At 46.9% G+C, this 57,671-nt stretch carries 54 protein-coding genes and 1 riboswitch (2 of these 55 running past the window's edge); of the genes, 29 read left to right on the top strand and 25 right to left on the bottom strand.

The window, feature by feature from the left end; all coding sequences use genetic code 11:
- The 5 genes from corA to C943_RS01995 form a co-directional block, all read left to right on the top strand.
- On the top strand, positions 1-36 hold the end of the coding sequence (corA, locus tag C943_RS02015) for a magnesium/cobalt transporter CorA (RefSeq protein ID WP_008623709.1). It extends 969 nt beyond the left edge of the window; 36 of the gene's 1,005 nt are visible here — the last part of the coding sequence; its start codon lies off the left edge, out of view; the stop codon is at positions 34-36.
- Positions 37-325: 289 nt separating this feature from the next.
- Positions 326-3,949: a T9SS type A sorting domain-containing protein gene (locus C943_RS02010; RefSeq protein WP_008623708.1), complete on the top strand. Its 3,624-nt coding sequence runs from the start codon at positions 326-328 to the stop codon at positions 3,947-3,949.
- A 154-nt stretch (positions 3,950-4,103) separates the two neighbouring features.
- Entirely contained in the window at positions 4,104-5,189 is a 1,086-nt protein-coding gene (gene proB, locus C943_RS02005) for a glutamate 5-kinase (protein ID WP_040478746.1), read from the top strand.
- Entirely contained in the window at positions 5,182-6,423 is a 1,242-nt protein-coding gene (locus tag C943_RS02000; protein WP_040478672.1) for a glutamate-5-semialdehyde dehydrogenase, read from the top strand. The genes proB and C943_RS02000 overlap by 8 nt, the downstream gene beginning before the upstream one ends.
- Positions 6,424-6,527: 104 nt before the next feature.
- Positions 6,528-7,100 carry a hypothetical protein gene (locus C943_RS01995; protein ID WP_008623705.1) on the top strand — a complete coding sequence of 191 codons (573 nt, stop codon included), beginning with the start codon at positions 6,528-6,530 and terminating at the stop codon, positions 7,098-7,100.
- On the opposite strand, the gene C943_RS01990 is transcribed toward C943_RS01995, so the two are convergent.
- Both C943_RS01990 and C943_RS01985 read right to left on the bottom strand, forming a co-directional pair.
- Entirely contained in the window at positions 7,093-7,479 is a 387-nt protein-coding gene (locus C943_RS01990) for a DUF2237 family protein (RefSeq protein WP_008623704.1), read from the bottom strand. The two genes, C943_RS01995 and C943_RS01990, sit on opposite strands and share 8 nt — an antisense overlap.
- A gap of 9 nt (positions 7,480-7,488) precedes the next feature.
- On the bottom strand, positions 7,489-7,854 hold the full coding sequence (locus C943_RS01985; protein WP_008623703.1) for a DoxX family protein: 366 nt from the start codon (positions 7,852-7,854) through the stop codon (positions 7,489-7,491).
- A gap of 133 nt (positions 7,855-7,987) precedes the next feature.
- Between C943_RS01985 and C943_RS01980 the strand changes: the two genes are divergently transcribed.
- Positions 7,988-9,394 carry an alkaline phosphatase gene (locus C943_RS01980; protein ID WP_040478745.1) on the top strand — a complete coding sequence of 469 codons (1,407 nt, stop codon included), beginning with the start codon at positions 7,988-7,990 and terminating at the stop codon, positions 9,392-9,394.
- Positions 9,395-9,427: 33 nt separating this feature from the next.
- Here C943_RS01980 and C943_RS01975 read toward each other — a convergent pair whose 3' ends face one another.
- On the bottom strand, positions 9,428-9,817 hold the full coding sequence (locus C943_RS01975; RefSeq protein WP_008623701.1) for a DUF983 domain-containing protein: 390 nt from the start codon (positions 9,815-9,817) through the stop codon (positions 9,428-9,430).
- A gap of 130 nt (positions 9,818-9,947) precedes the next feature.
- On the opposite strand from C943_RS01975, the gene C943_RS21235 reads away from it, so the two are divergent.
- Positions 9,948-10,334: a hypothetical protein gene (locus tag C943_RS21235; protein WP_157198394.1), complete on the top strand. Its 387-nt coding sequence runs from the start codon at positions 9,948-9,950 to the stop codon at positions 10,332-10,334.
- A 69-nt stretch (positions 10,335-10,403) separates the two neighbouring features.
- Entirely contained in the window at positions 10,404-11,306 is a 903-nt protein-coding gene (locus C943_RS01965; protein WP_040478670.1) for an HAEPLYID family protein, read from the top strand.
- An 82-nt stretch (positions 11,307-11,388) separates the two neighbouring features.
- On the opposite strand, the gene C943_RS01960 is transcribed toward C943_RS01965, so the two are convergent.
- The 6 genes from C943_RS01960 to C943_RS01935 form a co-directional block, all read right to left on the bottom strand.
- Positions 11,389-11,598 (bottom strand): hypothetical protein, encoded by a 210-nt coding sequence (locus C943_RS01960; protein ID WP_008623698.1) that lies wholly within the window; start codon positions 11,596-11,598, stop codon positions 11,389-11,391.
- Position 11,599: 1 nt separating this feature from the next.
- Positions 11,600-11,944 carry a hypothetical protein gene (locus C943_RS01955; protein WP_157198393.1) on the bottom strand — a complete coding sequence of 115 codons (345 nt, stop codon included), beginning with the start codon at positions 11,942-11,944 and terminating at the stop codon, positions 11,600-11,602.
- A gap of 133 nt (positions 11,945-12,077) precedes the next feature.
- Complete coding sequence (locus tag C943_RS01950; RefSeq protein WP_008623694.1) at positions 12,078-12,587, bottom strand: DUF4920 domain-containing protein; 510 nt, start codon at positions 12,585-12,587, stop codon at positions 12,078-12,080.
- 48 nt (positions 12,588-12,635) lie between these two features.
- Complete coding sequence (gene msrA / locus C943_RS01945) at positions 12,636-13,283, bottom strand: peptide-methionine (S)-S-oxide reductase MsrA (protein WP_040478739.1); 648 nt, start codon at positions 13,281-13,283, stop codon at positions 12,636-12,638.
- 39 nt (positions 13,284-13,322) lie between these two features.
- Positions 13,323-13,574, bottom strand: coding sequence for a DUF3253 domain-containing protein (locus C943_RS01940; RefSeq protein WP_008623692.1), 252 nt, complete (start codon positions 13,572-13,574; stop codon positions 13,323-13,325).
- A 163-nt stretch (positions 13,575-13,737) separates the two neighbouring features.
- Positions 13,738-14,283, bottom strand: a complete 546-nt coding sequence (locus tag C943_RS01935; RefSeq protein WP_008623690.1) for a class I SAM-dependent methyltransferase — start codon at positions 14,281-14,283, stop codon at positions 13,738-13,740.
- A gap of 90 nt (positions 14,284-14,373) precedes the next feature.
- Here C943_RS01935 and C943_RS01930 point away from each other — a divergent pair, with 90 nt between their 5' ends.
- Positions 14,374-16,401, top strand: a complete 2,028-nt coding sequence (locus C943_RS01930; protein WP_008623689.1) for an LTA synthase family protein — start codon at positions 14,374-14,376, stop codon at positions 16,399-16,401.
- 139 nt (positions 16,402-16,540) lie between these two features.
- On the opposite strand, the gene C943_RS01925 is transcribed toward C943_RS01930, so the two are convergent.
- The 5 genes from C943_RS01925 to C943_RS01905 are packed head-to-tail and all read right to left on the bottom strand — an operon-like array spanning position 16,541 to position 22,400.
- Entirely contained in the window at positions 16,541-17,737 is a 1,197-nt protein-coding gene (locus C943_RS01925) for a hypothetical protein (protein ID WP_008623686.1), read from the bottom strand.
- On the bottom strand, positions 17,737-19,002 hold the full coding sequence (locus C943_RS01920) for a YaiO family outer membrane beta-barrel protein (protein WP_008623685.1): 1,266 nt from the start codon (positions 19,000-19,002) through the stop codon (positions 17,737-17,739). Before C943_RS01920 ends, C943_RS01925 begins: the two co-directional genes overlap by 1 nt.
- Positions 18,995-20,476: a glycosyltransferase family 2 protein gene (locus C943_RS01915; RefSeq protein WP_245545495.1), complete on the bottom strand. Its 1,482-nt coding sequence runs from the start codon at positions 20,474-20,476 to the stop codon at positions 18,995-18,997. The genes C943_RS01920 and C943_RS01915 overlap by 8 nt, the downstream gene beginning before the upstream one ends.
- Entirely contained in the window at positions 20,439-22,034 is a 1,596-nt protein-coding gene (locus C943_RS01910; protein WP_008623683.1) for a hypothetical protein, read from the bottom strand. The genes C943_RS01915 and C943_RS01910 overlap by 38 nt, the downstream gene beginning before the upstream one ends.
- Positions 22,035-22,037: 3 nt before the next feature.
- On the bottom strand, positions 22,038-22,400 hold the full coding sequence (locus tag C943_RS01905) for a response regulator transcription factor (protein WP_008623682.1): 363 nt from the start codon (positions 22,398-22,400) through the stop codon (positions 22,038-22,040).
- A 247-nt stretch (positions 22,401-22,647) separates the two neighbouring features.
- Between C943_RS01905 and C943_RS01900 the strand changes: the two genes are divergently transcribed.
- From C943_RS01900 to C943_RS01885, 4 genes are all read left to right on the top strand, one after another.
- On the top strand, positions 22,648-24,369 hold the full coding sequence (locus C943_RS01900; RefSeq protein ID WP_008623681.1) for an amidohydrolase family protein: 1,722 nt from the start codon (positions 22,648-22,650) through the stop codon (positions 24,367-24,369).
- A gap of 12 nt (positions 24,370-24,381) precedes the next feature.
- A complete protein-coding gene (locus C943_RS01895) occupies positions 24,382-25,758 on the top strand; it encodes an amidohydrolase family protein (protein ID WP_040478666.1) in 1,377 nt (458 codons plus the stop codon).
- 30 nt (positions 25,759-25,788) lie between these two features.
- Positions 25,789-27,090 (top strand): amidohydrolase family protein, encoded by a 1,302-nt coding sequence (locus C943_RS01890; protein ID WP_008623679.1) that lies wholly within the window; start codon positions 25,789-25,791, stop codon positions 27,088-27,090.
- Between the two features lie 122 nt (positions 27,091-27,212).
- Positions 27,213-27,536: a YbjQ family protein gene (locus C943_RS01885; RefSeq protein ID WP_008623678.1), complete on the top strand. Its 324-nt coding sequence runs from the start codon at positions 27,213-27,215 to the stop codon at positions 27,534-27,536.
- On the opposite strand, the gene C943_RS01880 is transcribed toward C943_RS01885, so the two are convergent.
- On the bottom strand, positions 27,533-28,486 hold the full coding sequence (locus C943_RS01880) for a DUF4097 family beta strand repeat-containing protein (protein ID WP_081610434.1): 954 nt from the start codon (positions 28,484-28,486) through the stop codon (positions 27,533-27,535). The genes C943_RS01885 and C943_RS01880 overlap by 4 nt on opposite strands.
- Positions 28,487-28,903: 417 nt before the next feature.
- Positions 28,904-29,003, top strand: a riboswitch (SAM riboswitch).
- A gap of 173 nt (positions 29,004-29,176) precedes the next feature.
- Between C943_RS01880 and C943_RS01875 the strand changes: the two genes are divergently transcribed.
- From C943_RS01875 to C943_RS01865, 3 genes are read left to right on the top strand one after another with little or no spacing between them, the layout of a single operon-like run.
- A complete protein-coding gene (locus tag C943_RS01875) occupies positions 29,177-30,481 on the top strand; it encodes an O-acetylhomoserine aminocarboxypropyltransferase/cysteine synthase family protein (protein ID WP_040478660.1) in 1,305 nt (434 codons plus the stop codon).
- A 51-nt stretch (positions 30,482-30,532) separates the two neighbouring features.
- Entirely contained in the window at positions 30,533-31,591 is a 1,059-nt protein-coding gene (locus C943_RS01870; protein WP_008623674.1) for a homoserine O-acetyltransferase family protein, read from the top strand.
- Positions 31,592-31,641: 50 nt separating this feature from the next.
- Complete coding sequence (locus tag C943_RS01865) at positions 31,642-32,028, top strand: VOC family protein (RefSeq protein ID WP_008623673.1); 387 nt, start codon at positions 31,642-31,644, stop codon at positions 32,026-32,028.
- Position 32,029: 1 nt separating this feature from the next.
- On the opposite strand, the gene C943_RS01860 is transcribed toward C943_RS01865, so the two are convergent.
- Together C943_RS01860 and C943_RS01855 are read right to left on the bottom strand one after the other, a co-directional pair.
- Positions 32,030-32,776 (bottom strand): hypothetical protein, encoded by a 747-nt coding sequence (locus C943_RS01860; RefSeq protein ID WP_008623672.1) that lies wholly within the window; start codon positions 32,774-32,776, stop codon positions 32,030-32,032.
- A 251-nt stretch (positions 32,777-33,027) separates the two neighbouring features.
- On the bottom strand, positions 33,028-33,471 hold the full coding sequence (locus tag C943_RS01855; RefSeq protein WP_040478656.1) for a DUF2147 domain-containing protein: 444 nt from the start codon (positions 33,469-33,471) through the stop codon (positions 33,028-33,030).
- Positions 33,472-33,536: 65 nt separating this feature from the next.
- Between C943_RS01855 and pdeM the strand changes: the two genes are divergently transcribed.
- The 8 genes from pdeM to C943_RS01815 all read left to right on the top strand — a co-directional run bounded on the left by pdeM (position 33,537) and on the right by C943_RS01815 (position 39,235).
- Positions 33,537-34,247 carry a ligase-associated DNA damage response endonuclease PdeM gene (gene pdeM, locus C943_RS01850; protein WP_245545494.1) on the top strand — a complete coding sequence of 237 codons (711 nt, stop codon included), beginning with the start codon at positions 33,537-33,539 and terminating at the stop codon, positions 34,245-34,247.
- A 52-nt stretch (positions 34,248-34,299) separates the two neighbouring features.
- Positions 34,300-35,190 (top strand): cell division protein FtsX, encoded by an 891-nt coding sequence (locus C943_RS01845; protein WP_008623669.1) that lies wholly within the window; start codon positions 34,300-34,302, stop codon positions 35,188-35,190.
- Position 35,191: 1 nt separating this feature from the next.
- On the top strand, positions 35,192-35,398 hold the full coding sequence (locus tag C943_RS01840) for a DUF3098 domain-containing protein (RefSeq protein WP_040478653.1): 207 nt from the start codon (positions 35,192-35,194) through the stop codon (positions 35,396-35,398).
- Positions 35,399-35,404: 6 nt separating this feature from the next.
- Complete coding sequence (locus C943_RS01835) at positions 35,405-36,199, top strand: undecaprenyl-diphosphate phosphatase (protein ID WP_008623665.1); 795 nt, start codon at positions 35,405-35,407, stop codon at positions 36,197-36,199.
- A gap of 1 nt (position 36,200) precedes the next feature.
- Positions 36,201-36,884, top strand: a complete 684-nt coding sequence (gene truB / locus C943_RS01830; RefSeq protein WP_008623664.1) for a tRNA pseudouridine(55) synthase TruB — start codon at positions 36,201-36,203, stop codon at positions 36,882-36,884.
- On the top strand, positions 36,871-37,800 hold the full coding sequence (locus C943_RS01825) for a bifunctional riboflavin kinase/FAD synthetase (protein WP_008623663.1): 930 nt from the start codon (positions 36,871-36,873) through the stop codon (positions 37,798-37,800). The genes truB and C943_RS01825 overlap by 14 nt, the downstream gene beginning before the upstream one ends.
- A 17-nt stretch (positions 37,801-37,817) precedes the next feature.
- Complete coding sequence (locus tag C943_RS01820; RefSeq protein WP_040478650.1) at positions 37,818-38,516, top strand: CoA transferase subunit A; 699 nt, start codon at positions 37,818-37,820, stop codon at positions 38,514-38,516.
- A 62-nt stretch (positions 38,517-38,578) separates the two neighbouring features.
- Positions 38,579-39,235 carry a CoA transferase subunit B gene (locus C943_RS01815; RefSeq protein WP_040478646.1) on the top strand — a complete coding sequence of 219 codons (657 nt, stop codon included), beginning with the start codon at positions 38,579-38,581 and terminating at the stop codon, positions 39,233-39,235.
- A gap of 43 nt (positions 39,236-39,278) precedes the next feature.
- Here C943_RS01815 and porU2 read toward each other — a convergent pair whose 3' ends face one another.
- Positions 39,279-44,321: a putative type IX secretion system sortase PorU2 gene (gene porU2 / locus C943_RS01810; protein WP_008623662.1), complete on the bottom strand. Its 5,043-nt coding sequence runs from the start codon at positions 44,319-44,321 to the stop codon at positions 39,279-39,281.
- Positions 44,309-45,406, bottom strand: coding sequence for a putative type IX sorting system protein PorV2 (locus C943_RS01805; RefSeq protein WP_085988926.1), 1,098 nt, complete (start codon positions 45,404-45,406; stop codon positions 44,309-44,311). Before C943_RS01805 ends, porU2 begins: the two co-directional genes overlap by 13 nt.
- Positions 45,407-45,813: 407 nt before the next feature.
- Here C943_RS01805 and C943_RS01800 point away from each other — a divergent pair, with 407 nt between their 5' ends.
- The 3 genes from C943_RS01800 to C943_RS01790 all read left to right on the top strand — a co-directional run bounded on the left by C943_RS01800 (position 45,814) and on the right by C943_RS01790 (position 49,671).
- Positions 45,814-46,143 (top strand): PadR family transcriptional regulator, encoded by a 330-nt coding sequence (locus tag C943_RS01800; protein WP_040478640.1) that lies wholly within the window; start codon positions 45,814-45,816, stop codon positions 46,141-46,143.
- A 3-nt stretch (positions 46,144-46,146) separates the two neighbouring features.
- Complete coding sequence (locus C943_RS01795; RefSeq protein ID WP_008623658.1) at positions 46,147-48,060, top strand: PspC domain-containing protein; 1,914 nt, start codon at positions 46,147-46,149, stop codon at positions 48,058-48,060.
- Between the two features lie 207 nt (positions 48,061-48,267).
- On the top strand, positions 48,268-49,671 hold the full coding sequence (locus C943_RS01790) for an MBL fold metallo-hydrolase RNA specificity domain-containing protein (protein WP_008623657.1): 1,404 nt from the start codon (positions 48,268-48,270) through the stop codon (positions 49,669-49,671).
- A 9-nt stretch (positions 49,672-49,680) separates the two neighbouring features.
- On the opposite strand, the gene C943_RS01785 is transcribed toward C943_RS01790, so the two are convergent.
- The 6 genes from C943_RS01785 to C943_RS01760 form a co-directional block, all read right to left on the bottom strand.
- Positions 49,681-50,226, bottom strand: coding sequence for an outer membrane beta-barrel protein (locus C943_RS01785; RefSeq protein WP_008623649.1), 546 nt, complete (start codon positions 50,224-50,226; stop codon positions 49,681-49,683).
- A gap of 108 nt (positions 50,227-50,334) precedes the next feature.
- On the bottom strand, positions 50,335-50,787 hold the full coding sequence (locus tag C943_RS01780; RefSeq protein ID WP_008623648.1) for a GNAT family N-acetyltransferase: 453 nt from the start codon (positions 50,785-50,787) through the stop codon (positions 50,335-50,337).
- Positions 50,788-50,797: 10 nt separating this feature from the next.
- Entirely contained in the window at positions 50,798-51,967 is a 1,170-nt protein-coding gene (locus tag C943_RS01775; protein WP_008623647.1) for a YgeY family selenium metabolism-linked hydrolase, read from the bottom strand.
- 206 nt (positions 51,968-52,173) lie between these two features.
- A complete protein-coding gene (locus C943_RS01770; protein ID WP_008623646.1) occupies positions 52,174-53,298 on the bottom strand; it encodes a fatty acid desaturase family protein in 1,125 nt (374 codons plus the stop codon).
- 238 nt (positions 53,299-53,536) lie between these two features.
- Entirely contained in the window at positions 53,537-55,258 is a 1,722-nt protein-coding gene (locus tag C943_RS01765) for a mechanosensitive ion channel family protein (protein ID WP_008623644.1), read from the bottom strand.
- 134 nt (positions 55,259-55,392) lie between these two features.
- The gene (locus C943_RS01760; protein WP_008623643.1) at positions 55,393-56,064 is read right to left on the bottom strand and encodes a DUF2490 domain-containing protein; all 672 of its coding nucleotides are present in this window, start codon (positions 56,062-56,064) and stop codon (positions 55,393-55,395) included.
- A gap of 331 nt (positions 56,065-56,395) precedes the next feature.
- Between C943_RS01760 and C943_RS01755 the strand changes: the two genes are divergently transcribed.
- A complete protein-coding gene (locus C943_RS01755) occupies positions 56,396-56,965 on the top strand; it encodes an RNA polymerase sigma factor (protein ID WP_040478636.1) in 570 nt (189 codons plus the stop codon).
- Between the two features lie 13 nt (positions 56,966-56,978).
- Positions 56,979-57,671 carry the 5' portion of a hypothetical protein gene (locus C943_RS01750; protein WP_169334596.1) on the top strand. It continues 24 nt past the right edge of the window, so 693 of the gene's 717 nt are visible here — the first part of the coding sequence; it begins with the start codon at positions 56,979-56,981; the stop codon falls past the right edge of the window.

Raw genomic sequence — 57,671 nt, 5'->3', positions numbered from 1 at the left:
ATGATGTTTTATTTCAAAAGAAAGGAATGGTTTTGATTGGCGCTTTCCCATCCATTTAACCTTTCCAAACAAACCCCATTTCCATCTCAACCACCGATTGATTAATGAAAATCAACAATTTGACATTTGTCAAATTTTATACTATTTCAATAATATATTACCTTTTTTAAATGAATTATTACTATTTTTCAATGTAATCACCCAAAAAAATACAAAATACATTAAATTCTTTTCGAGTAAACATTTTTTGTGTGTGAAATCCACCCACCCGGATACACCGCAAAATCACCCAATTGATTAATCATCCCATTGAATGGTTAAACCTATGCGCTCTTCACTCTTCATTGCAATTTTATTTTTCTTTTTTGGGATTTCAGCCTACTCCCAAACCTGGAACGGCAGTGTCAGTTCTGCTTGGAACACAGCTGCCAACTGGACCCCTGCGACAGTCCCAGGTGTCGGAAACGACGTCATCATCAACAACGCAGCGGCACCCAATCAGCCAATATTACCCTCCAATCTCACGATCAGGGATCTAACTATGAGTGACGGTGCCCTGGACCTTGGGACCTTTACACTGACCGTAACCAGAAATGCCAATATTACCGGAGGCACTATCTCAGAGGGTACCTTGTCGATCAATGACATTAACAACATCGAGAATACCGTTTTCAACGGCAACATGACCATTACGAAGACAGGTGGTAACTCGGATGACCTTCAGGGTGGAAATACATTCAACGGCCCAACAATCATCAACAACAATGACAATGACCGCCTTCGGTTAGCAAACACAAACGGGGATACGTTCAATTCCACGGTGACATTCAACAAGAATTCCTCCGGCCAATTTCAGATCGCATTCAATGGGTCAAACACTTTTAGCGCGACAGTCACGGTCAACAATACAAATGCATCCAGTAACCTGAGTTTCGGAGCGGGAGTTGGCACTTCGTTGCTGACCTCGGGCGGCTTGACTACCACAAACTTTAATGTTGGAACACTGATCATCAACAACTTTTCCCAAGTCACCGCATCCGCAAACGGCATCTTCAATCCCGCCACATTCACGGTCTCGAATGTCGTATTCTTGGGGAACTTCCAAGTTACGACCACGGGCGCCATTACCTTCAACAACACCAATTTCTTTAACGGTACCAATGTCTTCACCGCAGCAGGTCAAATTGCCATGCCTAATGGCAACAACCGGTTCAGTGCAGTAAGTGGGAGTACTACTATGACAAGAAACGGAGGTGGCGGTGTAACCTGGGGTGCAGGAAACAGATTTGGGAACCTGACCCTGACTGACAACTCAACAGGGCAGTTGACAATGAACGGCGGCAATATTTTTAACGGAACGACGGTGATCATCAATGAGTCAAACAACAACATCAGGTTGGGAGAACTTGTGGGCGACACCTTTAATGGACCAGTGATATTCCAAAACAACGGGACAGCCTATTTGGACATCGCACGTCGTGGCACCAACATTTTCGAAAACCAGATTACCATCAACAACACAGACGCAACCGGCGAAATCCGGATCGGAGAACTCGGTGGTACAGTAGAACTGCGCAATGGAGGATTGGTGACGACGGATTTTGCTGCCTGCAATATCTTTGAGGTCAACAATTTCACCCAACTCACCAATGCGGCCAATGGCAGCTTCAACGCCAATACGATCACCTTCAACAACGTCTACTTCAGAGGGGATTTTCAAGCGACGACTACCGGGACTGGCACCATGACATTCCAAAATGCGAACGGTTTTGAGGGAAACAACACATTCACCGCCGCTGGCCAACTTTCCATGACCGCGGGCGGAAATACCTTCAGCGCTCCCGGAAACACTACAACCATCAACAAGAATGGCGGAGGAGGCGTAACCTGGGGAGCAGGAAATAGCTTTGGAACGCTGATTTTGAACCACAATACGAACAATACGCTCACACTCCAAGGCGGCAATACGTTCCACGGTCCTGCGGCGATCTATAATAATGGCAATGGACTTCTTCGGCTGGGCAATACCTCAGGTGATACCTTCCTAAGCACCAGCCTTTTCGTAAACAACGGCACCAACACCTTCGACATCGGGTATAATGGTACAAATACCTTTGAGGATGAAATCACCGTCAATAATCTAAATGGTGCTGGAACAGTCAGATTTGGACAAAATGGAGGCACCAATGTCCTGAATAACGGCGGACTAACCACTACTGATTTCAATGCGGGAGCGGCCCTGAACATATCCAATTTCACCCAGGGAACCAATGACGCAAACGGATCCTTTACCGTCAATACCTTTACAGCAAGCAACAGCTCGTTCCTCGGAGATTTCGAGGTGACTACTGTTTCTGCCGGAATAACCTTCACCAGCAGTACATTCAATGGCAACAATGTTTTCGATGCGGCTTCGGGTATTCAATTAACCGCTGGCAATAACTTCAGCACAACCCCGGGCAACACGACCACGATGATCAAACGAGGGACGACCAGCAATGATTGGCAAGGCGGAAATGTATTTGGAAACCTAATCCTGGAGAACAATGGAACAGGCAGAATCAGGATGGCAAACTCTACGGGAGGCGATCTGATCGCAGGAAATGCGCTTTTCAGAAGGACAAACACCGGGGAACTGGGTTTGGCAAGGTCAAACATCTCAGACTATAGGGGAAATATCACCCTGGAGGGTGGACCTACCATCGGCGCCAGCGGTGGAACCATGAGAATCTCCGGAGGTTCAAATCGTTCATTGGACTCAGATATTGGCATCACGATTCCGAGGTTGGAAATGGGCACCACCGGAGCCGCCATCCTGACTGTCAATATCCCCGTGACCATTGCCAATTCACTTGCGCTAACCAGTGGTATCATTTTCAATGACGAGTACCTGTTTACAATTAACAACACCGCCACTGTCTCAGGCGGGTCCAATGCCAGTCACGTGGATGGCCGTCTGAGAAAAATCGGCAATTTAGAATTTACCTACCCATTCGGAAATGGGGGTTATTATGCGCCGCTCACCGCTTCTGCGTTAGGCGGAGCAAATACCCAGCATTTCACAGGTAGGTATTTCCACACCAATCCTGAGTTGGCTGGTTACTCCCGCGCCAGCAAAGAGGCGACGCTCGGCGAGATCAACGAGTGCGAGTATTGGGAATTTGACAGGACCAACAGTGCCGTCACACCGACCATTACACTTTCATGGTCCTCTGACAGAACCTGCCCGATTGTTGATTTCAACGAGTTCATCGTGACCAAATGGAATGGCACCCAGTGGATAGACCTCGAGGCAGCCGGCCTGACCGGGGACGACAATTCCGGTAGCGTAAGAAACAACCTTCCTATCCCAGGATTTTCGCCTCCAATTTTTACGCTCGCCCAATCCTTTAGGATCCTACCTGTGGAATTGCTATCCTTCGGCGCGGTCGCGCTTGAAAACCAACGGGTACGTGTAACTTGGTCGACTGCGTCTGAGGAAAACAATGCCTATTTCACCGTAGAAAGGTCCTTGGATGGGAAAACATGGTCAGCCATCGGTATCGTGCCGGGCGTTGGAAACTCCAACCAAATCGAATCCTATGAATTCATTGACGAGAAACCAATCTTTGGCCGTCAGTTTTACAGAATCACCCAGACCGATCTTGACGGAAAATGCCAGACATTCCGCGTCGTGGGCGTGACGTTGACGGCGGCGGCCTTGGAAATGAATTCCTACAAGGTCTATCCAAACCCATCTTCCGGACAGGTCAAAGTATTCTCCGAAAATGCAAACCTCGAACAAGCTGAAATCACCATCATCAATCAGCAGGGGCAGGAAATGATGTCCTTCGAAGATGTAAACGGCCGATTGTTTGAAGTGGACCTTAGCCATTTGCCAAAAGGCCTTTATCTCATCCGCATCAAAAACAACCACCAATTGGTAAGCAAAAAGTTGGTGTTACAATAAAGTCAACCAACACCGATATATTAAAAGAATGCAGCCGGCCTGCATTCTTTTTTTGTTTATCCAATTTTGGAGTCAGCAATAATATTTGTCATTTTTTAAAATCAAAGTGCCTTTTGGGCTAATATTGTGGGGAATATTCAACAATCATTGCAAAATGCCTCATTTTCCAAAATTATTGGTGGTCAAAATCGGATCCAATGTCCTGACCAATCCTGAGGGGAAACCCGACCTTGCCAGGATGGAGTCGATAGCCAGACAGGTTGCGGAACTGAAGGCTAAGGGCATCAAGATTGTGTTGGTATCGTCAGGCGCGGTGGCTTTCGGTAGAAAGGAAATCCAACTCCATGAAAAAACCGAAGCGGTGCTCAAGAAGCAAATATGGGCATCGGTTGGTCAAGTCGAACTGATCCATACATACAAGACGCTCTTTGCGCAGCACCATTTGGCGGTAAGCCAGATTTTGGTCACAAAGGAAGACTTCAGGGACCGACGGCATTACCTCAACATGCGAAACTGTATCCTTGGCCTTTTGCAGCAGGGAATTATTCCCATTGTCAATGAAAACGATACGGTAGCAATCACGGAGTTGATGTTTACGGATAACGATGAATTGGCTTCCCTCACATCCTCCATGATCAATGCGGACAGTTTGGTGATTCTGAGCAACGTCGACGGCATTTACGAAGGTCCTCCCAGCGAACCCAATTCGAAGTTGATACCGATTATTGGATCCAGGCTGGAAGATATCGGTCAGTTTATCAGCCCAGTGAAGTCCTCATTTGGCCGTGGCGGCATGCTGACCAAATCATCCATGGCGAGAAAAGCCGCAGACTTGGGGATCAGAGTCTGGATTGCCAACGGCAAGCGGGACAATATTCTCCTGGATATTTGGGAGGAAAAGGCACCCTCAACCTTCTTTGAACCGAAATCCTCCAAACACAGTCCAAAAAAATGGTTGGCACACGGAGACCAATACTTCAAAGGTGAAGTGACCGTAAACGATGGTGCAAGGCTTGCTCTTTTCTCCGAAAAAATAAGCAGTCTTTTACCTGTTGGAATTATTCAGGTGAAAGGGGAGTTTTCCAAAGGCGATATCATCTTGATCCTTGATGAAAAAGGCAAAAAACTCGGTTTGGGAAAGGCAGAATATGCGTCCTCCCTCATACAAGAACGCATCGGCCTCAAAAACCAAAAGCCATTTATCCACTACGATTACCTTTACCTGATCCAAAATGCATGACTTGACCTACAGATTTGCCGAAGTCCGAAAGGCCAGCAGGCAACTTTTGGCTATCAGTGAGCCTCAGATTCAGGCCACGCTCTCGGATTTGGTAGAGCTCACAATGGCACATAGTGCAGAAATCCTCGCCGCCAACCAACAGGATTTGACGGCGATGGACCCTGCAGATCCCAAGTATGACCGGCTCTTGCTTTCCACAGAACGATTGGCAGCTATTTGCCAAGAAATCAAACAAGTCAGCTCTTTGCCTTCCCCCTTGCACCGGATTTTGGAAGAAAAGCATTTGGAAAATGGATTGCATCTTCAGAAGATAGCTGTTCCCTTGGGTGTGGTCGGCATTATTTACGAAGCCCGGCCAAATGTGACTTTTGACGTTTTCTCCCTCGCATTGAAATCCGGCAATGGTTTGGTACTCAAAGGCGGTACGGACGCCCAACATTCGAATGCAGCGATCATGGGCGTGATTCACAAGGCCTTGGCAAAAAACAAGCTTCCTGTCAAAGCCTTCCAGCTTTTGCCTGCGGGACGTGAAGCAGCACAGGCGTTGATGGAAGCTGTCGGGCTGGTGGATGTGATTATACCGAGAGGAAGCCAAGGATTGATAGATTTTGTACGGGCTCATTCCAAAGTCCCCGTCATCGAAACAGGCGCTGGAATCGTACATACTTATTTTGATGAAAGCGGGGATCTGGAAAAAGCGAAAGCGATCGTATTCAACGCCAAAACCCGCCGTCCCAGTGTCTGCAACAGTTTGGATTGCTTGATTGTACACCAAAGTCGTCTGGCCGATCTCAATGAGATGGTAGAGCCATTGCTTAGCGCTGGAGTGGAAATCTTTGCCGATGGGGAGTCATTTGCCCATTTGCCAAAAAACCCATTGATCCAGGCAGCAACACCGGACCATTTCGGAACGGAGTTTCTTTCCCTGAAAATGTCCATCAAAACCGTAGCCAATCTGCAGGAAGCCTTGGACCATATTTCCCAATACAGCTCCCAGCACAGCGAGGCGATTATTTCCGAAAATCAAGAACATATAGATACTTTTCTCCAGCAAGTCGATGCTGCTGCGGTTTACGCAAACGCTTCCACCGGATTCACGGACGGCAACCAATTTGGACTGGGGGCGGAGATCGGCATAAGTACCCAAAAACTGCACGCGAGGGGCCCAATGGCCCTGAATGAACTCACGAGTTACAAGTGGGTGATCAGGGGAAACGGACAGGTCAGAAAATAAGCCGGAGAGAAGCACAAGTTCATGCGCTAAAAATTCCATTTTTCAGATATTCTGCTAACTTTCGGTAGGCTTTCGGACACGTTCACCTGCCCAAGCTACCGAGTATGGTAAAAAAGTATCACAATTCAGGATGGATTTTTGTACTGGCGTTGCTCGTTCTGCAGATCAGCAACATGAGTTGTGTTTCCGATCCCGAGGATGGCTTGGGCTGCCCCTACCCTGCCCTAGCTGAGCTTGACAGCATCCATCAGGTATTTTATAGCCCTTATATCAACCAACGCTACTCCAGGCAAACGGACACAGTCAGTTATGCCGATTTTTTGTTGACGGCAGAGTTTGGATTCACCAATCTCAACGCCAATTCAAATGCCTATGAGCGGACTTATCCCGGCGCATGCCCCATGCTTTACCACGTTCAGAATGTTTCAAATATCGAGCTTTACCTGATTTCACCATTCAATGGACTCAGCACAGGAACAGAAGTTTCTTATCTTTTTGAGCTACAAGACGGAACGACCTTAAACAGGTTCAGGGATTTCAAGCGGATGAACCAATACCTCAGCCTCAAACTGCGGGAACGACCCAAACAAAAAAGCCAAATCAATACCCGCTTGGTAGTTTACTTCAGGGATGGGAGTTCAAAAAGTCTCGAATCACATTCTCCATTCATCAAGTAGCGGAATCCGATTTTTCTTCTGCACGCCAGGCAAATTTTACGAGTTCCCCGAGCGGTATCCATTCCAATGTTTTTTCATGGGTAGCTTCCAAAACAATAAATGGAGCAACACCAGCTTGATAGGCTTCGATCCATCGTGAGGCACAAAGACACCACCTATCACCCGGATTTAATCCCGGAAATGCCCACTCCGGCCTTGGCGTGATCAAGTCATTGCCACGGGACCTGCTGAATAATAGGAATTCCTCGGTCATGACCGCGCAGACCGTATGGGTACCCAAATCCTCTGGGCCTGTTTCGCAGCATCCATTCCTGTAATATCCCGTCAGGGGTGCCTCACTGCAGGTGACCAAGTCCTCTCCGAATACATTTTTCGCCATTATCTTCAATTATTTGGTGCAAAAATACGCCCAAGCAAGCAAAATCGGATGGATAATCACCAACCGAACCCAGCCCACCCAAGCCGGTACGCAAAGTCCATCAGGCACACAAGATCCAATTTGGATAAAATACACATGTGAGGGGATGAACGCGACCAACAAAATGACGACTCCCCAAGCGGCAGCTTTTCTTGTTTTATCCAACAACAATCCGAAACCCAACACTATTTCGACAATCCCCGATACCAAATTGATGATTTCCGGAAAAGGAAAATAGGGTGGAATCAGCGGGAGATATAACTGTGGATTTATGAAATGATTGACTCCCGCGATAATAAAAAACAGGGTCAACAGATATCTAAGTAGCTTTTTCATGCCATTGAAACCGCAAAGAGCTGATTTGGTTTATTTTTCCAATGATAACAAAAAGCTAATCCATACTTTGATGTTTCAATCGAGGGAAAAGGTATTTTTCCGTCAAATCATAGAAAGCAAATTTCCAATGGATATGAAAAGAAGAGAATTTTTCAGAAATGGTTTTTTGACCACCCTTGGGCTGGGAGCGCTTGGTTCCGCCTCAGCCTGGGGGAAAGAATTTTCCACCAACGCGGCCCAAGCCAAAAACATCATCTTTTTGGTCAGTGACGGGATGAGTTCGGGCACGCTCAATATGGCCGACATCCTGTTGCGCCACAAAGAAGGAAAACCCAGTCAATGGATCGATCTGTATGAAAAGAACCTGGTAAAAAGAGCCCTGATGGACACGGCATCTGCAAGTTCCTTTGTAACAGATTCGGCTGCGGCGGGCTCAGCGTGGGGCGGTGGTATGCGGGTCAAAAACGGTTCGCTTAATGTCGGCCCAAATGGTGAAAAACCCGTCCCGATCCTTCAAAAGTTCAAAACCATGGGAAAATCCGTTGGCTGTGTGACTTCCGTACAGATTACCCATGCGACGCCGGCCTCCTTTTGCGTCAACAACAACAGCCGAAATTCCATGGCTGACATCGCGGTCGACTATCTGAAGTTGCGGTTTGACGTGATGATGGGAGGCGGGCTAAATTTCTTTGATCCAAAAGAGAGGGAAGACCAAAGAGATCTGATACAAGCATATCAACAGACTGGATTCGACTTGGTGAGGACAAAGTCTGAAATGATGAAGACAAAAGGTGACAAACCGATCATGGGTCTCTTTGCAGGCGATGGTCTCCCCTATGCCATCGATCGGGTCAACAATCCCGAATTGCGCGAAAAAGTCCCCAGTTTGGCCGAAATGACACAAAAAGCCATTGAAGTCCTTAGCAAAAACCAAAAGGGATTTGTGATGCAAGTCGAAGGCGGTAAGGTGGATTGGGCGGCACATGGCAACGATGCCCCCGCCTTATTGTATGACCAAATCGACTTTGACATGGCGGTGGGTGTCGCGATGGATTTTGCCCAAAAGGACAAAAACACGCTTGTCATCATCACGACAGACCATGGCAACAGCAATCCGGGTCTCTTTTACAGTGGCCAGGCCAACAGGAATTTCGAAAAAATGTACGCCGTGAAGGCTTCCAATGAATGGATTTTGAACCAGATCAAACCGGGTTTCAGCAATTCCCAAGTGATCGAGCTCTTGGAGAGCCACCAAAATATCGTTCTGAAAGAGGAAGATGCCGCCGCAATCTTGGCGAGCTACAAAGTAGGTTCGGATGGCATGTATAATCCGCAAAACCTGCCTTTCATGCCTCTTGCTGCCATGCAATCCAAACAGACTGGAATTTATTGGGCAGGTTCCAACCATACCGCCGACTATGTCGAGCTCGCAATGTTTGGCCCCGGCTCCGAAAACCTGAAAGGATTTATGAAAAACTTTGAGCTACACAATTTCATGCTCCAAACCTGTGGCGCGGATGCTTCGCTACTGATGGCCTAAATCACACAATACAAAATCCGGGGAAACCCGGATTTATTTTTTGGATGTAGTCTTGGGACTGTATTTCAATTTGCCCACGCCGTACAGGTACAAAATCTTCGAATACCGCAGCAACAGGGGCAGCAGGAGCACATTGGTGCCGACAATAACGGCTACATACATCCAAAACGGTGGCCTCTCCATTAGGACGTTGAGCGCAACCAGGACCGTGACGACTAGGGCGACAGAAAAAGCATAGCTTACAAACATTGCCCCCATGTAAAAATCAGGCTCAGGGTTGAAATTTGCACCGCATTTGTCACAATGATGGTTTACAACCGTCAATTTTTGATAACTGTACAATGAGGTCGGGAATATATTCCCCTCCCTGCATTGTGGGCATTTCCCTTGAGCAATTGCGGCGCCTAGACTCCTGGTTTTCATTAAGCTGTTTTTTTTCTTGCCTGCGAAGATAGCCAAAATGCATCAAGGGACTGTAACCTTTATCACGGCCCTAGCGTGGTTTATCTCTGGAAAATCAACTTTGAAAAATCAATTATTTATAATTTTGGGCATGCGCTTTGGAAAAAATAAGGATAGGTGGATTCAGGTAGTCAGTTGGGTGATGCTACTCAATTTCATCAACCTATCTGCCAACTTTTACCAAACCTCGGCATCGAACTCGATTTATGAAATCCATTCGGACCCGATAGACTCCGTTTCCGAACTGCTCTTCGAGTATGTGATGGACATGGCTGAGGATACGATCCCGGATACCGAGGTTCCTGAGCAAAAGCGAAAGATCAAAGATTTGAAGGTATTTTATCAAATTGTCAAGACTCAGGGACCCACTTGGACGATTCAAACAGGTGAAGCAACAGTCCCTGTATCGCCAAATGACCTCGATCCTATTGATTTGGCAAGGATATCGCCTCCACCCAAAAACAATTTTTTTGTTTGACATGCAGACAGGAAGTTCCTTCCAATTTGCTTTACACCTAATCCATTTTCTTCTTATTAAGTAATCAACATGACTAGACTATACTTGTGGGCAATTTTGTTATTGTCCGCACCCCTCATTTCCGTTGCGCAAGAGGTCGAGCTGGATAGCGCCAAGCAGGAAAGAATTGTTTCGGACAGCCTGTTTATCCAGGAATTTGAAAATCCGAAAAGTGCAGAGAAGCCAAAGGTGCTTCATGCAGAACCACTGTACATCGACCTGATTCGCGACTTGGGCGCGAGAAAAGGCGAAAAAGAATGGAACGTAGGCGTCGGAATGTCCGACAAGCGAAGTTTTGATGAATACGAAGCCTTAATTGAATACGAGTGGGCGGTGATCGACAGATTGGGGTTGGAAGTGGAAATTCCCGTGACGATTTACTCACGGCAAAACGGTGCCGCACGCGACATCACCAAGCCCTCCAACCGTATCGAATCCCTAAAACTCGCAGCCCAGTGGTCTTTTCTGGTTTCGGAAAAAGCCAAATCCACCCTTGCCTTGGGATATATCCATGAGTTTGAATTGGTCGATTTGGATAAAATGGGTCAGGGAGAATTCTTCAAGGGCAATCTCTTCAATCCCTTTTTGATTGCAGCCAAGCGCTGGGGGCGCAACTACCACACATTGATTTACACAGGACCGAGAATCGTGAAAGAGTTTGGCTCCAGCGCCCATATGGCTTATGAAATCAATACCAATTTCCACTACATGATCTCAGGCACCCGCAACTTTGTGGGTATGGAAATCAACCAAGAAATTGCTGACGGAAGACTGTTCAGTGTCTTAAGGCCACAAATGCGGGTTGGCTTGGCGGAAAATCTCCTTGTCGGAATCGTCACAGGCATCCCCCTTAACCGCGAGCAACAGGGACTGAGTTCGTTCCTACGAATTATCTATGAGCCGGGTGGGTATAAGCCTGGGAAGCACCATTGAAAATCCCATTTCGGGCATGAGGGGGATACTTTCACTCATTTGGATTTTCTTTCAGAAAGAAGTACGGGAAAGACAATCCCCCTCATTCCTCCCACCATTCATCCAAATCATAGTCTTTGCCCCGACCCCACCGGAGGAGTTCCTCGATGGTATAGACTTCAGTAGTGTCGAGATCCTTGACGCGGAAATTATTGCCGGAAAGTCGGGCAAGTATCTCGATGCGGCGTTTTTCACCCATATTGGTGAGTAAGTAAATCCTTCCCACGCGAAGGTTGTCCAGTGCAATTGCCATTTTAATTGACTTTAAGCGCGTTGATTTTTTTGAGCGGGCCGGGGCATTTTTGTTGATGGCAGGCGACGCAGGATTGTTGCAACGCTTGGAAATTATTCAGCAATTCCTCCTCGCTCGATTGCTCCATTCTTTCCAAATGTAGGAGGTAGGCACTGCCCATGATGTGAAAACTGCTATCTCGGACCTTTGGGTCAGTCGCTTCGGCGGTTAGCATCGCACGGTGTTTTTCCAGATAGGTGCCTAGTTTTTCCTTATCTAGGACCGTTCCTTTGATCTCTTCCATATCCAAATACATCTCGCGCATCAACACTGCCAAAGGTGCATTTTGCTCCGCAGTGCGAACCACAGTGTTTTCGGCTTGTGGGGCATCGTGACGACAGGAATGCAGGAAAACGCAAATAGACCCAAAGGCCACCAAAAAAATAAAAAACCTCCGTGACCCATGCGGCCCCGAAGGTTTGTGAAAAGCAGATTTCAGTTTATGACGCTGCATCAGGCTTGATAATCACGCCAACTGCCTCAAACGCATATTCCAATTTTGGCGCGGTGATGGCCTCCACTTCCTCTTTGGATTTGCCGCCATCCTCTGCATAATGTCTGAGTGTCTCTACATCGGTAACCGTCTTGGTCGCCACACCCTCGATAATTACCGGGAATCCCTGGGAATTCTTCGGAACGAAGAAGCCATAATCTTTGAAAGTCACCCGCATCGTCTCTCCATTTGGCAGGTCGATGGTCATCCAACAACCTTTCTTGGAGCAGACGTCCTTGATTTCACCCAAGATCTTTCCTTCGAACTCACCGTTTGACTCGAGATGGCTTACCAACTGGTCTAAGGAAAGCGCTCCGGCTTCGGATATGGCCTCTCCAAAAACACCTGTGGGCACCTCTCCCTCCGCAACAGTTTCCACCACGGTTTCAGGGGCCTTTTGTGAACATGACCAAGTAAGCGAGGCGCCTGCAAGGAATGCAATCAATATTTTCTTCATGGCTTTGAAATTTTAAACAAATCTAAATCGGGAGTCCAAGGATTCCAATTATTTCAGCTTTTCCGCGAAGGCCTTTTTGAATTTTTCGACCTTTGGACGGATTACAAAAGAACAATAAGGTTGGGAGCCGTTTTCCTTGTAGTAGTTTTGGTGGTAATCCTCCGCCACATAGAAGTTTGTAAATGCAGTGATTTCCGTGACGATGGGCCTCACAAAAGCACCGGATTCATCCAGTTTTTTCTTGTAGAATTCCGCTTGGCTCTTTTGGTCGGGGTTGTGGTAGAACACTGCCGAACGGTACTGTGGGCCGACGTCATTACCCTGACGGTTGAGTGTGGTTGGATCATGGGTTTCCCAGAAGATTTCCAAGATCTCCGCATAGGTGATCACCTTGGGATCGAACAAAACCTGAATCACTTCGGCATGTCCCGTCGTGCCGGTCGTGACTTGCTTGTAGGTCGGATTGGCAACATGGCCCCCGGAATACCCGGAAAGCACTTTTTGAACGCCCTTGAGGTCTTGGTAGATGGCCTCGGTGCACCAAAAGCAGCCGCCACCAAGCGTCGCCACTTCCAAGCCCGCCGGTACTTGGACCGCGGTAGTTGGTAATTCTTTCATATTCTTGGATTGGTTGGATGCGGTCTGTCCACAGGCCGCGGATGAGAGGATGGTAAAAAGAAAAAGGAGGTACTTCACGTTGAAATGTTTTTTGGATAACAACCAAATATGACTGTTTCAGGTTTCCGAAAACCCCTGAATTCTGACGGGACCCTTGGGCATTTCCTCTAATCCAACTGGAATTCCACCTTGGGTGACCACAATTTTTCCCTGTCGGTACAAATCCATCATGCTCCTCCGCACATCATCCATAAAGTATCTCCAATCCTGGGGATATACCCAGCGCACCACTTCCGAGGGACAAAAATTGCTCCCTCGGCGCATGCGGCACATCTCCAAGATTGCTAGGGAAAGGATATCGGGTTGCAAGGAGGATGGTTATTAGGGAATGGTTATTTTGTTGTTGGTTGACTTGGAGAACAGCAAAGGCCTACAGCAAGTTTATCCAATTTTCAAATTTTCAACCCTCCACTTTTCCAATCATCCATTTCCAAATACTTGGTGCTTAGTACATCATACTTGGTACAAACCGTTACTGGCAAACCAAGATAAAAGTCGGCGGGAAGTTCTTGATGCTGAGATGGCTTTTGATCGTATTGAAATACCTGGCAAATTGGTATTTGAGCGGATAGGAATAGCAGATTTGGATGAGCTTTCCCCCGTCTTGGATCGAGGCCTTACTTTTGCGATAGATGTCCTCGCGGGATTCTTTGTTGATAAGGGTAAGTGGCAGGGAGGACAAAATCAAGTCTGCCTTTTTCCCGTCGAGATATCGGTCCATGTTTTCTGCCGAGTCTGCGATTATGTGCACATTTGGGCCAGGAAACTTCTTTTTCAAATTTTCGCAAAAAGCCTTGTTGATCTCAAAAACCAACAGCTTGGCATCCGCATCCATGCGGTCCACGATGCCTTGCGTAATGCTCCCATCACCTCCTCCAAGCTCGACAATGACCTTCTTCCCGCGAAAATCCGCATAGGACAACATTTTGTTAACCAATGACTTGGAGCTGAATGTGATCGCTCCTGTGGTAGAAATATTGGTAAAAAGCTCCTTGAGTAGAAAACGCTTGTTGTCCATAGTGATAGTTTATCGCGGCAAGATAGGAAAATCCAAAAAAAATGCTTTGTATTGTTGTTTGGATTGCAAACTTTTAGGCTAAATCACCCTATGGCCACCCAAACAAAAATTCAGTCAAATTTAATATTTAATCTCAAACAGTCGGTTGTACAGTTTTGGAAATTGGGCATCCCGTTTCTGTTGCTGATCGTCCTGTTGAGACTGGCGGAAGTGCAGTTTATTTTCAGCATGCATGACCTTTCCTTTGACCGGGTGAAAATTCTTGCAAAGGGATTGTTGTTCGATCTCGAATGGGCATTTTACATGTTGGGATTCCTGCTGATACTCCAGACCAGTATTGGTTTGGTATTCCCCCGGGCCACGAAAACCGTCAACAAGATTCTCACCACGATCCTCGTTATACTTCAGGGCGGCTTGATTTTCTATTTTTCCAAAATGCTGCTTCCCCTTGGCGACGATCTGTACGCATACTCTGTTGAGGACATCGTCACCACAGTAAAAGCTTCCGGTGAACTGAATCTTTTGAACTCAGCTGCGGTATTTCTGGTATTTGGGGGTGTCTTCGGCCTGCTTTCGCTCGGGCGTTGGATTCCTCTCGGGTTCAATGGTGGAATCGTACTTTCCGTGCTTTGCTACTGCTATTTGTTGGTTTTCAACCTGTTTCCAAACCTGATCGAGAAGTCAACCGCGGAACTGGAAAACAACCTCACCGCCAACAAGTCCCGGTACTTTTATGACCAGTCGTACAATTACTTTTTCAACAGGAATTACCTTTATTTCGATTTTTACCTGACTGCGCCCAAAAAAGAAAACCTTTTGGTGCAAAAGCGCTTCGTGGACCCCAATTATCCATTTCTTCACCAAAACGACTACCCGGACGTTCTCAGTCCTTATTTTGGTGCTTTTGATACGATTCCGGATGTGGTCTTTGTGATCGTCGAAGGCCTCGGAAAAGCGTATTCCGGCGAAGATGCTTATCTCGGCAGTTTTACTCCATTTTTGGATTCATTGAGCAACCATTCGCTGTACTGGAAAAATGGACTTTCCACCACCGGAAGGACATTTGGAGTGCTGACAGGCATATTCGGAGCACTACCCTTCGCCCAAAACGGATTTATGGAACAGGCACCGGAGTTTCCGGGGCATTTGACCTTGCTATCGCTCCTGAAACACAATGGCTACCAAGTCAACTACCATATCGGTGCTGATAAGAAATTTGACAACGTAGGGCCGTTTTTGGAATACCAGACTGTGGACAGGATTTTGGACATGACTTCGTTTGATCCGGATTTTGAGGAAACTCCCTCGAAATCGGGCTTCTCTTGGGGCTATCCTGACAAGGCGATGTTTGAAAATGGCATGCGGAAAATACCGCGCGATTCAGTGCAGGCATCGCTATCCATCTTCCAAACACAAACTTCCCACGATCCTTTCCTGATTCCTGACGAGCAAAAGTACTTCCAATTACTGGACGAGTATTTGGACAAAACCCTAAAAATTCCTGCTTCCCAAAAACCAAATTACCTCAAGTACCAAAGCATGTACGCGTCTATTCTCTATGTCGATGAGGCAATCCGGGAGTTTTTTGAGGAATACAAGAAAATGCCCAAATACGAAAACACCATTTTTATCATAACGGGTGACCACCGTCTGCCTGAGATTCCGCTTGCGACTAGCATAGACAGGTTTCATGTTCCGATCATGATTTTTTCTGAAAAAATCTCCCGTCCAAAAAGGATGCCTGCTGTCACAACCCATTTTGAAATCACGCCGACTTTATTGGCATTTTTACACAACAGGTACGACTTGGAACTCCCCTCTGTCGTCGCTTGGAAAGGATATGTGATGGATACGGCGAGCACATTTCAGGCAAATGTGTCGCATCCGCTCATGCGCAATAAAAACCAATTGGTAGATTTCCTGTCCAACGAGTACTTTTTATCGGATAATCAGCTTTACCAACTTGTGGATAACATGGGGATGGAACCCATTACCGACCAAAGGACCAAGGAACAGTTGACGCGGGAATTTGAGAGTTACAAAAACTCAAACCGATTTGCCACAGACAACAACCGGATCATTCCGGATTCCCTGTACAGGTACATTCCCAAAAAATAGAATTGCCTTTTGGAACCTAAACTTCGGAACACCTGCCATTTTTCCCACAATCCGAAATCAAGCCAGGCGGTTTGAAAAACAAAAACGAGCAATTAAATAGGGGGAACCGACCCCTTGATACATTCTTCAACTTAATATCCTACTGCTGATTTCTCTCGTGGCAATCCTCCAAAATCGAGGACATCAAGGGATGGTAGAAATTCCAAAAAAAACTGTTTCTCTGGGAAATATCCTCAGCAGTGAGGAACATCCTCCATAGCTTGGCGATGCCATAATAATGGTAAGCATGCGTTTGGATCGGATTATCCGCAAAGTCCCCCGCAAAATAATAGACTTTCCCCTTGCCGTTTGACTTGACGACTACTGCGGGAAAATACCGAGGGATGCCCCAATTCCGCATTTTCTCCAGGCCTTGGTCGGTAGGCTTTAGGTCGTAGTAGGATACCACTTCGTAATCCCTACTGACCAACATCAAGTCGATCCAATAGGGATAATTGACGATTTCGGGGATTTTAAACTGCTGTTGATAAGCTGGCATGGTGAGGATTTTGGGTACATCGTTTTGGAAGTCGTCGCCAAAAACCAAGACCTCGATTTGCCCATCTTCGTGAAGAAATACCATCCCAGAACCCTTGAAATACCAATCTCCGCCATGCTGCCTGATATAGCCATGAATCAACCATTCGGGGATTTCCTGATTGACAACGGTGTCCAACTCGTCAAAATACCGGGTTATCCATCCAGTCCATTTGATATCCGTAAGGTTTTCAAATTCTCTCCTGACAGCCTTTGGCGTGGGGCTTGCGATGTTGTTGAACTCGATGACCACGTCCTTTTCATTGTCCAATGCAGCTTTCAGAATTCCCAAATCCGAATGATCCATTCCTCCATAGATCTTCTTGGACGGGGCTTCCAAGGGGACTTCCTTGAGGTCATTTTCATAAACCCCATAGGTATCCGCGAAGTAGAAAAGCTGATTGTCCCTCACCAATCTTTCCTCCTCAGATGCTTTCAAATTGGAAAAGTCCTTTATTTGATAGCTTTCATTTTTGCCCGGGAAAAATCCGAAATAGTCTTCGGATGGATCGTAGGGACTGCCGTCAGACTTGGTGTATTTGAGGTTATTGAGTAGCCAATGGAGCGATTGGTGTTCCTGAAAATCCATATTTGGGACCGTCTTGTCCAATACAACGACTCCTAGCGGGGCTGAGGGGAGACCTTTCCAAATCCCAAAAGAGGTCAGCGGAATTATCACTACAATTCCAATCAGCACCAACACCCAACCCATGATGATGCGGAACTCCACAGGGAAATATTTATCCAACAGCTTGCCCATCAAAACCTTAATTCCGTGCCGATTGAAATATTGAGGTTATTTCTGAAATTGTCTTTGCTTATTTCATCCCGTGAATAGCCAACAAAACCAAATCCCATCCAGCGATCGGTCCAGAGTTGCTGATATCCTAGACGCACCCGGTAGGAATTGAGCAGCTGGGACTGAAAATCCCTAGATTCTTCGTCAGGAGAAACCCCGGTAGAAACCTGCAATCCTATAAAATCCTCCGGTCCTTTGAAATAATAGCGTGTCTGCAAGTTCCCGCTTGTCGACGAGCCTTCGGTCCCGGGGATGAAATTCAATCGGAAATTGAACCACCAATTGCTGACATATTTCCCAACCGAACCGGTGATGATATGCGTCACTTCAGAAAATTGCAGGTAGCGATAGCCTAGTTCGAGTTCATAAGCTTTGGGGAGGTTCCATAAAACACTTGTCCCAAACCTGAATTTGGGGAAAAAAGATGCTCCTGAATAGCCAACATTGAAGTAACCATAGGAGTTTTTGCCCAAACTTGGATAAGCGTCGAGTTCCGCTTGTGTGCCCCTACTGTCGAAGCGCTGGGAATGTGTGACCCGCGCAATCAGTGCCCCCGTGAAATCCGTCCTAGTCCTACCATAGACAGAGTAGGTGTGCCAAGGGCTAATTGCACCCATGAAACTGTCGTAATCATATGTTCCGCCGACGGCATTTACACGGGTAAGACGTTGCAAATTGCGGATGTAGGCCATCAAGCCTTCCATTTTCGGATCGGCCTGAAACACTTCCTTGGCGATATCCAAGGCTTCTTTATAATTTTCACGATAGTTCAACAGACGCGACTTGCGGTATTTCAATGCAACCGAACTTGGGCCGATTCTTTCCAATCCCTGGTTGAGGACTTTTTCTGCTTTTTCATAATTCCCTTCCCAAAACAAATCGTCGATATAGCCGACATATGCATCCTCATAGTTTGGACTCGCTGCAAGTGCCCTTTCAAAGTAAACCGCTGCCGAATCATACTTTCCATCCCAGCTAAATGACCTGCCCATCAGGATAAGGACATCCGCATAAGTGGGATATTTGCCCAAGACCTTGTATAGAATGGCTCTTCCTTCATCCCGTTTCCCATCCAAAATCAACTTTCTGGCATCCTGGTACAACACATCCGGATCAAAACTCTCTTGCGCTTGGAGAGAAAAAGTTAGGCTCCATGAAAGCAGGCAAAGCAGCGCGAAGCTGGGCCACCATGCTTTTGCCTTGATATGTGAATTCATCTTATGCATTGCTTACATTTTGTCTATCGGTTGCCTTCCTAAATCCCGTGCGTATCATTTCGCCCCAGCCGCCTTTGCCTTTGATAAAGTGGTAATGTCCCTTTAGTCCCCACCAAACGATCCTTGGATGGATAAGAAATGGCTCCAACATGATCGTCGTAAGGAGTTTTTTGAGATCTCCTTTGTCCTTGTAATTGTTGTATGCGATCTCCTCATACAAAATGCTGAATGAGGAAATCATGATCGAAAAGCAATAAATGAGGACAAAAAGGGCGATAAAATATACAGCACTGATATCGCCGCTGATGACCATGATAATGGTATAAATCAAACCCATGAATTCAAAAATCGGAGCCATCTTTTCGAAAAATGACCAAAACGGATAGGAAACCATGCCCATCACACCATATTTCGGGTTGAGTCGCACTTGCTGATGGAGCTGTAGGGTCTCGATTGTACCGCGCATCCAGCGGTTTCGTTGCCGACCCAATATCAGTGCTGACTCCGGTACCTCCGTCCAGCAAAGGGGATCGGGGACAAAGGCTACTTTGTAGGGGATTTTTTGCTCCGCCATGTAGCGACGCATCCTGACGACCAATTCCATATCCTCCCCTACGGTTTTGGGAAAATATCCCCCAACCTTGAGTACCAATTCCCTATTGAAAAGTCCAAATGCCCCTGAAATCAACATGAGGCCGTTGATTCTTGTCCAAGCCATCCGGCCCATGAGAAATGCCCGGAGGTATTCGACAACCTGAAATCTTCCCATCAGTGAATCCGGAACGCGGTATTTGGTTACCGTACCATCCTTTACATCACAATTGTTTGCAACACCAATGACACCACCCACGGCAATCACCTTCCTGTTGATCTCCTCCATAAATGGTCGCACCATCCGTGTCAGCGAATCACTTGACAGGATGCAATCGACATCGATACATGCCAAGATCTCCTGTTGGGCGATGTTGATGCCTGCATTCAGCGCATCTGCCTTTCCGCCGTTTTCCTTGTCAATAAGCGTCAGCTTGGCAAAGGAGCGGTTGGTGGATTTATAAATCCCGCGAATGTCCTTTGTCTCGATGGCATGGTTGTAAGCAAAATTGGTCTTGACCATATCAAAGCTCTCGATCATCCGATCCAGGGTATCATCCTTGGAACCGTCATTGACGATGATTACCTCATACTTGCTGTAGTGCAACGTCATGAGGCTCTTGGTGTTTTGCACGATGTTTTTGCCCTCGTTGTAGGCCGGCGCAATGATAGAGATTCCTGGCGCCACCGGACTGGTGATGACATCCTTGTAGTCGGCAAACTTATTTTTTTTCAAATGATCCCGCATTTCCAAAGTGGAAAGCACCGTCATGGTGAGGTAGATCATGATGATCGACAAGCTGTAGAGGAGAAAAATAATCCCCATCACATCCACAAATAGGTCAAACAGCAGGTTATACATCGCACAAAATGGGGTCTTGGAGGTGAGCAAGCATTTGACGGATTTCTTCCTTGAGTGAAGATTCCAATTCCTTTTCTACCAGTACGGGATTCATCGCTTTCAATGCCTCCAATGTGGCCTTGAGACAATCGAAATCAACCAAATGCTCAATCCGCTCGATGAGGATGGTTTGGGAAATAACCGTTCCGATATTTTGCAACACTTTCACCGCAGCGACATAGAGGTCTTTGTCCTCGGTGTAGATATCCTGGTGGACGTGCTCAATGGCGTCCGTGAAGCTGAAAACGTCAAAACATTTCAGGATTTCGATCTTTTCATCCCTGCTGGCATTCGGATATTTTTCTTTGAGGATTTCCAATCGGTCCACCAAGCCAAGGTATCGTACAATCCTGTAGCCAAATATCCGTACGGACTCATTGTAAGAATCAAAAAGCCGCTCCACTTGCACCTTGGTGCCCTGGTTGGTCAAAAAACGGATAATCCTGAAATAGGTCATCTGCTGCCACCTTGACAAGGGAAAGGTTTGATGGACCAATACCTGCAGGGTCATGTCGTTGGAAATGTTCAAATAAGTCGCGACGGCTTGGGATCGAATATGAAAGTTTTCGTGGTGGGTGAATTTTTGTACGATGGGCGCTGCTTCGAGCACATCCATTTCGTTGATTTCCACGAGTCCCGTGGTAACGATATCCCACTGTGAGGATTCAAGTTTTTTGAAAGAGTGGGCTACGAGATTGAGCTTTCTGTAGATTAGCTTCAATTTGGACTTGAAGTCCCCCTTCATGTTTTTGTTGAGGCTGATGATTTCCTGGATCATCACATCCTTGAAAAGATGGTTGTCGGCTTGGGCATTGGGAAAAAATTCCCAGATTTTTTGAGCACTGAAGTCCTTCAGTTCATCCAACTCATATTCAAACAGCAAATTGGAGAGCGGCTCGTAGCAGAGACTTTTGAAGCGCTGTGTCATGACCTCGGTGCGCCTCTTTTTGGACCTAACAAAAAACATGAATCCGACAAGAAACACCGAAGCAAGAAAAAATAGGATCAGTGAAAAAAGAAGCACGATCATTTTGAGGTCACTCAGAATCCTCAACCGTATCTGGTAAAAAGGCTTGAACGCCGTTCTATTGGCCAGCAGCATCAACTCTCCGCCGTCGCCCGCTACGCTTGGTGCAAAAAGCTCATTGCGGATGAGGTTGTCGAGATACTCCAGCAGTGCTTCTGGATTTGATTCCTTTTTAAATAAAATGTAGACAATACTCGCCCTGTCCCGCATTTCGTTGGGAATATGCTGCTCCAAGGCTTTCGCCTCCACATAACTTCCAAGTGTGTCTGAGTACCACCTTCCGGGTTGGGCAATGTCCTTATGAAATCGGACAATGGTACTGTCTGCTGGCAAGAAGAGGGAATCCGCAACAATTACAAATTCCAATCCGGGGATATCTTGTCCCGTGAGTAAGAGAGAATCCACCTGTACCCAATCTTGGTGAAGGACTTGGGCCTGTGAAATTCCAAACGGTAAGCTGAAGAGAAGTTGGTGAAGGAATAAAAAAGCGAAGAGTTTTTGCCGTTTGGTGAAACCGGTCATCTATTAGTTGTTGATCAGCCGCCGAACACGCACAGCGAGCTCGTTCGGATTGAATGGTTTTGGCACAAAATCCGAAACACCTAGATTGAAAGCTTCCATGACGGTGCTCTCCTCTTCACCCAAAGAACTCAATACAATGATTGGAATTTTTGGGTTGACCTTTCTCGCATGGTTGATGATCTCGATCCCATTTTTGTAGGGAATCATCACGTCCGTGATAATCAAATCGGCTTCCTGGGTGTCGATGGCATCCATTCCGGAAATACCGTCCTCAACCATGGTAACACTGTAACCTTCTTTTTTAAGACGAAACTGCACCAAACTAGAGATCAGTTTGTCATCTTCGATAACAAGAATATTTTTCATTATAAAATGGATTTGGGTGACTTAGCGGATTAAAGATAATTGTAAAAAATTGTAAAAAACAAGGCGCTCTAACCTCGAAAAATTGCCAATTTTTTAACAAAAAATACAACGCGTTGAAAATGCATTATGCAGAAAATTATTTGCCGTTCTTAACCAGCACAGCCTTTTGGAGTAAAAAAAATTTTTTTGAAAAATTTTCTTTTGGTAGTTTACCAAATGTTGTAATAACCAAATTTCAGGAAAATATATGCTAAATGCCCAATTCAGAAAGAAAGTGAAGTTGCTGGTGATGGCCGCTTTCATTTTGGGATTGCAAGACCTCGTAGCGCAAAGTGACCCCAAGGGTGAACGGCGGGTCACAGGAACCTATGCTATCCAAAATGCAACCGTAACGACTGCTCCGGGAAAAACACTTTCCAAAGCCACCATTTTGATTAAGAACGGGATTATCGAAAGTGTCGGTACCAACATTTCGATTCCGAAGGATGCCCAGTTGATTTTGGCGGACTCCTTGTATATCTACCCAGGATTCATCGATGGAGCCAGTAGCGCCGGTGTCGGTAAACCTGCGGATGCAGAGCGACCGGCAAATATGGACCCCTCAAAGCCTACTGACGAGGTAGCCGGCATCACACCTTGGAGGAATGTCCTCGACTACTTCGACAAAAACAATTCGCAGATCGGTGATTGGCGGAAAAACGGCGTGACCATCGCCCAAATCGTGCCTGAGGGCGGAATGCTTCCGGGCAAATCGGCTATCGTGACCTTTGGCCACAGCTCCTCTAGCAACGTGATTGCCGCGCAAGTCGGTATGAGTGCGAGATTCCGGGCCTTGGGAGGCGGCCGGGGGTACGGCGTTTATCCCGGAACACCACTCGGCATCATGGCCAAATACAGGGATGTGTATAAAAACGCAGAAATATCTGCCAAGCACAACAGGCTATTTGCGTCGACTTCGGGACTCGCAAGACCAGAAATCAACAAGACTTCCGAAGCCATGTATCCCGTGCTCGACAAAAACATCCCAATGGTCTTTGAAGCCTCATCGGATATTGAAGTCAGAAGGGTGTTGTCGCTCCAAAAAGAACTGGGCTTCCGCGTCGTACTTGCCGGAGTCACTGAAGTCGATAATGTGATCAGTGAAATCAAAGCTGCCAACGCTGCCGTGCTGCTCAGCATGAAGCTACCTGAGGATAAGATAACCAAAGCAAAAACCGAGGGTCTGTCTGAGGAAATGATGCAGCGCACCAAAAGAATCCAGGAATCCTACGAAAATATGCTCAAACAAGCCGCCAAACTGGAAGCGGCAGGGATACCCTTCGGATTTGCCGGGCTCGGCTCAAAAAGTGCTGACATGCTCAAAAACCTAAGGATCATGACTGCAAACGGATTGAGTGAGAATGGGCTTGTGGCAGCGTTGACCACTAATCCAGCCAATATCCTTGGCATCGGAAAATTTGCTGGAACCATCGAAAAAGGCAAACTCGCCAATTTGGTAATCATGACTGGCCCGATCTTGAGTGAGGATGCACAAGTAAAACATGTCGTTGCCGATGGGTATATTTTTGACTACGAAGTCAAGCCGAAGAAAAACGGCAACGAGGCTAAAACAAACGGTAGCGGAAATGGCACGGTGTCAATCGAAGGCGTATGGGATTATGTATCGGACACTCCAGCCGGTAGTTCTGGCGGAACCATGGATATCAAACGCGACGGCAACGGGTATAAAGGAACTATCACCTACGACAGCCCCTCTGGAGGAGGAAAGGCAAGTTCTGAGATGAAGAACATTACCGTGTCCGGAAACACCTTGAGCTTTTCTTTTGGGGTTGCGGCAAATGGGATGTCCTTGGACGTCGAAGTCTCCGGAGAAGTGAATGTCTCCCAATTTACAGGCAATCTTTCACTGACGGATTACGGCAGCTTCCCACTAAAGGCAACCAAGAAACCGAACCAGTCCAACTTTTAATCCCATTTGAACATGAAAAAGATAATCATAGCGGCCCTGATGGTTTTTGGATTCGGTAGGGTTGAATCCCAAACCCCAAAAGGATCAGTGCTGATCAAAAACGCAACAGTCCTAACGGTTACCAAAGGAACGTTGGAAAACACAGACGTCTTGGTCGAAAACGGCCTCATCAAAAAAATCGGCAAGAACCTTCAGGCTTCCAATATTCAAGTGATCGATGCAACCGGCAAGTACCTGATGCCAGGCATCATCGATGCGCACTCCCACGTGGCATTGGACGCTGTCAACGAAGCTACGGCACCAATCACTTCCGAAGTACGCATGTCTGATGTGATTGACCCTTACGACATTGGCCTGTACCGGGCCTTGGCAGGAGGTGTGACCATTTCACATGCGCTGCACGGTTCGGCAAATGCCATTGGAGGACAAAGCGTGACACTCAAACACAGGTACGGCTCCGGAAATCCGAGCGATTTGGTCATGACAGATGCTCCAAGGACCATCAAATTTGCTTTGGGGGAAAATCCAACCCGCGTTCACGGACGTGGCAATGGTATCCAACCACGTACGAGGATGGGTGTGGAAGCGGTGATCAGAAACGGTTTCAATGAAGCTTTGCAATACAAAAAAGCCTGGGAAGATTATAATGCTGCCTTGAAGCAAAAAGGTGCAAATCCGATCCCCCCAGCTTACAGTGAGCGGTTACAGTCCCTGGTGGATATCTTGGATGGCAAGGTCATCATCCACTGCCACTCCTACCGCGCGGACGAAATCTACATGCTGATCAAGGTTTGTCGGGAGTTCGGCATTTCGAAAATCGTCTTCCAACATGTGAATGAAGGCTTCAAAGTCGCACCTGAACTGGCGGAATATACGATGGGCGCTTCGGTTTTTGCGGACTGGTGGGCTTACAAGTTTGAGGTTTATTACTCCACGGCTTACAATGCCGCTATCCTGATGGAAAACAATGTCATCACTTCCATCAACTCCGATTCCGGCGAATTGATCCGTCACCTGTACCATGAGGCGGGGAAAGCACAGCGTTATGGACAATTGACTGATGAGCAGACGCTCGCGCTGATCACCATCAACCCCGCCAAGCAACTCGGTATCGCTGATAAGGTTGGTTCGATTGAGGAAGGAAAGCAGGCTGATTTGGTGATTTTCGATGGACATCCGCTATCCGTGTACGCTATTCCACAGATGACCTTTGTCGATGGTGTCAAATATTTCGACGTTAACGAAGATTCGGATGACCGTAGGCTCAAAGTCTCCGCAACTGAGGCCTTGGAACCGATTTACCTGAAGGAGCATGAGCACCGCTGCATGCATGGGGTGGATTTCTTTTTCACCAACTTCGGCAGAAACCTATTTACACACGAGCACTAAGAAATATCCCAGAGATTCAAACTGAAAAAGATGAAAAGGATCATAAAATCGATATTCCTCCTGGCGGTTTGCCTGTCACCATTTTGGGCCAAGGCCCAATTTGACGGGGAATTCGTCAAACCAAGAAACGGCAAATTTCTTCTTCAAAATGCGACCATCGTAACAGTGACGAAGGGTGTGATTGAAAACGGCAGCGTCCTGATGGACCAAGGCAAAATCCTTGCAGTGGGGAAAAACATCGCTGCCGGAGATGCGGAAGTCATTGACTGTACAGGCAAATTCATTTACCCTGGCATGATAGACGGAGGAAGCAGACTCGGTCTTGTCGAAGTGAACTCCATACCCGAAACCCAGGATTTTGCCGAAATCGGGCAAGTGACTCCCAACATGCAGGCACTGGTGGCGGTGAATCCCAATTCGGTGGCTATTCCGGTCACGAGGGTCAGTGGTGTAACAACTACCCTAGCGGTTCCCTCAGGAGGTCTGTTCCCGGGCACCGCCGCCCTCATAAACCTCAACGGGTACACGCCAGACCAGATGTTTGCTGGATTCAAGGGCGTGATACTCAACTTCCCCTCCTCGGCAAGAAGAAGCACTTGGGACAGGAGAAGCGAAGAAGAAGTCCAAAAGGAAGCAGAAAAGGCAGAAAAGAGCCTGAATGAAATTTGGGACAGGGCCGTTACTTATCACCAACTTACCAAATCCGGTGTGACTTTACAGTATTACCCTGAGATGGAGCATTTGGCCAAAGTAATAGCTGGCGAGCTTCCCTTGCTGGTGGAAGTAAATGCTGCCAATGACATCGTCAACGCCATCAAATGGATCGAATCAAAAAAGGTGAAGGCAATCCTCACGGGCGTGGCCGAAGGTTGGAGGGTAGCCGACAAGATCGCTGCTGCAAAATTGCCGGTCATCGTTGGTCCCATGCTGTCGATCCCTACCCGGCAATCCGATCGGTATGATGCCGCCTACACCAATCCTGGAAAAATGGCCAAAGCTGGGGTGAAAGTCGTCATCAGATCCAATGACGCCGAAAACACCAGGAACCTTCCCTTCAACGCTGGATTTGCGGCGGCATATGGAATGGGCAAAGAAGATGCGCTAAAGGCCGTGACAATCAACGCCGCAGAGGTCTTTGGTGTTGCCGACAAATTGGGCTCGATAGAAGTCGGAAAGGACGCCACGCTCTTTGTCTGTACCGGAGATCCGTTTGAGACCAAAACCCAGATCAATTTCGTATTCATAGATGGGTACAAAGTCCCTATGAACAGCAGGCATATCGAGCTTTACCAAGAGTTTCTCGAAAGGTCTCCAGGTCTGAAAAAGAACTAAAACAAAAAACCACGGCTAATTCTACCGTGGTTTTTTGTTTCAATTCAATTGTTAAATTGCATCTGCATTGCAAACAAGCGAGAAAGACTCAAATCATTTATTTCATCTTAAATCCATAACCCATGATTGTAAGCACAACTAATAGCTTAGAAGGTTACACTGTAACTGCCTATTTGGGCATCGTGTCCGGCGAAACCATTATCGGCGCCAACGTTTTCAAGGATTTTTTCGCAACCATCACTGACATTGTCGGTGGCAGGGCTGGTGCCTACGAGCGTGTCCTGAGGGAGGCAAAAGCCACCGCGATGGCTGAGATGGAAATGCAGGCAAGAGCTTTCGGTGCAAACGCCATTATCGGTATTGATTTGGATTACGAGACAATCCGCGAAGGAATGCTGATGGTGACGGCCGCCGGAACCGCAGTCAAAGTGGAAAAGAAATCCTAATTGACAATCTCGATTTTTCCAGAACTCACCTCTCCCCTGACTGTATGGGCAGAACCATTGTTGATCACCAAACTGCCGGAGGATTGGCTGTCGCCGACACGCACAAAGCCACTTCCGGCAGTTATGTTGAAATTAAAATCACTTAGGCGGCTTCCAGTTTGGATATAAATATTTCCGGAAGAAGATTTCAAGTCAGTGTTCGGCCCCAGTCCTGTTGCGGTCGCAAATAGCTGACCCGAGGAAAGATGACCTTTCCCGAGACTCAATACCCGCTGCAATTCTATTTTTCCGGAAGATACCACAGCATTTACTTGGCCATTGACGTCGGTCAGCTTGATTTCCCCACTTGAAGCTTCCGCTTCCACGTTTCCGTCTATGCGCTGCATATTGATGCGCCCGGAAGAAATCACTACGCCGACGTTTCCTGCCAAATCCGTCCCAGATACTGTCCCCGAACTGTTATTGATGTAAATATCGTCGCCGGTAATATCCGAAATTTGAATATTGCCCGAACTTGCGAGGAATCGAGGCGCGGTTCCGACCACGCTATTGGCTGTCAATGAACCAGATCCAGCACTGAGGTTTACTTCCATCAACTTAGGTCCCGTAAGCCTGATGTAGCCTTCAGAACGATAGTTACCCCAAGTGCCGCCTTTTTTGACGGTCCGAACGATGAGCCTCGTACCTTCGACATCAAATTCAATGACAAATTTATTATCCGAATTGGCACGAAGGAGGGCATCTAAGGTCACATCCTGTTTACCAACTTGTCCTTCATAGGAAACTTCCAGAAATGCGCCTTCCACTTCGACTTCAGTGATATTGCTGAAATCCTGATTGATTTCGGAAACCACAGAGAGGTCATTGTCCAAACAGGAATTGAGACCCAAAAGGGCAAAAATGCCCAAAATGGTTACAAGAATTCTAGATTTTAAATACATAGTGCTCATGGTAATTTGATTTATTTGTTGGTTTGTTTTGATAGTTTCGCTAATACAGTGCCATAGTGCCTTGGTTTCCAATTGGAAGACATCTTTTGCCTACTTTTCCTTTTGGTTTTTAGCAAATGTCAATAAAGTGGTTCATTTATAAGGTTTTACAAATTTCAATAATTGTGCACCTTGTTCCAATTTCGACCAATACCAACGACTGAAATGGTCGCTTAACAATTGTGATGGGCACAATAAACATCCCCCCTTTTCCAAAAGACAACCCAATGACCACGCACCCCTATTCAGGACAAAAAGATTTTTGAGGCAATCACCACGAAATTGAAACCGGTCCTAGGCCAAATTATTTATTGGGATTTTTTGCAATTGCGGGGACTGAGGCATTTCTTTGCATATCCTTTCACTTTTTGGTGTTGGGATTTATAAAGAAGAGGTGAGAGACAGGCTCGATGACCCTCTGGCAACCTGGAAATACCAAGGTGCCAATTCCTGCCAGAAGATTCTGGAAATATAAATTCTTAACATGATGCAACTGTACGCTATTTCCCTCAGTTTTCACTATTTTAACGCCAATAGCCTGGGCCGTCTGGGTTTTTTGCTTACTATTTTATTAGGCTTTGACCTAAACTTTCGGCGCAGTATATTGTTCAAACAAAGATTTATTTCCAAAACCCTTTAACCGACTTTCTTATGGCACCTTTTCGTTTTGAAACCCTCCAATTGCATGCAGGACAAAAACCAGACCCAACTACCAATTCACGAGCAGTACCCATTTACCAAACAACGTCCTACACATTTGACTCAGCCGACCATGGCGCCAATCTTTTTGCGCTGAAGGAGTTTGGCAACATCTACACAAGGATCATGAATCCTACTACCGATGTCTTCGAACAAAGGGTAGCGGCATTGGAAGGCGGAGTTGCCGCATTGGCGACGGCATCTGGACAGGCTGCGCAGTTCTTGGCATTAAACAACATCCTGCAGGCTGGAGACAATTTTGTATCCACTTCGTTTTTGTACGGTGGTACATACAACCAGTTCAAAGTTTCCTTCAAACGCATTGGTATAGAAGCCCGTATCGCAAAAGGAAATGATCCTGCGGAATTTGAAAAACTGATCGATAGTAAAACCAAGGCACTCTATCTTGAGACGATAGGAAACCCGGAATTCAACGTGCCCGATTTCGAAGCAATAGCCGCATTGGCAAAAAAATATGACCTGCCACTCGTTGTAGACAACACATTCGGCGCTGGTGGATACCTTTGTCAACCCCTCAAACACGGGGCAAATGTAGTGGTTGCGTCCGCCACCAAATGGATCGGTGGACACGGCACCTCGATCGGCGGCATCATCGTAGACGGTGGCAACTACAATTGGGGCAATGGCAAATTCCCCCAATTCTCCGAGCCTTCGGAAGGTTACCATGGTTTGGTCTTTTGGGATGTATTTGGCGAAGGTAATCCGCTCGGTTTGCCAAATATGGCATTTGCCATCCGAGCCAGGACAGAAGGTTTGCGCGATTTTGGCCCCGCGATTTCACCGTTCAATTCCTTCCTTTTGCTGCAAGGATTGGAGACACTTTCCCTACGCGTCCAAAGAACCGTGGACAACGCCCTTGCAATCGCGCAGTGGCTGGAGTCACACCCTAAAGTCCAAAAAGTGAATTATCCAGGCCTCGCGTCCTCCCCCTACCATTCCCTGGCAAAGAAATACCTACGCAACGGCTTCGGAGGCGTGCTGAGTTTTGAAATCAAAGGATCCAAGGAAAGTGCGACAAGCTTTATCAACAACCTCAAACTGATTTCACACTTGGCAAACGTGGGTGATGCGAAAACCTTGATAATCCAACCTTCGGCTACCACCCATCAGCAACTAACGGATGCGGAACAGCTTGCCGCGGGCGTGACCCCTTCACTACTGAGGCTTTCATTGGGAATCGAACACATCGAAGACATCAAAGAGGACCTGCAGCAGGCTTTTGACAGTCTTCCCTGATCAACATTACCGGGAATCCGTTGCGGAAAAGGATTCCAAAACAACCTTAGAATGAATTTGACTAGCAATTACCTGATTACAGACATGGCGCAAGAGACCTTCACATTTGAGGGGAAATTTGAATTAGAATCCGGGGAATCCCTTCCCGGATTCCAGTTGGCTTATACCACCCAAGGGCATTTGACCACGGAGAAGGATAATGTCGTCTGGGTCATCCATGCCCTGACCGGCGACGCCAATCCCCAAGAATGGTGGTCCGGAATCATTGGGGAGGACAAGTTCTTCGATCCAACCAACCACTTCATTGTCTGTGCCAATCTGTTGGGTTCTTGTTACGGCAGTACAAATCCCCTTTCGATTCATCCCGAGACCGGCAAGACGTATTTCTATGACTTCCCAAACCTGACCCCTAGGGACTTGGCCAGGAGTCTTGAACACCTTCGTCAGCACCTTGGAATTGATCAAATCAATACGATTATCGGTGGCTCGCTGGGTGGACAAGTTGGCATCGAATGGGCGTATTTGCTTCAACATCAAGTCAAGAACACCATCATCCTTGCCTCCAATGCGAAAACCTCTCCATGGACAATCGCCTTCAACGAATCCCAAAGAATGGCCATCGAGACCGACTGCACATGGGGAGAAAACCACCCAGAAGCAGGCAAAAAAGGCATGGAAACTGCCCGCGCTATCGCGATGATATCCTATCGCCATCCTGAGGATTTCGCCAAGAAACAATCCGATACATCCGAAAAACTAGATGGATTCCGGGTGTCATCGTACCTGAGGTACCAAGGCCAAAAATTGGCAAATCGCTTCAATGCCTTTTCCTATTGGGTACTTAGCAAGGCCATGGATAGCCATGACCTAGGCAGGGGTCGGGGTGGAGTGGAACGAGCCCTCGCCGAGATTCCATCCAAGTTGCTTGCAATAGGTGTGGACAGGGATCTTTTATTTGTCAGGGAAGAATCCCAGTTCATCGCACACCATGTCCCCAAAGGTACCTATCGAGAGATTCGGTCCACCTTTGGACATGATGCATTCCTGATAGAGTACGAGCAGCTGCAGTATATCCTCAGGAGCTTCTATCTTGAGGGAAATCACGGTTAAGACGGCCTTCTCGGCCGTTTTTTTCTTTTGGGAAAAACGATGAACCAATCATGAACTTTACCCAAATCAAAGAAACCTGTCTTTACGTCGACGATTTGGGGGTCGCGGAGGCATTTTACCATGGCAAACTCGGAATGCCCTTGATTTCAAAAGTCGAGGGAAGACACGTTTTCTTTAAGTGTGGCAGCTCGGTATTGTTGTGTTTTTTGCCGGATGTGACCAAAACAGAACGATCACTTCCACCACACTTTGCGGTTGGGAAACAGCATATTGCCTTTGAGGTCGGCAAGGAGGATTATCCAGCGACCAAGCTAATGATAACCACAGCCGGCATCCCCATTACCCATACCCAAACTTGGAAAAACGGAGAAAGCTTCTATTTCGAAGATCCCTTTGGGCATGTACTGGAAATCGTACCAGTGGGAATTTGGGAGTAGGTCATTTTTTCCCAAGAACATTTGACCCAAACCCAAGCATGGGAAGAACCCCTAGGTCCTTGTAGGGAAAATCCACTAGGTAAAACAAACCTATTTCAAAATAGAATTTCCTAAGTTTAGCTCTGACTCCTAAGGAACCATACAGTTCTTCCCCAACCAGAATATTGTCCAAAAATAAGGTCCCCTTCGGGCCGGTTTCGACATTTCCGCCAAGCGTATACACCACTCCGCCAGCGAATTCGCCTTCATATTGTGGACCATCAACCAATCCTGCATAGCCAATTCCCAAAGTAAGGTTATTGACTTTGTTTCCAATAGAATGGGAGGTGAGAAAACCATAAAAAGATGAATATGCGTCTGGCAATTTGCCAAAAAACCCGGTGAACTTGAGTTGGTAAGGACTTTTCCTTGGCGTGAATACATAAGATGATTGAAGCAGGTAGCCGAACAAAAGCTCGTTGCCAAAAATTTCGGGGAATGCCAATACTGTCGCTGAGGCAGAGACTCTATCCGTCACTCCGACGTTAAACTGATTTATGAGGAATACGTATTGGTTTTGCCATTCAAATTGCCTCCTTTCCATAGCTCTCCCTGTCGGAGTAAGCAAATTTCGGTGCTGAAACTTGGTAGAATCCGACCCGATTAGGGAATCTCCTTGGTCATGCGAAAATTCCATCCAATTACCGTCGAATGAAAATACTGGCAGGCAGGACCCGATAAACAAAAGTGAAAACAAAAGAATCTTCATGACATTTTCGGTTTAGGGTTGAAAATTGATCCATGGAATCTTATCTAGTGCACCGAATAAATCTACCAATAATCGTCTCGATCATGGCGCAAGCGTATTTTCCTCCTTTTGCGAAAAATCCTAACTAATTGGTGTATGCGGAATAAATTCTTAAAAAATGCAATCGCCCATCCAAGGCTGCTCTAATTTCTCAATAATCAATTAAAAAAGGGCTTTCGCCCTTCTTGTGATTTCTGAATAATCTGCATGTTTCACTCCACTTTCGTCCATTCCACGGTCCTTCCTATCATCGAAAACCCAACATATCCACGGACTTCCAGGGTCTTGCCATCTTTGCGCTTGATGATGCAGGAATAGGTTTTTCCGTTTTTTGGATCGTAGATCGTGCCGTCTTCCCAGACGCCGCCCTTGAACTGAAAGTCGTTCAATAGGCGCATGCCCATAATTGGTCTGGTGCGCAATTCCTTTTCAGAGTTGTTCTTGTCGACTTTGGGCTTCCCGTTTTCTACGGGTTCTTTTAGCCATACAATCTTACCAAAATACCTTCCTCCCTCTTTGAAGATTTCAACTTGGGCATCTTTCTCGGTATTGTACCATTTGCCGACGATGGCATCCGGCTGCTGGGCATACAACTGGCTGCTCAGCAAAACAAATGCGACAACCAGCATCAAATTTGGGTTTATTATTGACTTCATGGATTTGATTTTTATGAATGAGTGTCGAATAATAATACTTTTACAGACTCAAATCAAGTTTGGCAGTGCAACCTTCCGCTAACATTCCTCCCTCTTCCGAAAACGCAATTAGCCCTCAAGAAGATAGAATTGAATTGTCTTGGAATGGGGAGAAGTTTTTGCTGTTGCCTGAAAAGGCTGTTCTTATTCCCCGTCTCCGGACAATTCTCATCGCAGATCCACATTTTGGCAAAGCTGCTCATTTCAGAAAAGCAGGCATTCCAATTCCGGAAAAGGTGCATGTACAGGATTTTCTCAAAATCCAAAAACTCATCCATGACCATGCCGCCACTGAAGTGTATTTTTTGGGCGATTTGTTCCACAGCGATTGGAATGAATCTTGGACGGATTTGGAAGAATTTGCAGGATATTTCCCTGGTTGTGGGTTTCATTTGGTCAAAGGAAACCACGACATCCTGCCCGAGAAGTTGTACCAATCAGGTGTTTGGGAAATTCACCCCAAGCCAACGATTTTGGGTAATTTTCTGCTTAGCCATGAACCCTTAGAAGATGTTCCTTCAGAAATGTTCAACTTCTGCGGACATATCCATCCTGGTATTGCACTTTATGGCATTGCGCGTCAAAGGATGGTACTTCCATGCTTTTTCCAGAACGAAAGACAAATGATACTTCCTGCATTCGGCAGGTTCACAGGTATCGTCAGCATGGCTTCGGGTACAGATAACCGCGCTTATGCGATAGCAGGCAAAAAAGTGGTGGAAGTCAAATTCTGTTAATACGTTGGTTTAATTGGCCAAGCTGTTTAATTTTGACCCAATCACATCGTATATGGGGATTAATCCGAGAAAGAAAACCAAGCTGGGGAGATTCAAGTTTGCCTCTGTACTGTTTAGCACCACCCTCTCACTGTTCATTTTGGGGCTTTTTGGGGTGATTGTGATCCAAGCGAAAACACTGACAAGCCTCATCAGGGAAAACATCGAAATCCAGGTCTTTTTGAACAAAGACCTCACGGTAGACCAAAAGATGGGGATCCGCAGGACATTGGAAGCCAAACCCTATATACTCCGTAAAGACGGAAAATCCGGCGTGACCTTTATCTCCCAAGATGAAGCCGCAAAAGAATTCCTAAAAGATACCGGCGAAGATTTCACCCAATTCTTGGACGACAATCCGCTTCGTGATTCATACACTATCGCGATCTCTGAGGAATACCAAACAGCCGAAAGCATGGAGGAAATCGTCAAGGAAATCAAGGGAATTTCCGGCGTATTTGAAGTCACCTACATAGCCGACTTGGTCGAATCCATCAACAAGAACCTATTTAAGGTCGCGCTGGTAATGGGAGGTTTCATTCTAATCCTCGTCTTTACCGTCGTGATGTTGATCAACAACACGATCCGTCTGGCGCTGTTTTCGCAAAGATTCCTCATCCGAAGCATGCAGCTAGTGGGTGCCACACGTGGATTTATCCGACGGCCATTCCTTGGAAGGGCGCTGCTTTTTGGCTTCCTTTCGGGAGTCATTGCTTCGCTATTGTTATTTTTGATTTTGGAATATACCAAGTCCAACGTCGAAGGCTTTTCGCTTCTGCAAAATAATGAGCTGTTGTTTGCGTTGTTTGGGGTCTTGATAATTGCGGGAGTACTGCTGTCGGTTTTGAGCACGCTGCAGGCGGTAAACAAATACTTAAATATGTCCTTGGACGAACTTTATTAATATGAGTCACTCAAACTTTCCATTTACCAAAAAGAATTACACCCTGATGCTGATTGGTCTCGGCATCATCATTTTGGGATTCATCATTATCGGTTTGGACAGGGAACCCCATGGTTTCGGTGTTTTGGGCCTGACAGTGGGCCCAATCGTGACCTTGGCGGGATTTTTGTTCCAGTTTTACGCGATTTTTCACAAATCTGAAAAGTAATCACCCATGGATATTTTCGAAGCAATCATCCTTGGCATTGTTCAAGGCTTGACAGAGTTTTTGCCTGTTTCATCGAGCGGGCATTTGGAATTGGGAGGTGCAATCCTCGGCGGTGATCGCCTTCCCGAGGAAAGTCTGACATTTACGGTTGTATTGCACTTCGCTACAGCACTCGCGACGATGCTCGTTTTTCGCAAGGACATTGCACTGATCCTCGAATCGGTCATCAAACTCAAATGGAACGAAGACACGCAGCTTGTGGCAAAAATCGCGCTCTCAATGATCCCGGCCGTCATCATTGGGCTCTTTTTCGAAGAGCAGTTGGAGCAGTTTTTTGGTGGAAAAGTGGTTTTCGTGGGCTTCATGCTACTGGTTACTGCCCTGCTGCTTTTTTTAGCAGACAAGGCAAAAAATACGGGCAAAAACCTCGGATTTGGCCACGCAGCAATTATCGGTATTTCCCAAGCGATTGCCATGCTTCCAGGGATTTCCCGCTCAGGGGCGACAATTTCCACATCTGTACTTCTAGGCATTGACAAAACCAAAGCGGCGCGTTTTTCCTTCCTCATGGTTGTCCCCTTGATCTTCGGCAAAATCGCAAAGGATATTCTAGATGGGGTGATTTCCTTTCAGGAGTCCACATTTGGTTATATGTCTGCAGGCTTTGTGGCCGCATTTATTTCCGGCTATCTGGCTTGTACATGGATGATTGCCCTCGTCAGAAAGAGCAAACTCACCTATTTTGCGATCTATTGTACGCTCGTAGGACTGATTGCCATCTTTGCAGGCCTATATTTGTAGCATGGAGCAAGAAGCCTACGGCGAAGTTTTTCTCATCAATAAGCCCCTCGAGTGGACCTCCTTTGACGTGGTCAAAAAAATCCGCAACACCCTCAAGATCAAAAAAGTGGGGCATGCGGGTACCCTGGATCCCTTGGCAACAGGTCTCCTCATCGTATGTGCCGGAAAAAAGACGAAATCCATCGAGACCTTTATGGGACAGGAAAAGGAGTATACGGGCACCTTTGTCTTGGGAAAAACCACGGAGAGCTTTGATTTGGAAAAGGAAGTGGTGGACGTAGCGGACCCGGCACACCTGACTATGGAAGATGTCAAGAAAGCTGCAGCCCAACTTACAGGTGATATCTTACAGGTTCCGCCTATGCATTCTGCTATCAAAGTGGATGGAAAACGGGTTTATGAATCCGCACGAAAAGGCCAAGAAGTCGTGATGGAAGCCAGACCTGTTTCAGTACCTGTTTTCGAAATCACTGACTTTCAAAACCCTGTCGTGCATTTTCGCATCGTTTGTTCCAAAGGAACCTACATCCGAAGCCTCGCCCGCGACCTCGGTAATATCCTTGGCGTCGGTGCCTACATGGCGTCGCTGATACGTACCCGAACCGGGGATTTCAGGCTAGAAGAGGCCATCTCTGTAAATGACGCTGTAGAACTCATCAAATCCAGACAGCATGAAAATCTATGAGGGAATCGAGGATTTCGGGTCGGTGAGAAACCCCGTTGTCACGAGTGGAACCTTCGACGGTGTCCACTTGGGCCACCAGAAAATCCTGCGACGCATCCGAACCTTGGCAGATGAAATCGGAGGAGAAACAGTCCTCATCACTTTTTGGCCGCATCCACGGATGATCCTATATCCCCATGATCACCAAATCAGGCTTCTCAGCACCTTTGAAGAAAAAGCCAAACTCCTGAAGCATTTCGGAATCGATCACTTGCTGACGATTCCCTTCACAAAAGAGTTTTCCGAATTTTCCTCCGAGCAATTTGTCCAAAAAATCCTCGTCGATACGATCGGTACCAAAAAACTGGTCATAGGCTATGACCATCGCTTCGGCAAAAACCGTGAAGGTGGATTCGACTACTTGATGCAGAACCAAGCACGGTTTGGATTTGACTTGGAGGAAATCCCCAGGGAAGATGTCGACCATGTGGGGGTTTCCAGCACCAAAATCAGGAAAGCCTTGGAAGAGGGCAAAGTGGATGTAGCCAACGAATTCCTGGGACGCCCCTATGAGCTCAATGGCATCATCATCAAGGGACAGCAATTGGGCAGGTCCATCGGATTTCCCACTGCCAATGTCCATATCCCCCACGATTACAAGCTGATACCCTGTGAAGGAGCCTATGCAGTAGAAGTAGACGTGGAAGGAGAGCTTTTTCGAGGTATGCTCAATATCGGCTTCCGGCCAACTGTCAGCGGAAACAGCCGGTCGATCGAGGTGCATCTGTTCGACTTCCATGGCGATCTGTATGATCGGCGAATCTGTGTGCGCCTAAAATCGTATCTTAGACCAGAGATTAAGTTTAGCGGGTTGGATGCCCTGAAACAGCAACTTGCCATTGACAAGGAACAGGCCATCCGACTCCTTACGACCTGAAACCCAAAATAACCGATATGATTGACAAGACAATTTCCAATGCCCAAGCCGCGGTAGCGGACGTTTTCACGGGCGCCACGCTGATGTTTGGCGGATTTGGACTGAGCGGAATTCCTGAAAACTGTATCAAAGCACTGCTCGAAAAAGATATCACAGGCCTGACCTGCATTTCCAACAACGCGGGCGTAGACGATTTCGGCATTGGGCTCATGCTAAAAAAACGCATGGTACGCAAGATGATCTCCAGTTACGTAGGTGAAAATGCCGAGTTTGAACGGCAACTCCTCAGCGGGGAACTCGAGGTGGATTTGATCCCACAAGGCACTTTGGCAGAGCGTATCCGGGCTGGAGGTGCTGGAATCCCTGCATTTTTCACACCTGCTGGTGTGGGCACCGAAGTCGCCGTAGGCAAAGAAGTACGCGAATTTGACGGGAAATTGTACCTCCTGGAACGCTGGCTGCAGGCTGACTTTGCCTTTGTGAAGGCTTGGAAGGGCGACACGGCAGGCAATTTGGTGTACAAAGGCACCGCACGGAACTTCAACCCCATGATGGCGGCGGCCGGGAAAATCACCATTGCCGAAGTAGAGGAATTGGTTCCTGTTGGAGAGCTCGACCCCAACCAAATCCATACACCAGGCATCTATGTACAGCGAATCTTCCAAGGAGTCAACTACGAAAAAAGAATCGAGCAGCGTACGGTCAGAAAAGTTTAACATTGACCACCTCGTCATCCAAAACCCTGGATCATTCATCCAACCGTAAACCCAAATAACCCATGCTGACCAAAGAACAAATCGCCCAAAGAATAGCCAAAGAAGTCAAAAAAGGCCAATATATCAACCTCGGCATCGGCATCCCCACCTTGGTGGCCAATTACATTCCCGCGGACCTCGACGTAGTCCTTCAATCCGAAAACGGCCTGCTTGGTATTGGCCCCTTCCCGACCGAGGCCGAAATTGACCCGGACTTGATCAATGCCGGAAAACAGACCATCACCATGGTCAAAGGGTCTGCCATTTTCAGTTCGTCTGAGTCATTTGCCATGATCCGTGGCGGACATGTGCACCTGACTATCCTTGGCGCCATGGAAGTCTCCGAAAACGGGGACATCGCCAACTGGAAAGTCCCTGGAAAGATGGTCAAAGGCATGGGTGGAGCGATGGACTTGGTCGCCTCGGCAAAAAACATTATTGTGGCAATGCAACATTGCTCCAAAGACGGCCAATCCAAACTTTTGAAGCAATGTACCCTACCCATTACCGGTATCCGCTGCGTCAAAAAAATCGTAACCGACCTAGCGGTGCTTGACGTACTGCCTGAGGGCGGATTCAAACTTCTCGAGCGCGCCCCCGACGTCAGCATCGAAGAAATCAAATCCAAAACGGAGGGGAAATTGGTAATTGAAGGGTCTGTCCCAGAGATGGTATTTTGAGAAAATTTTCGTTCAGTAGCAAGAAAGCGGAACGAAACTGATCCTACCTCAATAAATACATTTTCCCATACCCCTGCTTGAAGGCCTTGTCGCCTGCGGTTCCACGCAATTCGACAAATTGGCCATTTTTGCGTACGAGTACGCGGTAGATGTAGACACCGTTGGCCAATTGATCGCCAAACTCATCCCGTCCATCCCAAGCATACTCGGAAATATTGTTCCCAATCCGAATTGGACCCAGCTCGTCCTGAAGGATTTCCCTTACAACCCTCCCCGAGACGGTCATGATTTGGATCTTGATCTGATCCGGGACTTCCGAACCCGTCACCGTAAACACAAAGCGCACGCTGCTGCTGAATGGATTGGGATAAGGGTAAAAATTGGAAATACTTGCCTCGTTGATGACTTCAAAATTCACCTCATAAGGCTTGTCCATACCCAGGTTATCCGTCACGATGCGTAAGGTATAAATACCGTCATCGAGTGGACCAGGCCGAAATTCGACCTTGAAGCTGCTACTTTCGGTGGCCGCAGACCAAGTCACCAATGGCGAGGAGAAGTTCACCTTTTGAAAACCGCAGCCTTCGCAGGGCTTTTTGATGAACATTTCGATGCCGAGTGTATCCTTTTTCAACAAGAATGATTTGTCGTTTTTCAACATCGACGTAATCAAAACGGTTGGAGAAACGATATCCCCATCCATGATGTATACACCATCAAAATTCACATCGAGTAGCGCCGAATTGCGGTCGGGCACCACGACGAAATAATGCCCCAAATCAATCAGGTTGTTACGGAAAGTCTGTTCCAACTGAATCTGTGGATTCACAACAATACCTACCCTATTCTCGCCGCCCTTGCCCACAGAATTGAAATCAATGCTGAAGGCGTGGCTTTCACCCGCTTTGACCGCAGGGATTTTCTTGTTGAATTTCTCGAGTTTTTTGGTCGTCGTGTTGAAAAACTCCCACTCGACCACCAATGAATCCGCAAAGTCAAATGTTGATATATTGATAAACTCAAACGGTAGCGTATATCCTTTGCCCTCCGGTAGATTCACCCGGTCTTCTGTTCCTTTGAATACCAAAACGCCTTCTGGTACCCCGGTATAGTTCACCTGCCATTTGTCCAAAACAGATGGTGCTGTGGAATTTTCATCCTCCATCGCATATCGCAAGCGCAGATAAGGGAACAGGTTCGGATTCACGGTTGCCAAGTCTACCTCCCCTTCTTGTACATTGGCAAAAAGTACCTGCTCTTCACCCGTGGTCCTCACACCGATTACGTCAAAATAAGCCAAGCCTTCGTCAAACCAATCCCGTGGATTGACCTGATTGAAGAAACGCTTCCACTCGGAGGCAGGGCCGATTCTTGGAGTGAGAATGGAACCTGATGAAATGTACCCGGTCAATTGGGTTTGGAATTCCAGTATCTGCGCATTGGTTTCGATCTCCAAATCCTGCTTGGCTACTATCTCAACACCCTCTCCAGGGCGCATCCCTTTTTGACCAAAAAGGATGTAGGGATCCCCGTTTTGAAGATTGCGGAGTACAGCTTCATTGGCGCCGACCAGTTTCATTTTTTCAATCGCAGCATCCGGCCACTGATCAAACGTAACGCCACCGACGGTGAAAATCACCACAAAATCCCCTTCTTTGAGCCCATCGATGTAGTCCAGGAGAATTCTTTGTCCGGGCCCCGTAATCCAAGCATTCCGAATGCTTTGGATGACTTGTGGTACCCGACCGCAGGTACGCCCATCAAGGATGTCAAAACCCTCCGGCGGTATCACGAGATAAGGTGTCAGCGACTTCTGGTCAAATGCCACCAAACCCAAGGAGCCATCTGGGCATAATCTTGAATTGGCATTGTTGACATTGTCGATAATATAGGGAACGCCTTCCAAGTAGAATTGCGTGTTGCGGAAAGTAAGGCTGTCGGTTTGGTTGCCAAAAGTGAACACCTCGACATTGAGCTTCTTATCTGTGTATTTCCATTGGCGCTTGAGTGGATCTACTTCTATGTTGTTCAACTGGCTTCCTTCCAATTGCGGGATTTCCCTTTGTGTCCAGCCTGATGGGCCGTTTTGGATAAAGGAAAAGCTTCCCCGTGTCCATTGATCGCTTTCGCCTTCCTTTAGCTCGAGGAACCTTGACCTCCAATAGAAAGTCATAGAGTCCTTTTGGGCAATATTCTCGAATAGATTCAGGGGCCAAGAAATCAAATTGGCACTGGTGATGCGTACTTCGCGACGGATCGGAGAACTGAAATTGGCTGCGGTATCGAGTTGGATGACAACGGTCCTTGGCTCCACGGACTTGCCGGGAATTTGGGCGACGAGGTTCAGGTTGGCTTGGTTCACAATACCAAAATTCTCCGGGATCAAGTGGATCGTCCCACTCAGTGGGACAAACTTGGTCACCGTAATCGCATTGTTGAAATAGGTCATCTCGGGAATTGATTTTCCCGGGTTGATCTCTAAGGTAAAGGTGTTGTCGCCGAAAGCGGATACGCCCGTGTTTGGCACTGCAAAATCTATGGTATCCCTTCGGAAAATGGCTGGAATTTTCACGCTCGGATAGTTAGTAACGGAACCGTCTGGAAGCCTGCGGGTAATCTTGTATTCCACAGAATCCTCGTCCACACGCCCAATGTTTCTGACGACAAAAGAAAGCTTCAGGGAATCCGCCAAAGCGTTGAACGCTTGCCCATCGAAAGCGCCCAATAGCACGTCATCCTCTTTCAAGGCATAGTCAGCCTTGTTTGCCGGAAAGAGTTTCACCGCCGGGTCACCCAACATGACCAATTGCTCAGCATGGGAGCGATTGATAATGGAGCTTCCGTATCGAAAGTAAAACCACCTTTCCGCTTCCTTCCTGATCAATCCCACCGGCTGGTAGATCATCGAAGAATCCGCAAATGCCTTGGTATAGAAAGACTCTGTATACCTTCTCAAATACACGTCTACGCCTGTATTGGCATGGGCAAAGAAGTTACTTGCTCCCTTGTCTGGTGTCAAAATCCAGTCCTCCCCAAAAGTGTATGCGTTGCCAAATGAGTTGCCCGCATCGCAGCCGTTGAGGAAAAGCATGGGGTATTTGCCCTTGTTTTGGTAGCCCATCGTCGGATCCGAGGCAAATCCGATCTCGATGTCGATGATGGAAGGCGCCGCATGTCCAAAAAACGTCACCAGACCCAAGCCATCGTTGACCTCTTTGGAAATGTCGATCAACTCGATCGTCGCATTGGAGCGTTTGCGGTAAGTCGTCACATTTCCGCCTAAGTAAGGCCCCTCGGCAATGTTTTTGAATCCATTGAGGAAATTGAAATAGCGCGAAAGCTCAAAGGACGACAAGCCTCCCGCAAGGTGGACGATCTCCTTTTGCCAATCTTCCTTGACGCCCAAGGCATCTTTTTCCTTGACCTTGTTTAGATAAGCCGCGACGTGATTTGGTGTCCTCGCAGGAATCCTACCAATGGCAATGGCGGAAAGTAGGGGATTCTCCGGGTCAAGTCCAATACCATAATTATGGTCCGCATAGGGGTATCCCGCAGGCGGCACCATATCCTGAAAGGAAAATATCGCGGGGTTTTGTCGGTAGAAGTAATTGATGTTGTTTGCACGGGCGGTGGAAAAGATACCTGTCGCCCGGCCGATCAGAAACAAAAACTCAGGCTTATGGATCGGATAATAGGCTTTGAGGAACTCATAGATCGCCAAAGGAGTCTTTTCACCGTAAGAAAACTGATTGTAAAGCTCGTCCACATTGACCACCAAGGTATCATATCCACCACCTTGCGGAGAGGCACGGTGGGCTGCATATGCCGCGACCGGGTCGGCGTAGCTACCGGCAGGCCGCCTGAGAAACCTGTTGCTGATCACAATAAAATCGGCCTTCCTCGCCATGAGGTCCCTGAAGCGCACCCTTTGCATGTTCGGTACGACTTTGATATCCAGTTCATTTTCAACCCAGATTTTGCTTGGGGAATCTTCGATACCTGATGCAAAGCTGATTTGGTTTCCGCTTTTGGAGACTGGAACCACAGCAGGGTTTGCTGGATCACTTACCTCCAAAGCCCGGTAATTTGAAAATGCGTTGTTGATTTGAACCCGCGCGGTGCCAGCTTGGGAGATAAAATATTGCCCACTGAAATCCCCATTGGTCACAAGTTTCGGATAAGTCAATCGGATATAGGGTACAGAAACGTTATCCGTGGGTGCTGGGCCCGCTGTCCGTACCTGGATCGTAATTTGTCCCTGTGGGTTGAAATCGGAGGACAACACAGGAATTTTCTGATGCACTGCCTGCATCATGTTGAAGTTGAAAGTCCCCACGGGACGCAAGACCGTACTGTTAGGCCCCACGCTGATGGTTACCACGTGCGGGGTTTCAGACCTACCTGTCAGGCCGATTTCCAAGATTCCGTCACCGGCGGCGGGAATTTGCCCCAGGTCCGTCAATACAAAATTGCGGGGGTTCGTCTTTCCGATTTGGCTGCTGGTCCAGCCTTCGCCTTCCTCTAAATCCGAAAGTCTGACACCTGGTGTATACAATATCCCAAAATGAAAATTCTCAAAATAAACGTTTTGGATGATATCGTTGTAAGATGTGGCAAGTTGGGCGGCGGGATCTGCGGCTTGCCGCTGCGCCATTCGTTTGCCATTGATGCCCGGTGTAATCGTCAGAAAAAATGCGGTTGAATCGTTGTGCAGGTTGTAGGCTGTGTTGCCAACATGGCTGGGATCTTTGTACAGCTTGGCATCGAGCGCGCCGTCATTTTTCCTGCCGAAAAAGTCTATGAAATCCTGGGTATCAAATTTTCCATCATTCTCACCTTGGATGTGGATGGCGACTTCCTTGCCCCTGTGGTACATCCGAATTTCCCGCGGATCAATCACATTGGGATTGATCCCAGCTGCAGAAAGGCTCGCAAAACTCAATCGATATATCCCGTCCGTGTGGGTCGGTATTTTATAATAAGTACCATTGTAGTCGATCCAATCCGCCTGGGCAGAGGATTTGAGAGAAAAGGCCAAGACAAATACCAAGGCCAAAAACAGACTATTCGGCTTCAATTGTCCCATCCTTTGTTGATCCTAAATTTCTTTTCATACTCTTTCAAACTCACCTTCACGCTAAACACATGGGAATAGGGCGTCTGGGAAATCCCTCCAATATCCGACAGTGCATAGTCAATCTGAAACTTATTGTTCAGAAAAACCCCAACACCAAAACTGGGCTTCCAAGCCGTATAAAATGTTCCGTCAAAATCCTTGATGCGCTGGATATGGCTGCCGCCCAATCGTAGGAAAGCCATTTTCCGGAAACTACCTTCCAATCCCAACCTTGGCTCGAAGCTGGCCAATCCCGTCCTAATGGCCGTATTTCTCCGACCATCAAAGGTCACTTCCAAGTCAAGGACGCCCTGCACACTGATCTCGTCGTTGATGTCCACGTCACGTGTCGCGCTCAGGATGGCCCTTGGCAAAGTCAGTTCAATCGAATTGACCGGAATCACGTTATTCGTCTGGGCATAGATATCACGTACCAATTCGGCATTGTGAAACCATGCATTAAAGGTACTTGTCACGTCCCGCAGCATTACGCCAAAACGCCATCTTTCCATCAAGTAAATCCCACCGACATCCAAGCCAAAACCCCAAGCCTGCGCAAATTTACCCACATTGCGGTGGATGATTTTGGCGTTGACACCAAGCTTGAACGCATCGCTTACGTCATGGGCATAGGTCAACATCAGCGCATAGTCGGCCGCATTGAAAAACTGTATGTTGTTATAATTCAACGCGCCATTGGCATCATACAGGAAGCGGGTATCGGGAATATCATCCACGCCAAACCGAATGAGGGAAACCCCAATCTGATTGTCCATGTCGAGACTGGTGCTGTAGCCGAGGTAGTCAAACTTGGCAATCCCCGCAAAATACTCCGCATGCATCATGGCAAACTCGTGCTGATGCTTGATGCCAATCAAGCCCGCGGGATTCCAATAGGCAGCCGTGACATCCCGGACAGAGGATACCTGGGCGCCACCCATGCCGAGGGCACGGGCGCCAATGCCTATGTTCATAAATTCATTGGAATATTTGGGAGCTATCGTTTGGGCGTTAAGCTGCTTGGTCAGGCCGAAAACCAATAAGATTCCAATCATCCACCTGATTATCACCATTGATGAGAGTAAAAACCGATGCAAAGTAAAAATATTTCCTTAAGTATAAAGCTAATTTACCAAAATTGAAAGCCGTTCAAAATGCGTTCCGCTGTACGCATTCGTACATAAAAATGTCCACTCCCACCACAGCCGATTTTGGAAGAAGGCATTTTGCAAGTCAACCCCAAAAAAAATCCCTTGGGATGAAAAAGCCGAAAATCCCGCTCCATTTATCAAAAACAAACTTTTTTTAATTTCGGGAAAATTTTTTTTCACTTTTAATAACCTTGAAGCTTGCAATACAAGGTACTGTCCAAAACTTTGGTACAGTTTTGCTAGGATAGGCTGCAGAGCGTACCGGATACCTATCCGATCTGCCCTTTTATGAACTAAACCACTTATACCCCATGAATGCTTCAAACACCCAGGTCCAGATGCGCAAAGGTTTGCTGGAATTCTGCATCCTGCACATCATCGCCCGCGGGGAAGTATATGCTTCCGACATGATCGAAGAGCTCACCGAAGCCAAAATGATCGTGGTGGAAGGTACGCTGTACCCGCTCCTCAACCGGCTCAAAAACGCCTCCTTGGTCTCCTACAAATGGGTCGAGTCCGAATCAGGGCCTCCGCGCAAGTACTACTCGATCACGGACGAAGGCAAAGCTTTTCTTGAAACCTTGGACGAAACCTGGGATTCCCTCGTCAAATCCACCCACATGATCACCTCTAAGAAATAAGCCATGAAAAAGACAATAAGCATCAACATCAGCGGCATCCTTTTTCACATTGAAGAGGACGGCTACGCGACACTCAAGAAGTACCTGGAGGCGATCAGCAAGCATTTCTCGCATTACCAGGACAACCAGGAAATCATCTCCGATATCGAAAACCGTATCGCTGAGATCTTCCTGAGCAACCTCAAAAACAACAAACAGGTCATCACTGCCGACAATGTCAACAGCCTAATCGAAAAGATGGGTACCATTGCAGATTTCAAGGCTTTGGAGGAGGACATGCAAGAGGAGGAAAAAGAAAAAGTCAAAGAAGAAAGTGCGCAAGAGCAGGATTATTACAAACACATCACGCCACACCAGGATATCAAGGGCTACAAGAAACTGACCCGTCTGGAAAGCAGAAAGATCCTTGGTGGCGTTTGTGCTGGCTTGGCCAACTACTTCTCGATAGACCCGCTATGGACCAGGTTGATTGCCATCCTGCTGCTCTTCAGTGGCAATTTGAGACTCGGAAAGCCCGGATGGGATTTCCTTCCATGGAACTTTGACTTCAGCCTCTCCCTAGGGATTTGGGCCATTATAGCCTATATCGTCATGTGGATCATTCTGCCTGTGTCCTACGACGAGCCCGAGGACAAAAACATCAAGAAGCTCTATAGAAACCCCGATGACAAGACCCTAGGCGGTGTTGCAAGCGGTTTGGCTGCGTATTTCGGCATTGAGGTGATCTGGATGCGTCTCTTGTTCATCGGTCTATTGTTTGCCGGTGGCGCTGGATTGGTCATTTACATAATTCTCTGGATCATCACGCCTGTCGCCAAATCCATTACCGAGCGAATCGAGATGAAAGGTGGCGCCATTACGCTGGACAATATCGAAACAACCATCAAAGAAAACCTCAACCCACTCCCTCCCAGAGAGGAAAGCCAGGGCAGAAAAATCCTTTTGGCACCATTCAGGTTCCTCGGCAAGGTGATCAATGCGCTCGGAGAGGCTTTGGGACCCTTGGGCAAGTTCCTGCTGTCCGTGATCCGCGTTTTCTTTGGATTAATCATTTTCTTGATCGGCGTATCGATTACGATTGCTCCATTGGCATTGCTGGGCGTGTATCTTGGGATCGTTCCGGTGGGTGGAGATGCGCCCTTCATCATCAATGACATTCCTGCCGCCTGGATCAATGAAATCATACCATTATGGCTGGCAATTGCAGTGACTGTTGCCATCTTCATTCCTGGGATCATCATACTCTTGTTGGGAATCTCAGTCCTCGTCAAGCGCAGCATCATCGATTCGCGGTTTGGACTTGTCGCCCTGGGGCTTTGGCTGCTGAGTATCGCGATTTGCGCAGTACAAATCCCGAGAGCTGTAAACAACTTCAAAACCGAAGGCACACATACAGTGGAAAAAACCTTGGAAATCGGGGCAGGCACCTTGGTATTGAAATCAGTTTCGAACAATGATATCGATGGTCTGTATGATGAAGTAAGCCTGCAATTGGAAGGAACGGACAATCCGCTTCCGATTTTGGTACAGGACTTCAAGGCAAGAGGAAAATCACGCACTGATGCGATGCAATCCGCCGAATCCATCCAATATGACTACACGATCACGGATTCAGTACTGACTCTTAACCGCTCGATCAACCTCGGTTCGCTCGACAAATTCAGGGTACAAGAATTGGAATTGGTACTGGAGATTCCTTTTGACAAACCCTTTGTAATGGACAAGTCCATCTTGCCAATCCTCGAAAACACAATCCATAAAAATGGCTACAAGACTCGGGACGTGAGCTCAAGAAACCACTGGGTTTTCAACGAAAATGGGATGCTCTGCCTTACCTGCAACGACGCCAACAAGAAAACAGAAGCTGATAGCATTTCCAGAGCCAAGTTTGCCGATTCCTACTTCATGAAAAAGTAAACTTTGGGTCGCGACAATGTCCAACAAGAAGCCCCCTGACAATCAGTTCCGATAGGTACTGAAAGTAGAACCAATTGATTACCAAATAACTTAAACACAGCAACCACTAACCACCAAGCAGGGCGCATAGAAGCGTCCTGCTTTTTTTGTGTGCGGCAAGGAATCGTTTCGGATATGCCCTATCTTTAGCATATAACCCAAAAACCAATGCAAGTACAAATTAAATTTTTGGGCGGTGCTAAATCCGTCACAGGCTCAAGGTATCTTTTGGAAATCGACCATCAAAAATTCCTTGTGGATTGCGGCCTGTTCCAGGGTCTTAAGGAACTGAGGTTGAGAAACTGGGATGAATTCCCGATCGATCCCGCTGAGATACATGCAGTTATTTTGACGCATGCGCATATTGACCACACCGGTTATTTGCCAAAATTGGTGAAAGAGGGTTTTTCAGGAAGGATCTACTGCACCTACCCAACTTTGGACCTCACCAAAATATTGCTCAAGGACAGCGCCAAGCTACAGGAGGAAGAAGCCGAATACGCCCAGCGCAAAGGCTATTCCCGACATGCAAAGCCGCAACCATTGTACACAGTCGGAGATGCAGAGAAGGTTTTTAACCTGCTCGAACCTGTGGAGATGGAAACCCCAACCCAACTTGTAAACGGCGTCACGTTCACCTTTTTCAATGCGGGACATATTCTCGGTGCGGCGATATTGAAAATTAAGGTCAAAGGCAAAAACCAGGAAAAAAAGATTGTCTTTTCGGGGGATCTGGGGAGATTCCAAGATCCTATATTCAATCCGCCAGCGAGAATACCCTTTGCGGATATCCTCCTGATGGAGTCCACCTATGGCGACCGGAAGCAACCCACGCTTCACCCTGAGGATGAATTGGGAAGGGCAATTCGTGAGACCTTGCGTAACGGTGGCGTGGCAGTGATACCTGCATTTGCCGTGGGCCGGACACAGATGATTCTCTTTTACTTGCATTTGCTGCTGCACAAAGGCAAAATTCCAAACGTGCCGATCTACGTGGACAGTCCGATGGCGATCGACGTGACAAAGTTGTATAAGCAGTTCATGTCTTACCATCGCTTGGGACCACTTTTCGAAGAAGAGGAAGAGCATAATCCCTTTCATCACCCCAACCTGCATTATTATCAAACACAGGAAGCTTCAATTTCGCTCAACGAAATCCGCAGCAACGCCATCATCATTTCCGCGAGCGGCATGGCGACCGGCGGAAGGATTTTGCACCATTTGTATCATCGCCTCCCCAACGAGCACGACAGCATCATCTTCGTGGGCTATCAGGCTGAAGGGACAAGGGGAAGAAGAATACTGGACGGTGAAGCCACATCCCGTATGTACGGAGTGGAAGTCCCCGTAAAGGCAAAAACCTACTATATCGAAGGTCTCTCCGCACACGCTGACCAAGACGAACTGATGGAATGGGCTGCAGGATTCACCTCTAGGCCGAAGATTACTTTCTTGGTCCACGGGGAAAAAAATGCCTCAGAAGTGCTGGCTTTCAAGCTCAAGCACGAGCTGGATTGGCACCCAATTATTCCCGACTATTTGGAAAGCTTTGTATTGTTTGATGGAATTTGAGTTGGATCGTCAAAAACGCAGGGCTGCACCCAATTGTAGATAGCGGTTTCGATTCCCGCCGTTCACGTTGATAAGGCCATGATTGTAGCGGGCTTCTATGTCAAAAATCAACACTTTGATCCCTGCACCCACGTGAAACGGCAAATCAAAAACAGAGGTCTTATTGGATTGCGTAAGGGCATTCGCCCCGGCAACCTCATATTTCTCACCGACCTTAAAACTTGGAGAAATACCGCCTTGTAAAAAGGCCAATTTCAAAATCGAGATTTTCAAACCCAAGGGAACCGCCAAATAGTTGATTTTCCTAAAATTCAAATCATCCTGTCTATGTCCTGCCTGCAGGTACTCCAATCCGGAATGCCAATGGAGGGTCCCTGTAACGCCCAATTTATCTTCGGTAAATGCCCCAACGTACCATCCGGGCAAGGATCCTTGGATTTGATTTCCATCGTTGTTGGTCTGCGCGGATTGGAATCCAGCCCTGATTCCGAATTGTGCGTTTGCTTTCAATCCGAGCACCATCAGCAATCCGAGTAGCAAAAAAGACCTGTTCATAAAAATGAGTTTTTCTAAATATCGGTAATCAATTCAAATAATTGGGTACAAAACTACTCAAAAAAGAGCTAACCAGGCTTCAGGTTTCTGGCTGGTAATTCAAATGTTTCAGAGTTGCTTTTCAAAACAAACACTGTTGTCCATGCCGATGTATTGCCCGTAGTTGGGAATAACACGATAGCCAGAACTGAAATACAACGCAATCGCTTCGGTTTGCCTTTTGCCGGTCTCCAGTACACAACGTTTGAAACCAAGTTCCAACGCCCAATTCTCCAATTCCCGCAAAATCCCTTTTGCAATTCCTTTTCCTCGATGCGTGGTCAACACAAACATCCGCTTCACCTCCATACTGCCATCATCAAACCGTTTGATTGCCCCACAGCCCACGGCTTCCTCCCCTATTTTGGCCAGGATCACATATTTGATCCCATCCAATTTGTTGAACTGGTCATAAAAAGCATGGTCCTCCCCATCCGTCACAGCCAATCCGGCATCCAGCAACTTGACCAATTCCTGGAATTGTGGATTTTCGGCGTCCGTTTTAAAATACTTGATTTTCATCTCGGAAAATTTATATCAGTGCAATCAAATTAGCATAAAAAGCACAAGCTTCCTGGATTTGGGAAACCTCGATGGATTCGTCCCGCATATGCGCCATTTTGTAGTCACCCGGCCCAAAACCAATAGTAGGTATACCCATGGTCACTGGCGTGACTGCATTGGTGCTGAAATCCCAAAACTCAAACCGCGCGGGATTTTGCCCGAAAGTATCACGGAATGCCTCCACACATTTTACCGTCAAGTAGGCATCCTCTGCTATTTTCCAAGCGGGATGTATCGGCACATAGTGGATATCGGTGCCAGTCCAACTTTTCCGTTTCAGTACGCCGGGTTCCCATGAAGCGTTTTTCCCCGATACCAGGGTATCCATTTCCTCCCGAATCATCGCTTCTGTTTCTCCCGGCACCGTCCTTCGATCGAGGTAAATCTCACAGGAAAACGGCACGGCGTTGAGGGAAGCAGCTTCGGAACTTATCCGGGAAAGTACCAAGGTTGGCTTGAAACCATCCTTTTCGAGCTTAGCTAGCGCAAAGTTCTTGGATTCCACCTTCTGGATGATTTCCGCCATTTCATAGACCGCATTGACGCCCTTTTCAGGGGCGGAACCGTGAGCGGACTTTCCCTCGGTGCGGATCTTGACCTGCGCCTTTCCCTTGTGTCCCAAGGCAATTTGATTGCCAGACGGCTCACAGATGACCACAAAATCTGGCTGTATTCCCAACGAATTGAAAAGGAATTTGAGGTTTTCCCCATCACAATCTTCCTCGTTGACCGTACAGGAAACCATGACTTTCTTACCCTCAAGTTTACCTGCATGCTTGGCTGCGACAGCTGCATATAGGGAAGCCGCAACCGAAGACTTCATATCGACTGCCCCCCGGCCGTGCAACCGTCCATTCGCGACGATTCCTTCGAAGGGAGGATATTCCCAATCCTTCTCATCCGGGACCTCGACCGTATCCACATGTGCGTCAAAAAGAATGGATTTTGAGCCTTCTCCCATTGTTCCCACCAGGTTTCCCATCGCGTCAAGCTTCACGCTATCAAAGCCCAGTTCAATCATTTTTTGCTCGAGAAACCTGATAATCGGCCCCTCTTGGCTGGAATAGCTTTGGATACGAATAAGTTGTCTTGCCAAATCAATGATGGCGTCTTGGTATCGATTGGTATCAATTGGCATAACGAAATATGTTTCGGAAATTCATCCGTCAAGATTCCGAATTTAATGAACTGGGCAAGGAAAAATGGAGAATGAAAAAAATTATTTGATGAAATGAGATGTCTGGAACCCGCCTAACCTGGGAAATAAATTGGGCAACTTTTGAATTTCAACCAAAAAACGGCTTTCCCAAATCCGATTTTCACTCGTAAAGATCGCCTTTTTACCTACATATCTTCGTCCCAAATATCCACCAGCTTCCCGTTGTTCTTGATCAGCACAAAATGTTCCCACAATGCAGAACCAAGCGAAATTGACTTGTAGGGTAGGTTTTTTTCCCTACAAAAATCCCGAATGATATCCGTCAGCTTATCGGCGTAGAGGTAACTGATCTTGGGAAAAAGGTGGTGGGCAATGTGGCAATTGAAATTACCCATGACAAACTTGAAATACCAATTGCGGCCATCGACATCATTGGTGGTCGCCAACTGATGTACAAACCAACTGTACGGAAGCTTTCCGTTTGAGTTGGTTGTGGCAAAATCATTTTTGGTATTGACGTGAGGCGGCAACAGCACGACAAGTGCGTGGGTTCCGGCAACTAAAAAAAACACCAATAGCGCCAACGAAATCTGTCCCAAAGAAAAGTCGGTCAGCCATTTTGGAATCAAAACCATATACCCAATAAATGCAAATTTGAAAAGGAAAAGCTTTAAATATTCCTTGGTTGGGATTGGGCCAAGTTTGCGGACAATCGTCGATCTGTTAAAAAAATCCTTGAAATCACGGAAAAGGAACCAATTGAGCAGGAAAAATGGGTAAAGGAAAAAAATCCAAGTCTTGTTCTTTTTGATGCGTTTTTGCTGGTCTTCAGGATGGACTTTGAGGAAGTCAGACTTTTCGATATCTGGATCCCAGCCCATGACATTGGGGAAATTGTGGTGAAACACGACATGACGCAACTTCCACAGGTAGCTATTTGCCCCGATGAGGTCAAAAAAATGGAGATACAAATTGTTCATCCACTTCCAAGGGAAGACATTGTCATGGGCAGATTCATGCAGTAGGTTGAGAAAAATCAATACCACCATCCATCCAAGAATGGCATACAAACCTAAAAACTGCCAATATGAAGAAACCGAAAGTGCAAAAAAGTAGATTCCAAAATAGACCACCGGGAACAGGATGGCTTTGAGGTAGAGTTGCCACTCAAGCTTTGGGATACGGGCGATTTCTGCTTCGACTTTCTCCCTGAGTTCGGCAAACAAGGCTGTTTCCTGCGGCTTTTGGTCAAAAGTTGGCCGGATGGTACTGAAGCCTACGATTGGCTTTGACGGATTTTGCGTCTCCATGTCTAGAAGGAATTAATTGAGAAAATTCGGATAATTTTTGATACCTAAGCTTCCATAAAAGACAAACCAGGAAGCCACCTGATTATCTACCACACATCAACCAATACCTCATCAAAATCCAAAGTGGATTGATTGACTTTCAATGGATTAAAATTAGGAAACACCAAAAAAAGCACCCAAAATTTCTGCTTCTCAAAATGTCAGAAAATGCAAATCGGGGAAATAAGATTATTGAAAATTAAGGTTCGGGATCCTTTTTTACCTGCACTTGAAATGCCGGAGCCTTGTAATCCTGGTCGAGGTAATCCGTGGGAATGGTCGTGTTGTTCCCATCCCGCATCGCGCGATAATGCGGAGACATGATTTCGATTCCTCTGGCATTGCATTCATCTTGGATATTCTGATGGAGTTCGGAAAGTATGAGCACCATTTTTCTCGCGTCATTGGTATAGGCGTTGATTTGGTAGGCCACATAAAAATCCTCCAACGCTGTCTGGAGTACAAAAGGTTCGGGGGTCGGTTTTATACCTTCTGTTTTTTTGGCAGCCGCAATGAGTGTTTGGTGCATGATTCGCCAAGGAACGTCATAGCCAATGGTGACGGTGGTGTGTATTAGCAATCCCTCCTTTTGGGCCATCGCCGAATAATTCATGGTATTGCTGCTCAGCAAGGTTGAATTGGGTATGGTGATTTCCTCGTTTTTTATCGTCTGAAGGCGCGTTACCAAAAGTGTTTTTTCGATCACCGTCCCTGAAATTTCCCCGATCTTGATCCTGTCGCCAATCTTGAAAGGCCGCATATAGGTGATCACCAATCCCGCCACCATGTTTGAAATCGCAGAAGAAGACCCCAGGGAAATCAGCAAGCCTATAAAAACCGAAACTCCACGAAAGACATTCGAATCGGATCCCGGTAGGTAGGGAAAAATCAATACGATCGTAAATGCATAGAGCAGCGCCCTGACGATTCCATAGGTCGGCATCGCCCAATCGGCGTGAAAATCAGGGATTTTGAGTTTTTCAGCATCAATCTCCTTGAAAATATATTTGATGAACTTGATAAAATACCGCATGACCAACGCAATCACGATGATCGTGAAAAGGTTTGGCAAAAAATCCTTTACCGCGATCAAAATGGAAAGCACCGGCTTGCGTACATAGTCCAGCAGCAGATTTGCCCAGGACCTTGTCAAAGGAAAAATGCTGAAAATCAATGAAAGGGCAAAGTAGACTATGACGATGATGACAAGCCATTTCAGAGCGTTGAGCAGAAAGACTATTCCACGCATCTCCTGTTCTGCGGTCAGAAAAGTATAATCCTTGTAGGTAAGGTTCTTGAGCAGCTTTTCCTTCTTCGCCTCAATGTAGGCCAGCAGTTTTCTGAATCCTCTTCCAACGAGCCAAACAACTACGCTAAGCGTCAACAATCCCAAAACGCCATAGGCAATCCGCGTAAGCACTCTTTTGAGCGAAAACGTATCTCTCGCATCGGCGATGGACGCGGCTATCGCATTACGTGTTTCCAGCGCAAAACTCTCTAATTCCTTCTCCTGAAATTTCGCTTCCTTCTCAGTGAGATGGACGATGATCTTGTCCTGATATACAATGTCAAATGCGCCTTCATCTGCGTTCAATATGACGGAATCCTTATTGAAGAAATCCGATTCAAACAGTGTCCGTATCCTCTCACTGATTAGGCGGGCCCTTTCTTTCGGTTGGGTGGCTCCTGTCCTCGTAAATACGTAGAAAATCGTATCTCCCAACACCCCGGTGACTGGATACCCATTCAACTCACTCTCGGCAAGTTCCTCGGAAGTTGGTTCTGTTGACGTCGTTTGACCACCGGCATTTAAGGCATAAAAAACCAAGCAAATCGCTTTAATCACGATCACCTTTTTTTTCAGCCAAGAGGCAATTCCAACCATTTTCGGATATTTCCTGAACGAAATTTTACCAACCATAATATGAAGCTTGAAAAACTATCGCCGAACAACTGATTTTACCTATGAAAACCAGCATAGAACATTATGGGAAGTTACACATCATTTTCCCCGAAAACCAAAAAAACGGAATTGTTAAACGGTTCTTTTTGAGCTTACCTGAAGTCCAATTGATGCAAAAATGTCAATCTCACCGACTGAATTTCCTCGATTTCTGAGATGGCAGGCTGGTATTGGAAAATATACTGATAAAGAATTGCCAAATCAATTTGACGGTTGGGTGACAAGATCAATCCAGCCAAGGTACGGTTTTGGTTGAAAGCCCTTCCTCCTGTCAAGTCCCCTGTTTGGAACATGATCTCATTCGCCGCCTGCCAACTCAATTGGAAACCATTCGGCTTTGCTGAAGGAATGACAAGCCCCTGCGCTTGGAACATGTACCTATATCGCATTGTAAAAAATGAGCCTTGCGCACTTTTTCGGAAGAAATCCTCAAACTCTCGAAATCGTTCTTCTAACCTAATCCTATTGGAGAATATATACCGCGAGTTTCTTTTTTGCCAGAGTACCTGTTGCCAGAGTCTATGCTCGTGAAACCATTCATTGTCAATTCGCCTGACATAGGTCCCAAACCAGGCATAGCCTCCGGAAAACCTCCATTCTTCATTTAAAAAATAAATAAGTCCTCCCCGCGCAGCCGCCAGGTTTGACTGGAATGGAAAAAATCCCCTCGTCCGATAATTCAAGTCAAAGGTGTAGCCCCATTTTTGGGAAAGCCGTGTTTGGTTATTGTAGGTGAGCCAAGTCTGAAAGTCACCTTGAGCCATTGATTCCGAAGTTATGGAAACAAATAGTACGAAACTGACGGCTATAAATTGGAGCTTCATTTGGCAATTATTAAACTCCAAAAATAGAATAAATGTGACTCAAGGCACATTGATCCATGCTATTTGACTTTTTCAAATAATATCAGAATTTTATTTGTTGAAACAAAATCAATTCACGCCGTCAAGACCTGCTAGAAACAGCTTTTTTGGACCGAAATCCCTACCTTCCTGTTCCCAAACACGGATGCCGAAAAAATATTTAACTTTTTTTCACATACCCTTGCAACCAATTTCCAAAGACCTGTATCTACCTATTTGAAAGCCAACCAACATGTTATTTCGAAAAACTTTTACAACTGAAACGGACATCGTACAAGCGTGCCTGCGGGGGGAAAGAAAAGCCCAGCAGCACTTGTATGAGACCTACTCGGGGAAGTTTTTCGCAATCTGCCTCCGGTACGTCAAAGACAGGGATCTGGCGGAAGATGTGATGATCGAAGGCTTTATGAAGATCTTTGAAAAATTGCCCCAGTTCGAAGCAAAGGGAAGCTTCGAAGGATGGATGAAAAGAATCATCGTGACACAGTCGCTTCTTACGCTGAGAAACAATCGAAACCTTGCCATGGAAGTCAACATGGACAATGTGCTCGAAGTTTCGGAGTCCACCTACGAGCTTCAGCATTTGGAAGTAGACGACCTGATGGAACTAGTGAGGGACCTGCCGGTGGGATACCGGACTGTGTTCAACCTTTATGCGATCGAAGGCTATTCGCATGCCGAAATCGCTGAATTACTCGGCATCACAGAATCGACTTCCAAGTCCCAACTCAACCGGGCAAGAAACGTGCTTAAAGAAAAAATCACCAAACAGCAACTCAAAGAAAGGAGAATCAATGGCTAGCACCGACAAAAATATGGACCAATACTTCCGGGACAAGCTCTCGTCCCACGAGGTAAAGCCCTCCAAATTGGCTTGGGAAAGACTGGACAGCCAGCTGTCCCAGCAACAAAAAAAGGCCGCATTCCCTTGGCTAAGGGTAGCGGCAGTGGGGCTGCTTTTGCTTGGCTTCGGATATTTGATTATGAGTCTTGTCAAGGATACCGAGGTGGAAAACCTCGATACAACGGCTTTGGTACAGGAACAAATCGCTCCAGAGACAAATCAAGAATCTGAAGACTCTTTGGAACCAGCAACAGAATCTGAATCAAGAATCTTAGCCCCTGCTTCAAAATCGACGGATCAAGACCAGGTAAAATCCTCGACAAAGACCGCCAAAAAGGCTTTGGAAAACAAGAATGAATTGCTCGCTGAAGTGACACCCACACATCCCGAAGAAACTACGATTTCCGTACCCGAAATCGAGCTTCCTGAACTGAAAATGGACGAGGCAGTGGCAGAAAATATCCCGGCAATGGAGGAGGAAGAAGCACCTGCTTACCGGGTGATCATCAAGTCCTACGGGATCAAAGAGGAACCCCAAAAACAAAATCTGATAGCAGGAATAGAAAACAAAGTAGAAAAAATCGGTGGATTGATCAGCAAAATGGAACAAGGCTTCGCAGACCTGCAGGATGCAAAAGACAATCTGTTTGACATCAATGCCGCC

This window comes from Mariniradius saccharolyticus AK6 (assembly GCF_000330725.2).
In the GTDB taxonomy this organism is placed as follows: domain Bacteria; phylum Bacteroidota; class Bacteroidia; order Cytophagales; family Cyclobacteriaceae; genus Mariniradius; species Mariniradius saccharolyticus.
This window is presented reverse-complemented; position numbering and strand designations above follow the sequence as displayed.

Coding starts and splice junctions, on each gene's coding strand:
- C943_RS02010 (WP_008623708.1), top strand. CDS start 326: ATGCGCTCTTCACTCTTCATTGCAATTTTATTTTTCTTTTTTGGGATT.
- proB (WP_040478746.1), top strand. CDS start 4,104: ATGCCTCATTTTCCAAAATTATTGGTGGTCAAAATCGGATCCAATGTC.
- C943_RS02000 (WP_040478672.1), top strand. CDS start 5,182: ATGCATGACTTGACCTACAGATTTGCCGAAGTCCGAAAGGCCAGCAGG.
- C943_RS01995 (WP_008623705.1), top strand. CDS start 6,528: ATGGTAAAAAAGTATCACAATTCAGGATGGATTTTTGTACTGGCGTTG.
- C943_RS01990 (WP_008623704.1), bottom strand. CDS start 7,479: ATGGCGAAAAATGTATTCGGAGAGGACTTGGTCACCTGCAGTGAGGCA.
- C943_RS01985 (WP_008623703.1), bottom strand. CDS start 7,854: ATGAAAAAGCTACTTAGATATCTGTTGACCCTGTTTTTTATTATCGCG.
- C943_RS01980 (WP_040478745.1), top strand. CDS start 7,988: ATGAAAAGAAGAGAATTTTTCAGAAATGGTTTTTTGACCACCCTTGGG.
- C943_RS01975 (WP_008623701.1), bottom strand. CDS start 9,817: ATGAAAACCAGGAGTCTAGGCGCCGCAATTGCTCAAGGGAAATGCCCA.
- C943_RS21235 (WP_157198394.1), top strand. CDS start 9,948: ATGCGCTTTGGAAAAAATAAGGATAGGTGGATTCAGGTAGTCAGTTGG.
- C943_RS01965 (WP_040478670.1), top strand. CDS start 10,404: ATGACTAGACTATACTTGTGGGCAATTTTGTTATTGTCCGCACCCCTC.
- C943_RS01960 (WP_008623698.1), bottom strand. CDS start 11,598: ATGGCAATTGCACTGGACAACCTTCGCGTGGGAAGGATTTACTTACTC.
- C943_RS01950 (WP_008623694.1), bottom strand. CDS start 12,587: ATGAAGAAAATATTGATTGCATTCCTTGCAGGCGCCTCGCTTACTTGG.
- C943_RS01935 (WP_008623690.1), bottom strand. CDS start 14,283: ATGGACAACAAGCGTTTTCTACTCAAGGAGCTTTTTACCAATATTTCT.
- C943_RS01930 (WP_008623689.1), top strand. CDS start 14,374: ATGGCCACCCAAACAAAAATTCAGTCAAATTTAATATTTAATCTCAAA.
- C943_RS01925 (WP_008623686.1), bottom strand. CDS start 17,737: ATGGGCAAGCTGTTGGATAAATATTTCCCTGTGGAGTTCCGCATCATC.
- C943_RS01920 (WP_008623685.1), bottom strand. CDS start 19,002: ATGCATAAGATGAATTCACATATCAAGGCAAAAGCATGGTGGCCCAGC.
- C943_RS01910 (WP_008623683.1), bottom strand. CDS start 22,034: ATGACCGGTTTCACCAAACGGCAAAAACTCTTCGCTTTTTTATTCCTT.
- C943_RS01905 (WP_008623682.1), bottom strand. CDS start 22,400: ATGAAAAATATTCTTGTTATCGAAGATGACAAACTGATCTCTAGTTTG.
- C943_RS01900 (WP_008623681.1), top strand. CDS start 22,648: ATGCTAAATGCCCAATTCAGAAAGAAAGTGAAGTTGCTGGTGATGGCC.
- C943_RS01895 (WP_040478666.1), top strand. CDS start 24,382: ATGAAAAAGATAATCATAGCGGCCCTGATGGTTTTTGGATTCGGTAGG.
- C943_RS01890 (WP_008623679.1), top strand. CDS start 25,789: ATGAAAAGGATCATAAAATCGATATTCCTCCTGGCGGTTTGCCTGTCA.
- C943_RS01885 (WP_008623678.1), top strand. CDS start 27,213: ATGATTGTAAGCACAACTAATAGCTTAGAAGGTTACACTGTAACTGCC.
- C943_RS01880 (WP_081610434.1), bottom strand. CDS start 28,486: ATGAGCACTATGTATTTAAAATCTAGAATTCTTGTAACCATTTTGGGC.
- C943_RS01875 (WP_040478660.1), top strand. CDS start 29,177: ATGGCACCTTTTCGTTTTGAAACCCTCCAATTGCATGCAGGACAAAAA.
- C943_RS01870 (WP_008623674.1), top strand. CDS start 30,533: ATGAATTTGACTAGCAATTACCTGATTACAGACATGGCGCAAGAGACC.
- C943_RS01865 (WP_008623673.1), top strand. CDS start 31,642: ATGAACTTTACCCAAATCAAAGAAACCTGTCTTTACGTCGACGATTTG.
- C943_RS01860 (WP_008623672.1), bottom strand. CDS start 32,776: ATGAAGATTCTTTTGTTTTCACTTTTGTTTATCGGGTCCTGCCTGCCA.
- C943_RS01855 (WP_040478656.1), bottom strand. CDS start 33,471: ATGAAGTCAATAATAAACCCAAATTTGATGCTGGTTGTCGCATTTGTT.
- C943_RS01845 (WP_008623669.1), top strand. CDS start 34,300: ATGGGGATTAATCCGAGAAAGAAAACCAAGCTGGGGAGATTCAAGTTT.
- C943_RS01840 (WP_040478653.1), top strand. CDS start 35,192: ATGAGTCACTCAAACTTTCCATTTACCAAAAAGAATTACACCCTGATG.
- C943_RS01835 (WP_008623665.1), top strand. CDS start 35,405: ATGGATATTTTCGAAGCAATCATCCTTGGCATTGTTCAAGGCTTGACA.
- truB (WP_008623664.1), top strand. CDS start 36,201: ATGGAGCAAGAAGCCTACGGCGAAGTTTTTCTCATCAATAAGCCCCTC.
- C943_RS01825 (WP_008623663.1), top strand. CDS start 36,871: ATGAAAATCTATGAGGGAATCGAGGATTTCGGGTCGGTGAGAAACCCC.
- C943_RS01820 (WP_040478650.1), top strand. CDS start 37,818: ATGATTGACAAGACAATTTCCAATGCCCAAGCCGCGGTAGCGGACGTT.
- C943_RS01815 (WP_040478646.1), top strand. CDS start 38,579: ATGCTGACCAAAGAACAAATCGCCCAAAGAATAGCCAAAGAAGTCAAA.
- porU2 (WP_008623662.1), bottom strand. CDS start 44,321: ATGGGACAATTGAAGCCGAATAGTCTGTTTTTGGCCTTGGTATTTGTC.
- C943_RS01805 (WP_085988926.1), bottom strand. CDS start 45,406: ATGATTGGAATCTTATTGGTTTTCGGCCTGACCAAGCAGCTTAACGCC.
- C943_RS01800 (WP_040478640.1), top strand. CDS start 45,814: ATGAATGCTTCAAACACCCAGGTCCAGATGCGCAAAGGTTTGCTGGAA.
- C943_RS01795 (WP_008623658.1), top strand. CDS start 46,147: ATGAAAAAGACAATAAGCATCAACATCAGCGGCATCCTTTTTCACATT.
- C943_RS01790 (WP_008623657.1), top strand. CDS start 48,268: ATGCAAGTACAAATTAAATTTTTGGGCGGTGCTAAATCCGTCACAGGC.
- C943_RS01785 (WP_008623649.1), bottom strand. CDS start 50,226: ATGAACAGGTCTTTTTTGCTACTCGGATTGCTGATGGTGCTCGGATTG.
- C943_RS01780 (WP_008623648.1), bottom strand. CDS start 50,787: ATGAAAATCAAGTATTTTAAAACGGACGCCGAAAATCCACAATTCCAG.
- C943_RS01775 (WP_008623647.1), bottom strand. CDS start 51,967: ATGCCAATTGATACCAATCGATACCAAGACGCCATCATTGATTTGGCA.
- C943_RS01770 (WP_008623646.1), bottom strand. CDS start 53,298: ATGGAGACGCAAAATCCGTCAAAGCCAATCGTAGGCTTCAGTACCATC.
- C943_RS01765 (WP_008623644.1), bottom strand. CDS start 55,258: ATGGTTGGTAAAATTTCGTTCAGGAAATATCCGAAAATGGTTGGAATT.
- C943_RS01760 (WP_008623643.1), bottom strand. CDS start 56,064: ATGGCTCAAGGTGACTTTCAGACTTGGCTCACCTACAATAACCAAACA.
- C943_RS01755 (WP_040478636.1), top strand. CDS start 56,396: ATGTTATTTCGAAAAACTTTTACAACTGAAACGGACATCGTACAAGCG.